Below are 47690 nucleotides of genomic sequence, written 5' to 3'. Positions count from 1 at the left end.
CGTCTTTTCGTTGTCTTTACTTCGCATTTCGCATTCTGCTTCTCTCGTTGTGCAGTTTTCAAAGAACGACGCGCCATGGATGGCGCTAAGTTAAAATGCGCCACGGATGGCATTAGCATTTTAACTTCCGATTTGGTTGACCACAAACATCGTCTGCGGCAGGATTGTCATCTTAACATTTCTGTCTCAACTTTTCAATCCTTAAATTTTTTCCATACTTACCGTATTATAACGTTAAATATAGTCAAAAAAATTTTTGAGTCACCTTGTATCACTGAATGAAGCTGTAATGGTGGAGGTAGTCGGGATCGAACCGGCGACCTCTTGAATGCCATTCAAGCGCTCTCCCACCAGATCGGTGGAACACCCCGCAATGACATTTCGAGGTATAACTCCATCAAACACCCGCCAAGCAACAATCCGCCCCAAATTCATTATAATATCCGATATCGCTATTGTAGCCATTCTGAGAACAGGTGTCAATCTGGAGAGGCTGAATATATTGCCCTGCCGTTTTGTTTTCGGGCAGGGCTTTTCGTTTATTGGGCAAGTGGCAGATCGTCATATTCATTAGGTATGTCGAGGCCGAGGTCGAATTGGGCGAAGTTAATGTTGAATTCAAAGTGGAGCCTGTAATCGGAGTAAACATAGACGCGCTTGATGATGTGTCCAGCGATCATCTTTTTTACCGCCATGTCGCTATCGTCGAAGAGCTCCGACCACGCGAGGATGTGGTCGTAGTCTGCTTTGATCTCAGCCAGCTTGCTGTTGCTGTTTTCAAGCTCGCTGTTGAGCTCGGTGAGCCTTTCATTGGCCTGCATCATCTTAGCGCGAGCGTCATCTACCAGCTCGGACAAGAGATCAAGCTGGAACTTGCTTTGCCCCTGCACGGCCTTGATGACCTCGGTTTTAAGGGATTCATACTCTTTGGTCGTCTTGGCGCATTCCGCTTTGGCTTTGCCGATGCGCTCGCCCAAACTAACTGCAGCCATGCGGTGTGTACGGCCTATGATGTCCTTCTCGCTGACATTCTTCATTCGGTCAAAGACTTGATGCAGAACATCGGTCACCACCCCGTCGAGGATGTGCATGGTGTATCCGGTCTGCCCGTCGCACTCGGCACGTTTGCGCGTCTTATTATAACAGACATACCGGATTCTTTTGCGGCTGATTTCCTCTCCGGCAGCGTTCTTTCGCACCGTTCCATTGGTGGTCAACGTCAGTCTGCCACCGCAATGCCCGCAGAAGATGTTACCGGACAGCAGGGATTGACCGCTGGTGTTGCGAGGCATGGTGCGGTTTTCATTGTACTCGTTGACGCGCTCTGCCATGAGCTGTTGTGCGAGGTTGAAGTTGGCGGGATCGATAATCTGCAGTTCATCAAAAATCTCCGACTTGGTTTTGCCGCTTCGCAGAACACCGATGTACATGATATTGTGCAGGATGTGTCCCACCGTGGCTTCGTGCCAATTCTCACCGGCGCGGGTTTTGATTCTTTGATCGTTGAGGAAGGTGGCGATTTTCCATCTGCCATAACCGGAGCCTATGCAGAGGTCAAACATCATGCGGATGTTGCGGGCTTCGCCCTCGTCAATGACGAGCTTGAAAACCTCATGTTTTCGCTTGTTGATGACACCACTTTTTTCGAGGTGATATCCGTATGGTACACCGCCGCCACGGAACCTGCCCTCTTGCACCATCTGACCTAATGCCGTTTTGGTTCTTATGGAGGTCTTTTTGCTCTCGCCGCTGGCTTGCCAGTAGCGGATGTAGTTGGTGAGAAAATCGGTGTGGGAATCGAACCGTTGCTCTCCCTCGTTGACGCTCCATACTCTGATGCCGGATTCGACAAGCTGTTCCACCACGAAGGGCGTTTCCTCCGCAATACGACCGATCCTGTCGAACATAAAGACCAGCAGAATGTCGAACTTGCCCTGCCTTGCGTGCTCCTGTATGAGCTTGACCTTATCTCGATCAGCAACGCTGACCTTAAAGCCGGACACACCGTTTTCCTGTTCCTCATGGATGATCGTCCAGCCCATTCTGTCGGCGAACTCATGGCAGGATTTGCGCTGCATCGGTATATCAGCTTGGTTTTGATCGTCGTGATCCACTTGCTTTAATGTGGAAACCCTGTATAAACAATAAACTCTTTCAGCCATTTTAGTATCCGTCCTCTCATAAAAATTGTGTGAGAAGATCGGACACTTGATCACTATTCAGTTATCAAGGAACACGGTATTCGCCAATCCGATTATCGCACACTTGGCCGAAGATAGCTATACAAAAGCGAGAATTCCGATGAAATAAAGGCGAATTTTTCTCCCTCCATATTTCTCGTTATTATAATTTGATGAAATAATGAGCATAATATAAACGGATATATTTCACCAACTCTTGATTAGAGGAAATAAAAGAGTTATAATATGTACAGTTATTTCACTTAAAGGAGTGAGCTAAGATGGAGAAAAGATCCGGAACTCTTAAAAACAATTTGTCCGGGGATATGGCATATAAATCCTTTGTGCCTGCGGCCTTGCCACCCGTCCCAACGATCACGCTGGATAATGAGGCGGTTGAACTGCTCGTAAAGGCCAATAATCAAATCACTCTGTTAGCCGGCATCGCCATGAGAATTCCCAATGTGGATTTGTTCGTCACTATGTATGTTCGGAAGGAAGCATTGTTGTCCTCACAGATAGAGGGCACACAGGCAACGCTTGATGATGTCCTGAACCCAATGCTCGATGAAAACGTCAATCGCAATGTCGCGGATGTCATCAATTATATCAAGGCGACCGAGTTTGCGATCAAAAGGCTGAAGGAGCTGCCGCTGTGCAATCGACTCCTGAAGGAGACGCATGCGGTTTTAATGCAGGGCGTAAGGGGGCAGGAAAAAAGTCCTGGCGAATTTCGTACATCGCAGAATTGGATTGGCGGCATAGGGAGTACATTAAGCAACGCCAGGTATATCCCGCCCTCGCCCGATGATATGCAGGACGCCATGTCGGACTTGGAGAAATATCTCAATGCTGACGACGACCTCGACACTCTGATTCGTGCGGGGCTGATCCATTATCAGTTTGAAACGATCCATCCGTTCTTGGATGGCAACGGCAGAGTGGGCAGGCTGCTGATCACCTTGTTTTTGATGGAGAAAGGGGTTTTGACCACACCGGCACTCTACATCTCGTATTTTCTCAAAAAGAACAGGATCGAATATTACGACCGCATGACCGAGGTGCGCAATAAGGGCAATTATGAGCAATGGATCAAGTTCTTTTTACAGGCGATACACGAGTCCGCGTTGGATGCGGTGACGACGATTGACCGGCTGGTAGAACTGCACGATAAGAGTATTGCTCAGATCGGTGCGCCGGACAGAACAACGCAGACCGTCTTGAAGGTCTTCCGCTATCTCGAAACAAGTCCGATCATCGAAATCAAGAAGACCGCGGAAGCGCTCGGTTTGTCCTATAACGCTGTTTCAAGAGCCGTGACCGTTCTCATGGAAAAGGGCATTTTGATACAAACAGACAAAGCCAGCCGGACGCGAATCTTTGCTTACAGCGCCTATTTGGATATTCTGCGCAAAGACACTTAATCAAGCGGGGCAAAGCAAAAAGCGGTCGCAGTATTCATTACTGTGGCCGCTTTTTATGGAGCGCGCCATTAAGCCATCGTCTCCAGAGAATGCGGGATGTTTTTCCGAATATAGGAGTCAATCAGCGCATTTTTTACGATATTCGCAATATGCGGATTGTACTCATCAGCAAAGCTGATCGTTACTGGATGTCCGCTGACGGATATGGTGACTACTTTGCTCTTTCCGGTATCCTTTACTGCGTTCATCATAAGTAAATCCTCCTTATGTTTGTAGATGTTTTAATGGCACAAACATAAGGGCCGCCCTGTAATGAAGTTAGGCGCATGACGCACCTGCTTTTGGGCGACCCTCATGGCTTCTGACATTAAGTCTTTGTTTTTTCTGCTTATGGCTCTATTTGACACTACTTCCCGAGCCTTGGGCGACGGCCTGAACTGCGGCCGGCTAAGCCGCATCATGGGAATCTCACCCCCGCCAGGATCTCTGCCGGCTGCCCTCATTGCGTGATCCCCCGGTCAAGGGGGGCTGTGACTGGGCAGAAGTATCATTATAGGCTGACGGGATCATTGCGAAACAGCTTGCCATCGGCTGTTTTCCGGACGGATGGGTACCGCTTTGCACCTTATTTGGCCGTCTTTGATAAAAGAAACAGGAATGAATGAACAAAAAATTGTGGCTTCGTGTTTCATCTGTCCTTTTACAGGTGGTCTTGGCGCATCCTCCGGGGTCGCTTTCCCTTTTTGGGTCCGTCAGCTAACGTATTCAGGTCATCGGATATTCAATTTTCAAAGAACCCTTGAGGGGAAGAAAAAAGATCCCCTCACTTCTATAAGGAAGAAATGAGGGGATTGAGCGGATTTTTTTTACTTTTCCATAAGTTCTTTTAGTTTGCCAAAGATACGGTGCTTCCGGTCATTGATGGTTTTCTGCGGTATTCCGGTTTCTGCCGCAAGCTCCCGCTCACTCTTTTTCTTATAAAAGAACTCATAAATGAGCTTCTGCTCGTCCTTCGGCAAAGAAGATAACGCTTTGTGTAGCTTAGCCTGGGTTTCCTTTTGGATGACCATGTCCTCCGGAGATGGCGAAGTACACATATAAGCGGGGTTTACGCCATCTTCCTTTAATTTTTCCAAGGAAAGCTCATGCTTCTTTGCCTTTCTGGTGATATTCCGGGCATATTCGTATTCCTTGTAGTACGCTTTATATACTTTTCGAGTCACTGGGACTCGTTTACCTTTTACAATAATGGTGTATTCTTTTTGCTCAGACATGATATAGTCCTCCATTTTTTCGAATTTTAGAAATCGAAAAATGGAGAGCGGAGGAGAGCGGCAACGGGGACGGTCAGTATCTACTGTGTAAATCCGTATAACCAAAAGATTGGTAGAAACTGGTCGAAATAGGAAGAAAAAAGTCGAAAGAAAAAACCCAGCAATTTGCACAGTGCAAATCACCAGGTTTTTACTTTTGTATGAAATTATAAGGAAACATGAATATGTACGAAATCCTTCGTCTTTATTTCAGTCTCCTATGGGATTGGTTACAATACATGTCCGATACCCCTTTCGCTCATAGCAAATGGCGAAAGTCGGGGGCCTAAATAGCCATTACAAAAAACATCCATCAAAAGTTGCAAATGGATCATCAGCACAAAAGCCTGCCCAAAAAAGGGCAGGCTTCCGCATGCAACACTTGGCAACCAGGCTATCATAACGCTTTTAAGCGTCGTAGACCCTTTGGCTTTGCGTCCCCGCCTTTCGGCGGGTTTGCCCTTAACATAAGATTATTCATTTTTGATTTATGTTCAAGCGGCTGCGATACTCACACCTCCAAAGAATTCACAGCCTTATTCAACGCAGCATAAAGACGTTTTTTTGTTATAAACACTGGCAGGCTTATTGTTTTGGCAATTCGTTTAAGAGAAAATCTCTGCCAGCAGAAAAGCAATAAAATATATCTTTCTTTCGGACTAAGCCTATAGAGCTTGTCCAACTGCTTTTTTCTTTCGTTATCCAAGCTATTTATACCTTTGGTTGTTCTTAGAAGTGCCGCTTGTACCTATGTTCTCGCCAGTATTTTGTGGCTTTGAAAATGTATTCACGAAGCACCAGTATAGCAAAAACAGCTACTACTTGCATAAACAGGACGTTAAATCCATGCTGAAACAATGGCTTTTTGTTACCATCGTGCAGCGTTCCATGTTGCATCTACGCCATAGCTAACCAGATATGAACCTATTTGCTATAAGGTTGATGGTTATAATTATCCTATTATCACTTTAAGAATACTGGAAATATTATAGAAAAGTTATAGTTTAGTTATAGAAAAGTTATAGGGAAATCGCAAAAACGACAAAAAAGGATGTCGTTCCGATCAGAACGACATCCTTATCTACATCATTTTATTCTGAATATACTGCGGTATAAAGCTTCCCGTACAAGAAGATGATGAGGATTACGCTAAAAAGATGAATATTGCTTTACTATTCAGTTTAGTTCCACCGCTTTGCTATGAAAACAGAACGAAGGAGACCGTCCCAAGGTAACTGCCTCCGTTCAATTATTTTATAGAAGATATCCGCGCATGGATGTAAAAACAATGGCGAAAAGCCGCTTGGAAGACTTTTCGCCATTGTTTAATTATGCCGCTTCTTTATCTAAAAATCGCATATAATCCATTAAAAGTCAATGAACCTGCAAAAGCAGACACTTCTTCCAGTGAATACGTCCGATCAGAATTGAACCATTCTCTATATATGGATAGGATACCGGATACTGCGAACTCAATTGCATATGGCAGCATTTTTTTATTATTTATTTCGGGTCCCACAAGTTCGATAATCCTATTTTTCAGTATATGTTTTATTTTCTCCAGTAACCTGCTGTCAGACGTGGATTGAAGGAAATATTTATAGAAGTCGAAATCATCGTTGATGATATTGGTCAGTTCCTTAAAGATCAGATAAGGGTCATAGATGGCCTTCTGAATATCAAAGCTCTCAATTATTCCACAAAGTTGTTCCAATATATCGTTTTCTATTTCATCCAGTACCCCGTTCACATCTGTATAATGGGAATAAAAAGTCTTTCTGTTGATATCTGCTTGGTCCGCAATTTCTTTGATTGTAATATCGCTGATATCTTTTTCTGTCATAAGCCGAATAAAAACTTGTTTAATCGCTTTCCTCGTTTTAATACAGCGCCGATCCACTCGGTCATTATTGCGTATATCGCTCATAATATCTCCCCATCAAATACTAAACAAATATAGCGCGTATTGTGGCATAAGCATCACATGCTCTCTCGAATAACCATTGCAACCGTTCATTAATCATATTATAATAAACACATGGGTAAAAAGCAACAGACGTTTACTATCTTGGCAAATACAAACCTTATGATAGCTTGGTTTTACTGCGTGGAGCGACTTAGCCCATAAACGAACTTTCTTTGTTTCGTCGGCGGGTTTGCGGTAACGATTATGTTTCAAGGATAAACCCATGAAATACCCGAAAATCATATGATAGTATTTTGGATAAAAATGATTATTGGCGTTTCCGGTAAATATATATTTTATCTTTTTATATAATAATATTGGGTAAAGAAATGGCTTTTTTCGAAAATATTTGCTCTTCGCACAGTATGGCTGTAATATGTCTGTGTAGCAGCACAAACGGGGACAACAATGAATCGTATTGAAAAACAGCTATAAAAGCACGCTCATACGTTTTTTGTATAATATAAATCATAAGTAATTTTCTATGGGCTGATGAGAATCCGGGCAAGTGGTTCTTATTATGACGCACAGCGTTGAAATGGAATTAAGGATATGAAGCATCAAAAAGATATCGAATGGACAAGCCTTGAAAATGCCTCAAAAATATTTCCGGCAACCTGGAGTGTAAAAGACCCCAAGGTGTTTCGGCTTGTCTGTGAATTGTATGAAGCGGTAGACTCCGAATTTCTGCAGAAAGCGCTGGATAGGACTATCGATGATTACCCTCTCTATCGGTCTGTCATGAGAACGGGAATATTCTGGTATTATCTTGAAGCCAGCGATATCAGGCCGGAAGTCCAGATCGAATCAGACACGGTATGCGCGCCAATTTATCTGGGACATAAAAACAACCTATTGTTTCGGGTGATTTATTATAAAAACAGAATCAATCTTGAGGTATTTCACGCTCTTTCCGATGGCACCGGGGCCGTCCGTTTTCTTCAAGCCCTCGTATATTACTATTTGATGTTCAAACATGAAGAAAAATTTGCGAATACGATTCTCGTCAATGATCATTCTTCAATAAGTGGGCTTATGGATGACAGCTTCGATAAATATTTTGTCGGCGGCAGTCAAAAGAACAGTAAAATGCAAACCCCAAAAGCTGTAAGGGCGTATCAAATTCACGGGGTGAGACGGGCCGATAACAGATTAAATCTGATTGAAGGTTCTATGTCCACCCAGAATGTTTTGAATGAGGCCCATAAATATCATACAACGCTGACAGTCTTTCTCACATCGTTATACATTTACGCAATCGGTAAGGATATGCATGCGCGAAAGAAGATCCATCCGGTGATTTTGACTGTCCCGGTCAACCTGCGGCAATATTACGAGTCGGTCACGGCAAGAAATTTTTTCAGCTGCATTAATATTGGTTACAGCTATGAGAAGGACACTGATGACTTGAAAACTGTGATTGAGAGTGTGAGTGATCATTTTAAGAAGTATATTACAGTGGAGTATCTGAATAATCGGTCAAATAAATATATGGCAATGGAACAAAACCTGCTTACCCGTATTATACCCTTACCAATAAAAGATCTCATTCTCCGGATTGTTGCCGGTTTAGCGCGAAGACAAACAACATCAACGGTATCCAATCTTGGGAAGATATCCATGCCCACGGAACTTCATTCCGCTATCCGGCAGTTTTCTGCCTGCATCAGTGCCAGAAGGCCCCAGATGACCTTGTGCTCCTACGGTGACAGATTGGTCGTGAGCATTTCCTCCCCATATCGGGAAACCAATATCCAAAGAACGTTTTTTCGGCTGCTTTCAAAGGCTGAAATTGAGATTGAGATATCGTCCAATATCTGAGGGAAAGGATAAGCCGAATGCAGTATTGCAGTGAGTGCCGGATCCGCATCCGGGGAAGAGAAGAAAAATGCGTATTATGCGGCAACACTCTTTTAACGCCCAACTCTGACTTTGCCCGGGAAGAGATATTCCCCGATATACCGCGAGCGTACGAGAGCCATCTGGCAATCCGGATTTTGGTATTTATATCTTTTACCGCAGTAGTAGCCAGTGTTACTATTCAGAAGATTTTTCCTGCCGCTGGGAATTGGCCGATATTCGTTATATTCGGACTTATCAGTATGTGGATTGGACTAATCGTCGTTGTGCGGAAAGGGCATAATATACCGAAAACCATCATCTGGCAGGTGGCCGTTGTGTCATTGCTGTCTGTTTTTTGGGACTGGCAGACGGGCTGGAAGGGCTGGTCATTGGATTATTTAATACCGATTGTATGCGTGTCGGCCGAACTGGTTATGTATATAACGGCAAAGATTATGAAGCTCAGTATCAGGGAATATATTACCTATGCCATGTTGGATTGTTTGTTTGGTATCATCCCAATCATTTCTCTTCTGCTTGACGGGGTAAAAACGCCTTACCCGTCCATCCTATGTGTTGCGGTCAGTATTATCTTTCTGTCAGCAATATTCATCTTTCAGGGAGAAAATATGATAAAGGAATTGAACAAAAAAATGCATATTTAAAATGATATCGCAAGATATGATTGATATAAACAATAAGGGTCTTTTGTTTTTTGGTGGAGGCAAGGATGATGGAATATAAAAATGATATGCCTGTCCATGTTGCTATGATTATGGATGGGAACGGCAGATGGGCAAAAAAACGGCTGATGCCAAGAATCTATGGGCACAAGGAAGGCTGTGAAAATTTAAGGAGAATGACAGAGGCTTGCAGCCGGTTGGGTATTCAATATCTGACCGTCTATGCTTTTTCGACGGAAAACTGGAAACGCTCTGAAGAAGAGGTAACTTTCTTAATGGAGCTTCTTTATAATTACCTGAAAGATACCTGTTCGGAATTCATGGAGAATAAAATCAGGCTTACTGTAATAGGTGATAAGTCAAAGTTAAATTCCTCCCTCCAGGATATCATTTCCCGGACAGAAGCCATGACCTGCTCGCAACAGGGTTTACACCTGCAGGTAGCATTTAATTATGGTGGCAGGGATGAAATTAAAAGGGCAATCCAAAAGATGATGGCTGATACTTCTATTTTACAAGGAAATATCACAGAGAAAACGATCTCTGCTTATTTGGATACGGCAAATATACCGGAGCCTGATCTGCTCATACGTACCGGAGGAGAAAGCAGACTATCCAATTATTTATTATGGGAGATGGCATATACCGAATTATTCTTTATCGATACACTTTGGCCAGATTTCACAGAAGAAGAACTCATTAAGATTATAGAAGCATACCTCACTCAGGAGAGACGTTTTGGTAATGTAATTTAGTAGGCGGCTCATTGCCGAAAGTAAACCCGGCGGTAAGAGTAACGTTTACTGTATATTTTTGGCCTGCCTGATTCATTCATAATAGCGAGGAAAAAATCTTATCGTTTGACAAAGGTAAAACAATATGATAGAATTAGAACGGTCGTCCGAACTATGCGTGGAGGTGTAATGATGCAACGAAAAACAGAAAAAGAAGATACATCAGCGAAGATTCTTAATACGGCCTATGATTGCCTTTCTGCTAATGGCTATGCGAACGTGTCCATGCGCAATATAGCCGATGAGGCCGGTGTCGCATTGAGCCAGCTCGCATATTACTACAAGAATAAAGAAAATTTATTCAGTGAAGTCATCAATATGATGATGGATCAATACTTAAGTGAAATCGAGGCTACTCTAAAATCTACAGCGGCTGCAAAGGATAAACTCGCGTCTCTTGTGAGATACTTTAAGGAACTGATTAGAGATAATCCAAAGCTTTTAAGGCTTTTTATTGATTTTACAGCCCAGGCTTTATGGATTCCGTCTTTCAGGGAACAACTGGACAGCTTGTTTAACGCCATCACGGAAATCATCGAAAGAAATCTGCCGGTTGACACGATAGCGGGCAAAAGTTTGCAGCGGTATTCTCCCAAATGCATAGCGCAATTAGCGTTCGGCGCGCTATTTGGGACATCCATTCAAGTAATACTCGGCTCCGACAGGGATAGCGCCTTTGAATCCTTAAATCTGGCGGAAAATTTATTAAATTAAAAAGGAGTATGTGTCATGTCAAATTCATTTGAAAAATCGGTCAACCTGGGCTTGGGACTATTGCTGTATTCACGGGAAAAGGTGGAGGAGTTCGTGGAAGAGTTGGTTGGCAAAGGCGAGGTGGCAAAAAAAGACGCCCGTCAATTTGCCGGAGAACTTGTGCAAAGGGGCGCAGAGCAGAGGGATGAGCTGAAAAAGCTGATTTCTGAGGAGGTTACAAATGCCCTGGGTCATGTGAACGTGGCAAAAAAGGAAGACCTCGTCACAAAGGAAGAAATCACAGAAATTGTGCGGGAACAAGTACGGCAGGCGCTTCGGGAAAACGAGGACACAAAGTAAAGGGAGCAATACCCCGGGATGTTGGAAAACCGGCAGATTTGGGAAAGGACGCGGAGCAACCGTAAGGCGTTTTAACTGACTTATGAAAGGTTGGTATGCGTCCTTTCCCCTTTGACTTAATTCCAAAAGAGCGTCCGCTCCGTCCGTTTGCGCGGATGAAACGGATCATCTTTTGCAATGCCGCGGGATGGCAGGATAGGGTTGATAAGATGCATTATAAGCGCATTCACGCAAGGAGATACAGGGAGATCATCGCTGTTTTTACAAAGCATGGTTTCGGGCTGATGCTGGAGCGGTTTGGGCTCCGGTACCCTTTAAAGATAAAAGGCAAAGTTTCAGACGCCGGCACCACGCCTGATATTGCCGGGACTTCGGCCGGGAAAAGGCTGAAGCTGGCTTTGGAAGAACTGGGACCGGCGTTTGTCAAGCTGGGCCAAATTTTAAGCATAAGGCGGGATATCTTACCAGCTGATATTACCGAGGAGCTTAAAAAGCTGCAGGATTCGGTGCAACCTTTCCCTTTTTCCAGGGTAAAAGCGCTCATTGAAGCTGAATTTGATGATAATCTGGAAAATATCTATAAAGAATTCGACGAGCAGCCTGTCGCCTCGGCGTCAATATCCCAAGTCCATCGCGCACGGTTGGTTTCGGGGAAACAGGTCGCCGTAAAGGTTCAAAGACCGGACATTGAAGACATCATCCATCTGGATTTGGATATTCTCAAGAATTTGGCGCATTTTGTCGACCATCGCACGAAATATGGAGAACTCTATGATTTCAGTGGAATGGTGGCGGAGTTTGAAAAGACAATACAAAATGAATTGGATTTTACGAAAGAGGGAGAAAACGCCGATACCTTCCTGCGCAATTTCAGCCAGGATGAAGGCGTTGCAGTTCCAAAGATAAGATGGATATACACGACAAAACGCGTGCTTACTATGGAATATGTTGAGGGTATCAAGATCAGCGATTCCGATGCCTTGGATCAGGCGGGTATCGACCGCGGGGAGCTCGCAGAGAGGCTTGCAGCGTCCATATGCAACCAGGTGCTCCGGGACGGTTTTTTCCACGCAGACCCGCATCCGGGCAATATTCAGGTTCTGACGGACGGGACGATCATATTTCTCGATTTGGGGATGGTAGGCCGCCTGAGTGGAACCCGCAAAGAAATGATCTCCCATTTTTTTATTGGCGTCGCCTCCAAAGACACCGGCCTGGTGGTCAGCTCCATCCTTGATATGGACGCCATGCCTGACCGCCGCAATGTTAAAAATTTTGAAAGGGGTATCGGCGCAATCATCGAAAAATACCTGACCATGCCGATGAGCGGGATAAAGATTGACGAGCTGCTTCAGGAAGTCTTTCAGACGGCGTTTTCAAACCATGTGAAAATACCGCGTGAATTCGCGCTGCTCGCCAAAACCCTGGGAACGCTTCAAGGGCTGCTGGAAAAGCTGGCGCCCGATCTTAATTCCTTTGTCGTGGCGGAGCCCATTGCAAAAAAGCTGATTTACCAGTCGTTTTCGGCCGATAAGGTGAAAAGCCAAATAAAAAAGAACCTGCTCAATTATGGGAACCTGCTCACTGAATTCCCTGTTGCCATGCGAAACCTCCTGCGCAAAGCGGAGGATGAGGACTTTACCGTTCCTTTTGAGATGAAAGAGATGGATGACCTTAAAAAGCGATTGGAACGGATTTTCAACAGAATATCTTTCAGCGTGATATTGCTTGCCGTAAGCATCATCATCGCCGGTGTCCTTATAAGCTCCGGCCTCAGCGCGAATACAAGCGGCGAAATGGTTGTTTTCAATATTACCGTACTCAAAACAGGCCTGGCGTTTGCCGCCGTTATCGTTTTAGGGCTTGTGATTTCCATGTTCAGGTCAAGGCGCTGAAAATCATCATGCGAAAGGAGCATCCGGAGTGGTAGATTGGATTATCTCAAAATTACGTTTAAAGGCGGATTCCTCTGACGATCAGGAATATATCGAGTGTATCCACGACCTGATTGACCATGATATGGTCAAGTCAATGAAAAATTATATACAGCATGGCGATATCGACTGCCTGGAGCACTGTATTTATGTGTCATACAGCGGCTATCTTGTTTGCAGAAGGCTGGGCCTTGATTACCGCTCCGCGGCCAGAGGCGGGCTCCTTCACGATTTTTTCCTGTACGACTGGCATATCAAAAAATCGCATGAGGGGTTGCACGGGTTCACACACCCCCGCGTTGCGCTGGAAAATGCGAATAAATATTTCCATTTAAGCGAACTGGAACAGGACGTTATATGCAAGCATATGTGGCCTATGACGATAAAGCTGCCTAAATATAAGGAGACCTGCATTGTCATCGCGGCGGACAAATATTGCGCGTTTATGGAGATTTTTGATTTCGGAGAACGGAAAAATGTACGCAGGCTTCAAAGCCTGTTGTGTTATTAGCGCGCTTTCCTCAGGAAAGGAACAGAAAAAGGATGTTTGATATTATCGCGGGCCCTATGGGAGCCGTCTTAAAATTTATTTATGATCACATTGCGTTCCAAAATTATGGGATTGCGATCATACTTTTTACTGTCGTAATAAAATCCCTGATGCTTCCCCTGACCATAAAGCAGGTTCAATCGACCTCAAAAATGGGCGTGCTTCAGCCGCAGATGCAGGAAATTCAAAAGAAGTATAAAGACGACAAGGAAAAGCAAAGTGCGGAACTGATGAAACTATATCAGGAGAATAAGGTGAGCCCTGCCGGGGGCTGCCTTCCCCTGCTGATACAGATGCCGGTTTTGTTTTCGCTGTATTATGTGATCTCGCAGCCGCTGAAATACATGGCCGGAATATCCGCGGAGGCAATAGGACAGCTATATGAAATGGTACCGCAGGGGGCCGACAAGCTTGCGAATATGAAAGACCTGAGTATCATCGCTTATTTCAGCGGACATACGGAGCTGCTGGAGAAGGTCGCCCATCTGCTGAAACCGGCAGATTTGTTCAACATGGATTTCCTGGGGATCAATCTCGGAGCGATACCCGCCTGGAATCCCAGCGTTTATATAAATCCCGGCGTGGGCATACATAGTTTCCTTCTGCTTCTGATACCTGTATTGTCGGCTCTCACATCCTATATATCCGCAAAATACTCCATGCAGGCGACGCCTCAGACAAGCGGCGATCAGATGCAGTCATCCATGCAAAAAAATATGCTCCTGATGTCCCCCGTCATGAGCGGTTTTATATCTTTTACCGTACCTGCCGGATTGGGCCTCTACTGGATTATCGGGAACGTCTATCAGATCGCGCAGCAAATGTTTATGAACAGATTTGTAATAAAAAAGCCGCCGAATTCAAGCGCAGCAAATAAAGCAGTGAAGGAAAGGACAATCGAGGGTGGATAATCTCTTGGAGCAGATCTCCGATCCGGGCGATATACAAGGGTTGAAGTCGGATCAATTAATACAACTGGCGGACGAGAGCAGAGCGTATCTGATAGAAACCCTTTCAGGGACAGGTGGTCACCTGGCTTCCAATTTGGGCGTGGTAGAACTCACGATTGCGCTTCATTATGTTTTCAGTTCCCCAAAGGATAAAATCATATGGGATGTCGGGCATCAGTCCTATACACATAAATTGATTACGGGAAGAAGAGAGCGGTTTAATACGCTCAGAACGCTGGGCGGTATCTCCGGCTTCCCGAAAACACAGGAAAGTGAACATGATGTTTTCAATACGGGGCATAGCAGCACTTCAATATCCGCCGCTCTTGGATTCGCAAAAGCAAGGGATCTGAAAAAAGAGAATTACTCGGTAATCTCCGTAATCGGTGATGGGGCGCTCACAGGAGGGATGTCTTTCGAGGCGCTCAACGACGCCGGAAGATCGCTCAATAATCTGATTGTGGTCTTAAACGACAATGAATTTTCCATAAGCAAAAATGTAGGAGGTCTTTCAAGACATTTATCGCAAATAAGATCGGAGCCTGCCTATTTTAAGATGAAGGAAGTTTTGGAAAAGGCTTTTTCCAGGATACCCGGTATTGGCACGAGCCTTGTCGAAGGATTGGACAGAATCAAGAGTTCGGTTAAATACCTAATTATGCAGCGAACATTGTTTGAAGATCTTGGCTTCCGATATTTCGGCCCCATAGACGGCCATGATATTAACGAACTTATCCGTATATTTTCAAAAGCCAGATTCATAAAAGGGCCGATATTGATACACGTTCATACGAAAAAAGGAAAAGGATATAAACCTGCGGAGGAAAATCCCGACGCCTTTCACTGCGTATCCTCTTTTGAAATCCAAACAGGTAAAATTCATAATCATAAAGACGACAATTTTTCGGATGTTTTCGGAAAAGAAATATTAAGGCTTGCCGAAGAAAAAAACGAGCTTATAGCGATTACCGCCGCCATGCGGGACGGCACGGGACTTGTGGAATTTTCTAAAAAGTATCCGAAAAGATTTTTTGATGTGGGGATTGCCGAGCAGCATGCCGTGACCTTTGCCGCGGGTATGGCCAAAGGCGGGCTGATCCCTGTTTTTTCGGTATATTCTTCGTTTTTGCAGCGGGCGTATGATCAGATCATCCATGATGTCGCCATGCAAAATTTGCATGTGGTGCTGGCAATAGACAGGGCGGGTGTTACCGGCGAGGACGGAGAAACGCATCAGGGTATCTATGACCTGTCTTTTCTCACGCATATTCCCAATATGTCTATCCTTTCTCCCTGCGATTATGCGGAACTAAAAGAGATGCTCAGATACGCCGTTCTGGAGCATAACGGCCCCATCGCCATCAGATACCCCAAAGGAAACGGCGCGGCGCTATTGGCGCAAATGCGGGAGCCCGTCCGCTTCCATAAAGGGATCAAGCTTTGTACAGGGAACGACATTTCCATTATTGCGGCGGGGAAAATGGTGGAAGTTTCTCTTCAAATTGCAGCGGAGTTGAAAGGCAGAGGTATTTACGCTGATGTAATCAACGCGCGGTTTGTAAAACCTCTGGACGAGGAGTTGATTATCGACTCCGTCATGAGGACAAAAAAGGCGGTAACGATAGAGGATCACAGCATCGTTTCGGGCCTCGGAAGCGGTGTTCTGCAAATGCTGAACCGGCATGGACTTAAGCCCGACATAAAGCTGTTTGGTTTTCCGGATCAGTTTATCGGGCAGGGCAAACAGGATGAGCTGTTTAAGCTGTATCAGCTCGATCCGGATTCCTTGATCCGGGAAATCACAGCGTTTTTAGGAAAAAACAAGTAGATTATCATAGCAAGGATTGTGGTCATGAAGATGTGATATACATCATGTCAGGCTTGGAGAGAGGAGGTTTGTCATGTCGGATTCAAACATTACAAAGCTGGCCCTTGCCAATTCCTTAAAGGGACTGATGGCTAAGAAAGCCTTCAGCAAGATCTGCGTGAGCGATATTGTAAATGATTGTGGGCTGACAAGGCAAGCCTTCTATTATCATTTTAAGGATAAATACGACCTCATGAACTGGATTTATTATACGGAGACCGCCCGTTTTATGAGCTCTTACGATACGGTCGAGCATTGGACGGACGGTCTGAAGGATTTGTGCAATTATATGCGGCAAAACAAGACGTTCTATATGAAAGCGCTTAACACAACCGGACAAAACTCCTTTCAGGAATATCTGCATAATTACATCCGCGATATTTCGGTTGCCGTCATAGAGAACATCAAAGGCACGGAATTTGAAGAGGAAAAATGGGGATTTATCGCTGAATTTATTTCCACCGCTTTTGTCGGCATGATTGTGCGATGGGCCAATAATGGTATGAAAGAGGAGCCAACGGAATTTATTGCGCAGATACGATCTCTATTTGACGGAAGCATTCTTTATGAGCTGGAAAGCCAAAGCGAAAAGACCTCCGCGGAAAATCCGATAAAATAGGAATGAACGCTATAAACACACAGCGCTTTTCATTCTATGGTGTCCGAGTTTTTAACGGTGCGCGCTGCTTTTAATATATTCCCGGCCGAAATTGGAGCGAATGATATGAAAAACATCATCAATTATGCAATAGAAGAAAACAAACCTTTTATAAACATGGAATTTGGCGGGGTTGACAGCCTGATTTTATCCAAACTGGCCTATCTGAATTTTGACGGTTTCGCTTCCGGCCTGTCCGATGCTGCGACGCCGATGAGCATAAAAGAAATAGCGGATATGGATAACACAGACGCGCTGTTTCATAATACATGGGACAGTAAAAACAACCAGCGCCTGTTCTTTGCGCTTGCGGGCAGTTCAAGGTTTCGTGACATGAAAGTGATTTTCTATGTCAATAAAACAGATCCCGAGACTGAAAAGCAGTTTTCAGCCGTTACGTTTTTGCTGGATGACGGTTCGGCTTATATCGCTTATCGCGGAACCGATTCATCCTTTGTCGGATGGAAAGAGGACTTTAATATGGCCTTTATCAGCCCCGTTCCGTCGCAGGAAGAAGGGGTTTCCTATCTGAATGCCGTCGCGGACAGAATTTCATACCCCTTAAAAATTGGTGGACACTCAAAAGGAGGAAATATCGCGGTCTATTCCTCCATAAAATGCCACCCAACCGCACAGGAAAGGATCACGCAGATTTTTAGTCATGACGGGCCTGGATTCAGGGATGAGGTTTTTCTGAGCAATGAATATGGGGTTATACAAGATCGAATTCATAAGACCCTGCCGCAGTCATCCGTCATCGGGATGCTTTTGCAACATCAGGAAAATTATTCCGTAGTAAAAAGCAACCGCGTCTGGCTCATGCAGCACGATCCTTTTTCGTGGCTTGTTGACGGCAATGATTTTCAATACGTGCAGTCGATGAAAAAAAGTGCGCTCTATATGAACGGGACGTTGAACCAATGGGTCAACTCCTTTGACGACGAGAAACGGGAGCTGTTTGTGAATACCCTTTTTCAGATTATCCAGGCAACAAACGCTACCACATTTTATGACCTGACAGGAGATTGGCCCCGAAAAGCCGCTGCCGTGCTGGATGCGATTAAAGATATCGATGTTGAGACGAAAGCGTTTGTTTTTCAAACCATAAAGGCGCTGTTTGTTTTGGCTGTAAAAAATATACGGGAGATAAGATCGGAGAATTTGCAATAAGCCTGAGAACCGAAAACAAGCTCTTTTATTTTAAGATATACAGCCAGTCTTTCTATCTCCTTGCGCGAAGTGCGCTCATGCTGTAAAACGCGCTGAAAAATTCATTCTTTGTTAGTCCAAGGCAGTTTTCCCATAAAAAACATTACTGTGCCAATTGCCAAAATTATTAGAGATATGAACTGAGATGTTGACAGGATTGCTATGCTGCCTCTGTAATCGTTTCTAAAGAATTCTATTATGAATCTTCCCACACTATAAAGAACGAGGTATAAAGCCCCGACCTTCCCCCTTTTTCGGCCTTTTCGTGCATATACTAACAACACGACAGCAATCAGGAAGTCCCCCGCACTTGAAAACAACTGAGTTGGTATAAGCTTAACGCCGTTGGGTGCAATAGGCGAGTTGTGAAATGCGATACCAATAGCGGTATCTGTTTCACGTCCATAACAGCATCCGGCAAGAAAACAGCCAATTCGTCCAAACCCCTGTGCCAGTGCTACGGATGGCGCTGTCAAATCAAAGTATTGTAAAAAACTAAATCTTTTGAGTTTACAATATATCATTGCCGCTAATATGCCGCCAATGATACCCCCATATAGTACAAAACCGCTTCCGGATAAAATGCGCATAGGCTCATTGAGAAACACATTTATTTCGACTATACAATAAAGCAATTTTGCGCCAATAAATCCGAATACAAGGGATACCATTCCTAAACTATACACGAAATCCGCATCAAGGCCCTTTTTTTTCGCCCGTTTCCCCGCTATTACCAAGGCGCATAAGATGCCTATCCCTATCATTAGCCCATAGCCGTGTATTGATATGAAACCTATTTTGAATATTTCATTATACATGCGATTATAGCCTCCTTAATGCGGATATTGCCCGAAAAAATGTATTTTGTCGTTATCATAAAGATGCCTCACGATCACTACGGCAACAGGCAAAACAAAAAGGCCGATAAATCCGAAGACTTTTAATCCGACATACATGCATATCAGCATGACAAGGGGATGCAGCCCGATTTTCTTTCCTATCAGCTTAGGCTCCAATATATTGCGGACTACGGTTATGATAAGGTATAGCGCTGCGAGTCCGAAAGCAAACGGCATGTTGCCTTTTATCAGTTCAATAATGATCCACGGAATGACAACGCCGCCCGTGCCAAGCACGGGCAGTAGGTCGATGACAGCGATCAGCGCGGCCACGGTGATCGCCCCGTCCACCCTCAAGAGAGAGAGCCCCAAAGCAAGCTCGGCAAATGTTATGGATATTAAAATTGCATAAGCCTGTACGTATTTTAAACCGATGCCGGTGGCAAATTTTTTTATTTCAACTAATAGATTCCGATTTTTGACCGGAAACAGCCCTGCGATATACCCTGTAATTTTACTGTAATCCATAGCAAAAAACAGGGATGAAATGACTGCGAAGATAATTGATAAGAACAGGCCGGGCATGAAAGATACCGCAGATGATATGAATTCAATCGCTTTTGAGGAAATATTAGAAACGACCGACCCCACGGATTGCGATAATGAAACCGCCATATCCTTAATTGCCTGAACCATCAGGGGATCGAGCCTCTCTATGAGTTTTTCCGCGTTTTCAAAGAGCTCATAGATCGCGGGTTCGATATTCGTCGAATACATTTCCGGAAGCTGGACGATTCCATCTTTCAGCGCCATGATCAGCCTTACGCCGATCCAGGACAGGGAAAAGCCTGCCGCGCCATAGAACAGCAGAATCAGGATAACGGCGACAACTTTTTTATGGATATGCCATTTTTCGGACACAGAATTGATTACCGGCTTTAACAGTAAAGCCGCTATAAAGCCAATAATAAAAGGCATAAGCAAACCAAGCACATATTTTATTGCAATATACCCAATGGCGATGATTAAGGCAAAATAAATGACGTTGATAATAAAGTTCTTTCTTTTTTCCACTATCATAATATTAACTTCCTTGTTGAACATGATTTAAGAACTTGTACAGGGCTGCATGCCTTGAAGCATTTCAAGAAGCGAGTTCTCAAAGGCGTATTTCACCTTCTTGAATACACAGCAGGCATTCCCCGCCGAGCTTATCACCATGTATCCGCAACCGGACAGGATTTTCCCGCTGACATGGCGCATATCGCTTAACCATTCAAGCGTTATCAACGGCTGACCCTTTTCCCCTCTTTCGGAGCATGCGAAAGCATACAAAGCATCCTGGCACAAAGAGGAAACGCCGGCATCGGCAATATACATGCCGAACAGAATGCCAAGAGCAATTGCGGAGCGGATGTATTCCGGCGCGGTCACTTTTTCCATGTTATCCTCGTTATAGGTTAAATGAAAACCATACAGACAGCGGTTTTGTTTTAATATCCTGAAGGCGTTTACACAGCTTTCGCTTTTTAGATCCCCGTCCAACGCCTGTACGCAAACCACGGCATTATGGATTCCCCGCAGGGAAGCGGCGGTTTGATCCGTAATCAGAGCGGAAGGCGCTTTGAATACAAACAGGCATTCGTCAAACTGCTTTACGATTCCACACAGATCGGCAATATCGTTTGCCTCATGAAGACAGAAGATATAGCTGTAAATACCCAGCTCCTGCCCTTCGCGTATGAGCTTCTCTATTTGATGAAAAAAATCAGGGTGGGATTCAGAAATATCGAAAACCAATAGCCACGGAAACGGACGATCCATTGCCTCCTGCCGTTTCCGTAGTTTATTTGCTCCATAGGTCAGGCTGTTGTACCCCAGGTTCAGCCCTACTTTTTTGATCGTATCGTTGTCAACGTCGGCTATCATTCTGGCGGCCAGCGCGTTGTAGGGATTTTGCGGATTGGATATGACCTTTTTGGCGGTATTGAAAAACCATTTCTGATTTTCACTTGTTGAAAAAAGAAGACCTAAATCGATCAGGTTTCTTATGCTTCGCCTTGTATTGCTTTTCATATCTTCCATCGCTTTACTGACAGCAATATTGATTGTCTGCCTTATCAGCCTATGCTGTAGTTCCAACATGAGTAGCTCCCTCCTTATAAGATACTTCCGTTCTTATATTTTTTATATTACCCTGAAATAGCGATGTACTCTATTGACAGAAATCTGCATGTGTAAAGTTTCTTTACACATGCTTTTTCTGTCTAATTACTCAAAATTTGCAATATGGTAGACTTCATTTAAGATAAACTTTGATCGGAGGTTATATTATGAACAACATTATCGGTTCCACAGGGTTGAAACTGGCGTATGCCTATTTGAATTCCAATCCTGAAAAGAATGTCCCGAAGCTCATGGACTGGATGGATCGTTTTGATAAGAAGGAGACCATGAAAGGGCAGTTAAACGCAGTCCGCAAGGTCATCGAGGATAAGGACAATAACTGGTATAAGCTGATTCTCAGCATGTGGACGGATGTTGATCCTGGGGTGCGGAAGGCGTTTTTCAATAACTTCATATTAAATGAAAACTTTATCGGATTTCCTATACAGGAGGTCAACAAGGAAAAGTACGACTGTAACATACCATGGGCGATCCTGATGGACCCCACCTCAGCCTGCAACCTCCAATGTACAGGTTGCTGGGCGGCCGAATATGGGAACAAGATGTCCATGAGTTATGAGACGCTGGACAGCATCATCCGGCAGGGCAAGGAACTGGGGGTATATTTCTTTGTCTATTCCGGCGGCGAGCCGCTCGTTCGCAAAAAAGACATCATCCGTCTCTGCGAAAAACACAGTGACTGTGAGTTCCTTGCCTTTACAAATGGTACCTTAATCGATGAGGAGTTCGCAGACGAAATGCTGCGCGTAAAGAATTTTGTACCTGCAATAAGTATTGAAGGCTTTGAAGATGCAACGGATTCCCGGCGTGGCAAGGGGACTTTTCAGGCAGTCATCCGTGCCATGGAGCTCCTCAAGCGTAAAAAGCTTGTCTTTGGCGCTTCCCTTTGTTATACGAGCCATAATACAGAGGTAATCGGCAGTGAAGAGTTTTTCGACTACATGATCGGGAAAGGCGCGAAGTTTGCGTGGTTCTTTACCTATATGCCGGTAAGTGTCGATGCTGCTCCCGAGTTGATGGTAACCGCAGATCAACGGGAATTCATGTATCGGCAGATTCGCAAATTCCGGACAACAAAGCCGCTGTTTACTATGGACTTTTGGAACGACGGCGAATATGCCGGGGGCTGTATTGCGGGCGGCCGGAGATATTTGCATATCAACGCGGGCGGCGACATCGAGCCATGCGCGTTCATCCATTACGCGGACTCCAATATCCATCAAAAAACCTTGCTTGATGCATTGCAATCTCCGCTGTTCATGCAATACCACAAGAATCAGCCCTTCAATGAGAACCATCTGCGTCCCTGCCCCCTGCTCGACAATCCAGAGCGTATTGTTGACATGATCGAAGCATCCGGCGCAAAATCCACAGATATGATAAAGCCGGAGGATGTCCGTGATTTAAGCGCAAAATGTGACCACGCCGCCGAAAATTGGGCCGTGACGGCGGAAAGGCTATGGGCAGAGTCGCACGGTTGTGACCATTGTTCTGACTGCGGCATCAAAGCGCGGCAGGCGGTTTGACGGAAACCACGGGTTTCCTTCAGACCGAAAGATCCAATCCGGCGTGCCGCCCGCCGATAAAGTGGCAGCCGCGGCGCATGTCCGAAAAGCCCCACGCTCCGGCCGGGGCCTTTGTTTGGATTTGTGCGCCGCAGAGCAAGGAGCTTATATGATAAAAGATTATGTTATTTTTACCGATGCCGCGTCAGACCTCCCGGCAGAGCTCATTGACGCTCATCATATTTCCGTTATTCCCATGTATTTTGAAATGGAAGGCAAAAGCTATCAGCATTACCCTGACGGCAGAGAGCTTGGATATTCCAAATTCTATGAAATGCTCCGCTCGGGGAAAATGGCTAAAACATCGCAGATCAACAGCTCGGATTTTGGGGATTATTTCGAGCCTGTATTGAAAAGCGGGCTGGATATTCTCTACATAGCCTTTTCATCGGGCTTAAGCGGCACGTATCAATCTTCGGTAATAGCCGCAAAAGAATTGATGGAAAAGTATCCTGAGCGAAAGGTGTACTGCGTGGACTCGCGTTGTGCCAGCGCAGGAGAGGGTATGCTTGTATACCACGCCGCGCTTAAAAAACAGGAAGGATTGAACATAGACGAGCTGAATGATTGGGTGCTTCAAAACCACAATCACCTGTGCCATTGGTTTACGGTAAACGACCTCAATCATTTGAAGCGCGGGGGCAGACTGAGTGCCGCATCCGCCGTAGTAGGTACTATGCTTTCGGTAAAACCGATTCTTCATGTTGATAAGGAAGGCGGTCTTGTCCTACGCGAAAAAACACGTGGACGCCGAAAATCGCTTGAATCGCTTGTCGCCCATATGGAGGAATCCTGTGTTAAGCCGAAGGAGCAGACAATCTTCATCGGCCACGGAGACAGCTTCAACGACGCGGTAATCCTTTCAATTATGGTAAAGCAGAGGTTTGCTGTTAAGGATGTAATTATCAGCAATGTCGGGCCGATCATTGGCACCCATACCGGGCCTGATATGATCGGACTGTTTTTCTTTGGCAGCGGGAAATAATCGGTAAATGAAAGAAGAGAAAATCGTATGAACTGGCTTAAAAAATTGATGGCCGGGCGATACGGATGCGATCAGCTTTCAATGTTGCTGCTCGTATTATCTTTTCCGCTGATTGTGGCAGCCGAATTTAGCGGCCGGATACAAATAACGTATTTAAGCTTTGCTCCATTGGGGGTGTGCATTTACAGAACGCTGTCAAAACAGATAGAAAAGCGCAGGCTTGAAAACTATAAATTTATGATGTTGTTAAGCCCTGTGTATTCTTACTTTAATGAAAAACGCAGAGATTTTAAAGACTTTCAGAACTATAAATATTTTAGATGCCCGAATTGCAAACAAAAGCTGCGCGTGCCAAGAGGAAAAGGAAAAGTCGCCATCACCTGTTTTAAATGCCATACGGAGTTTACAAAGAAAACATGATTTTTACTGTCCCTAAGATCGAATGTGTTTGCTGAAGGTGAGATTTTGTGACCTTATCGCAGGAGCAGCGTATGTATTTTAATGAGTGCATAAAAGATATTCTCAATTGCGAACAGGTTTTGCAGCTTGACCGCTATAAGCGGCATGGTAATACAACCTGCTTCAGACACAGTGTGGCGGTCGCATATTACAGTTACCTGCTTTGCAGCCGGTTGGGAAAGGGCTTCAATTGCAGAAGCGTCATCAGAGGCGCGCTGCTGCATGATTTTTTCCCTTACGACCATGGATTGCACGGACTTTCGTATTCCAAAGCGGTGCTTGAAAATGCGGAGAGCTATTTTTGGCTCAATATAGTCGAGCGGGACATTATTCAAACGCACAGGTGGCCGTTGGCAGTCAGACTTCCAAAATATAAGGAAACATTGGTGTCTGCATGGTAGACAAATGCTGCTGTGTTGTAGAAACATTCCATTTGTTTTTTTATGGAGACAAGTTCAAAAGTAAATAGACCCAATGAAATAAATTATTGAGGTGGCGTTGTTTGATTTTTTTATCACAGTATTTTTTGTGGCTGATTACCTATAGCTTTTTGGGATGGGCTTATGAATCCGCCATTTGTTCCATAGATGAACGCAGACTTGTGAATCGAGGATTTTTGAATGGCCCGATCTGTCCGGTATATGGTTTTGGGGCTTTGGCTTCCATATTTGTTTTGGATCAGAGAACGGACAATGTCATTATTCTGTTTTTTGCCGGCATGATTTTAACCTGTACGGTCGAATATATTACAGCCGTGTTGCTTGAAACGCTGTTTCATGCGAAATGGTGGGATTATTCCAACCATCGCGTCAACTTTCAGGGCCGGGTCAGCCTGCTGGGGGCGGTGGTTTTCGGCATCCTGTCGGTGCTGCTGATAAAGTATATTCATCCCTTTGTCGGCGGTCTTACAAATCAGTTGCCCGATTGGACGCTGGTTTCTGCCGCCGTTATCATTTTTCTTGTCGTCATGCTTGATTTATATATCACGGTGCGGCACTTGCTTCATCTCAACGGCAGGCTGGCGGAAATCCAGTCTGCCCTTGATCGTTTCATAGATCAATACACAAAACGCGCGGGAGACTTGAAAAACGCTCTGTTTGACAAGTTTGAAGAGAGCGAGTTTTATAACGAGCGAATCAAAAAGCTGATCAATGTAGGCAGATTCCAGGACACCAGGCTTGTCCGCGCCTTTCCGAAATTGAAGTCTTTAAGGTATAACGATGCGTGGCAAAAACTGAGAAGCATAGTGTTGACTACGGATAAAAAGGATTGATCCTGCCTGGTGGATTATTTAAAGGAGAGCGGTTGCCATGCCCATTGCTGTAAAGCTCGAAAGCCTATTATCGCAAAAAAATATTCCCTTTTCTGTGTTTGCGGAAAAGGCCGGCGTTACAAAATATAATCTTTCAACCCTGAAATCAAATAGGGCCAAACTGATTCGTTTTTCTTCTTTGGATAGAATTTGTAAAACTTTGAATTGTCAGCCCGGAGACATATTGGAATATATACCTGATGAAGAGAAAGTTGAGGTAAGCGAAAAAAACCGATCAAAAGAGGTGTAACGAACATGATTAAAATAACCGCGGACAGCACCTGTGACCTCTCTCCCGAGATTTTAATCGATAGGGGCATTACGTTGATGCCACTTTGCATTCTTGTGGATGACAAAGCATTTCGGGACGGCGTGGACATCACGCCTGCGGACATATTCAGATATGTGGACGAGGAAGGAAAAACATGCAAGACCGCAGCCGTGAATGTTTATGAATATGAGCATTTCTTTGCAGAGTTTTCACCGAAAAACGAGGCGGTCATTCATATCTGCATCGGCTCGGATTTTTCCTCCTGTTATCAGAGTGCGGTTCAGGCGGCACAGAGTTTTAAGAATGTTCATGTGGTTGACTCGCGCAACCTCTCCAGCGGAAGCGGGCATATCGTTTATGACGCCGCATCAATGGCAAAGGATGGTCTGGAGCCGGAGGAGATTTGCAGCAGGCTGGAGGCAACGATTCCTAAAGTGGACGCAAGCTTTGTGATTGACCGTCTGGATTATTTGCATAAGGGTGGGCGCTGTTCAGGGCTTGAAGCCATCGGAGCAAGATTGCTTCAGATAAAGCCATGCATTGAAGTCGTTGACGGAAAAATGAAAGTCGGGAAAAAATACAGGGGAAATTTTGAACGCTGTCTTGAACACTATGTAAAAGACAGGCTGTATATCAAACAAGACATCGACTATAGCAGGGTGTTTATCACACATCCCATGTGTTCCGCGCAGACCGTTGCAAAAATAAGAGAGGTTATTTGTCAATATGCCCAATTTGACGAGGTCATTGAAACCCGAACGGGATGCACGGTTGCGAACCATTGCGGACCCAATACGCTCGGCATTCTATTTAAACGCAGGAGCAGAAAGGAAAGCCATGCCGCATATTGATGTTTCAAAAACCAGATATCTGTTTGATGGAATTACAGGGGATTTGATCCCCAATGAGATTGCACAGGCCATTCGTTCTTTCCTGGCCGTGGAAAACACATATTTGTCGGTCGCCCGTGAAATTGCCACCCGGCTTGAAAACTTGAATGATGCGCTTAAAGTCACTATGGATCGGAATCCGATCCAGCAGATTAAAACAAGGGTCAAAACACCCAAAAGTATTATGGATAAGCTGCTCAGGAAAGACCACGAAATCAGCGTTGAATCGGCAAAGGAGCATCTGGACGACATCGCCGGCATTCGTGTTGTCTGCTCCTATATTGATGATATCTACCTGATCGCCAACCTGCTGACCGCTCAGAGCGATATTGAGCTTATCCGCCGCTCCGATTATATTCAAAACCCCAAGCCAAATGGCTACCGCAGTCTGCACCTCGTTGTGACCGTTCCTATATTTTTATCGAATACGACCGAGCGTGTAAAGGCCGAGATCCAAATCCGAACCATCGCTATGGATTATTGGGCGACGCTGGAGCATGAAATGGTTTATAAGATGGGTGACAAAAAGACAGACGCAATCGTAAAAGAATTAAAAGACAATGCGGATGTGATTGCACAAACGGATGTGCGGATGCAAAAGCTGCACGATATGGTTTCTTCTCCGCCAAAGTTGATTCCATTATGAAAAGATGTGTAGATGATTGAATAGAGATTTTGTTAAACTCGTCGAGTGATAGCAAAATACAGTTGTTGGAAAGGAGGTCTTCCCATGAGGAAAAGTATTTTAATCATTGATGATGACCTAAAAATTTGTCGCCTTATTAAAAACAATCTTGAAAATGAATTAACTGATGTTCATTATGAACTCTCCTACCAGAATGGATTGGACAACTTTATGAAACATCAATACTGTCTTGTCATCATGGATTTTCTACTTTTAGAAACAGCTGATTTAACCATGTTAAAAATAATGCGACATTCAAAACCGGTTCCCATATTGATCCTTTCCGCGAACGCCAGTACTGCAGATAAAGTAAGAGCATTAAAAAGCGGAGCCGATGATGTTCTCTCTAAGCCATTTGAAGTAGAGGAGTGCGTTGCACGTGCAGAAGCTCTCATTAGGCGATACATAGAGCTTCGTAATGATGCTGATAATATATATACCTTAGTGTTTGGGTTAGAGCTCCTTATTGATCCCCAATACCGCATTGTTGTACTCAAGGGGCAGCGGCTGGAACTGACAAAAAAAGAATTTGACATACTATATTTGTTTGCGCGACATCCCCTCCAAGTGCTGACAAGGGTACAGATATATGACCAAATATGGGATTCCGAATCGGTTTTTAACCCTGATGATACTGTCCGTTTTCATATTCAAGGCCTTCGTAAAAAGTTGGGCGCAATAGATGAAGCGTCATATTTTGAAACTGTCTGGGGGGTTGGATATCGCTTCAATCCCCGTGTTGGAAGGATAAACTAATTTCTTGTTCTTTCTCTGATGATATAGCTCTTTGTTAGGGTGGGGCCTTCAAGTAGGGTCATCATGAACCGCAGGTCGGGTCAGCAAAAAGTTGCACTATCCCCTTGGCGGAAGGGTATATTTTTTCGCTCGTCCGCGCTATCACATTTTTTTAACCAGATAAAGATTGGAGCTGTTGCTTCCGTTCTCACGGTAGCGCGGCTCCTTTTTCAAGAAGCCGCGCTGTGTTAAATCACGAATCGCACGTTTGACCGTGCTGCGGGACAAGCCGAGGTCGGCGGCAATCGTATTGATCCCCGGCCAGCACTCGCCGGTACGGTTCGACCTGTCCTTGAGATACATATATATGGCTTTTGCCCTGTGAGGAAGTTCCTCGGTATAGATAGTATCAAAATAACTCATATAATCAGCCTCCTATGTCCGAATTTGGCGACGCTGGGAGGCACCACCATCAGCCTCCGGCGCCGGGGTATGGGATATACCGCCTTTAACCGCATCCTCGGGCGGCTCCGCTTCTTCTTCGCATACGCAGGCGATGTGGCGGCGGATGATGCTCTGTTCCAGCTCTGTTTTGTCAGCGTAGGCCACCTTGCGTTGTGCTTTTTCAGGGACAGAGTACGGCTCCCCGAAGGTGATACCCCAATCGAGGAAAAGCCGTAGACGGGTCTGCATGGGATGTGTACCGGTCTTCATGACCACAAACCAGCCTTTTGGCATGCTCTTGAGTTCGTCCGGTGTAAGCAGCGGCCGCTCCATCATCTGGAGGGATTGGCTCGGATCGTTTTTGCCCCGGCTGATGCTGCCGCTCATGACTGTGCGGCTGCCGAGGGCTTTGGATAACACCTCTGCGGTCTGGCTTTGAGGCGCGAAACCTCCGAAGATGGTATCCTGGCAGTTATCAATGATGATCTCCGAGCCTTCTTTACCATAGTTCTTTTGAAGCTGACTAAAGCTCTGGATGATCGGTACCATCATGAGGCGGCGAGAGCGGGAGGCGCTGAAAATAAGCTCCAGCGACTCAATGGGCGGGATCGTGCCCAGCTCGTCGCAGTAAAACACCACACGGTTTTTGAGCTTGCCGCCCTGCTCGTCGGCCACCGAGAGGATTTCTCTGTAAAACTGCTGGATCATGAGGCTGACCATGAAATACTTGGTCAGATCTTCTTCGGGCAGCACAATGAAGACGGCGGTCTTTTCGTTGCAGAACCGCTCCGCGTCGACCGCCGAGTCAAAGCAGAGTATCTGCTCCATCTCGCTGTCGATGAAAGCATTGAGGCGGGAGAGCACGGTGGACATGACCGACGCCATCGCCTGCTCCGCGGAGTTGAGCGCGGCGCCGGCGAACCAGCGCGCCTTGTGATCGGGCGGGAGCTTATCCATCAGAAGCTGGAACTGATTCTTGCCTTTGATCCGGCTCGGGGCCAGGAGATCCTGCACCATCTTGAACACGCTGATGATGTGGCGGCGCTCTCGCGGATCGTCCTCGGTGGGCGGCAGATATTCGGCAAGGAGCAGGATCACGGAGGTCAGCAACCCCTCGGCAGCGTCATAAAAAAAGGCGTTCTGACCGAACGCCGCACTGTTGCCGGAGGAATTGATGATCGTCTTACTGATTATTTTGGCGTATTTCTCTGCCTTTGCCTTTGCCGCAAGGTTATTTTCATCCTTGCGGTAGATATCCATATAACGGTTGACAAGATGTAGCATATTATTGCCGTCGCTCCTTGTGGGGTTGCGGAGATCAATCACTGCGATATTGTATCCGTAGTAGTCACGGGCGATGCCGCCATAGTTGCGATAAAGATCCCCCTTGGTATCGGTGCAGAGAAAGCTCATTTTCGTCGCGCAGGCATATTCGAGGTTCGGATATAAGAAGAACGCCGTCTTGCCAACACCGGACGCGCCGATCATGAGCGTATGGACGTCGTCGGTGTCCACCAACGCCGTGACCTCGTTCTTTCGGCCGGTGCTGCCGAGGATGATGCCCTGGGCTTCCGGACGATTCTTGCCCTTGCGCCACGCCTCCGGCTCGAACGGGATATGCTTATAGGTCTTTTTGATTTCCCCCTTTGAAGCAAATCGGGCGGTACCGTGCTGGCCATCGCCGACCGTTTTTGATTTGATTCCGTTAAGGGTATAGTAATGTGCCAAAAGGGAGAGCCCGCCGAGTACGACGAACATGATTACACCTGCAGAAATAAGGGTAATTATTTGTGATCCCTGCATATGATTGCCTCCTTCTTTTTTCAAATTGACATTAAAAAAGTGAGAACCGGCAGGTTCCCACTTTTTTATATTGATGTGATATTAAATTATAAACTGCCGATTGCAGCCATTTGAGATCGATCTATTTGCCTAACAATAATGCTTCAGACTAAATTTTCAGGGTTTTCCGTCATAGCGTTGACTGTGGTATAAACTACATGCAGTTGATGCAAAGAGCAGATATTCAGTTTTCGTATGATTTTTTGTAGCAATTCCTGGCCGTCCAGCCTTTCCGGGAAGAATACCGTATCCACTGACATATTCAATGTTATGGCGATCTTAAAAAGAAGGTCAACGGACGGCTTTCTGCTCCCGGCTTCGACCTGCTTGATGTGAACAGAAGCCACGTTTATCATCTCCGCCAGTTTCTCCTGCGTTAGTTTGTTGTCTATACGGGCAGCCTTGATTGCCGCCCCAAGTTCTTTTCCGTCTAATATCATATTCTTTCAGCCTCCCTTATAGTTATCTTAAAGAATACAGAATGACTTGAAAATCAGCGCAAAGAATACTATAATGGATGCACAGAGAATACTTTGCTGATAAACAGGGCAAGAGCCGTATTTTCTGTGATTCAAAAGACGACATGCACCTTTTTGAGAATAAAGTTATGTGTGCTTCTTGCATAGATAAAATCAAAGCTGTTAACCTGGAGGACGAATCTATTGATTAACATTGCCATATGCGACGACATGCCTATATTGCGCGAGGTCCTGGCTGAAATGATACATACTTACGAAGCGGAAAAGAACATAAAATTTAATCTGTGCGAATTTGGCAGTGGCGAAGAGCTTCTTGAAACATTCGACCGGGACAAGAAATACTTTGATGTTTTCTTTTTGGATAACCGCATGAAAAAACTGACCGGAGTTGATATCGCCCTGCATGTCAGGCAATACGATCGGGATTGCCATATTGTGTTTGTTACAGCGTCTGATACGCAATATGCATTTATGTCAGCTGCTCCCTTGAAAATATTGCGTAAGCCGGCGCAAAAGGAGGATGTCTATAAAATATTGGACTTCGTTTCAGCATGCGCAAGCGAAAATGGATGAAAGCAGATTTCTGTTAAGAAAGGATATCGGGTGATCGAGTGGCAGGAAAACCGATGAGCAGCGAATTCGTTTTCAAAGAAAATGAATCTCTTTTTCAGGATGTTTTTTTTTATTCGTTTGCAGGGCAGATTTTAGTGGATGAACACCTGAATATTGTATTTGCAAACAACCGAATGTTTGAGTATTTCAGATCAAAGCCATATGACATTATAGGACTGCCGTTCGGCCGCGCCTTTTTTTGCAGGGAACTCCGGAATAATAGTTCCGGCTGCGGCAAAGGCAAAAACTGCTTTAACTGCGGTATCTTAAATGCGATGGAGGAAATCCGGCGAAACAATATCCCGATTGAAAACTATGTGAGCCAATACTGTTTTCATTGGAATAATCATTATCGAAAAAAATGGTTCCAGTTAAACGGAAATCCAATTACATATTGCAACAGACGATTCTTTGCGCTCTCTTTCGCGGATGTCACCGAATTAAAGCAGCGGGAAATACAGTTGAGGAAAAGGCTCTTGCTTGACTTGCCTACAAAAACGATGAATAAATTCAGTTTGATGGAAGCTGTGCAGAATCTGCTGGAATCAAACGGGGGGTGCTACCGATTCACCATCGCCTTGATTGATTTTGATAGTTTTAAGGAAATAAACAGCCGATACGGCCACATAACCGGGGATGAAATATTGAAAGTTTTTGCGGATATTTCGAGAAGATATATCCGCAAAAGCGATCTTTTAGGCCGTTTCGGTGGTGAAGAATTCGTCTTTGTTTTTAATGAAACGGATGAGCGGCAGGCAACACAAATACTGAAACGAATTCATGAGGCGCTTGAGAGCTATTATTCCGAGGCCCTGGACATGCCGATCACGTTCAGCTCGGGCATCCTTTATGTTGACAATGTGAGTTATGCTTTGTCCTCATGCTCCAAGCTCATCGACGATGTCGATCGTCTGATGTATCAGGCAAAGAATGACGGAAGAGGCAGAGCCGTGAGCAGCATGGGAAAAACGCTGTTTGCTAAAGGTTCATGAATGCACCTGCCTCAAGGCAGGTGCATTCATATCTTTAACCTTCTTATTGCATCTCCATCCCGGCGATTTGACCTGCCTCATGTTTCCCCTGCATGACCATACCGGTCTGCTTCTGTTCCTGCTTTTGCGTGTCCGCTTCGAGGCGCACCAACACTTTGGCGCAGTCGAGGGCAACATCCAGATACGCCTCCGCGAGAGCTTCTTTCTGTTCACGGCTGCGGATGCCCTCCGCAGACCCCCGCGCCAGAACGCTCTGGAGCTTCATGGCAAGCTCGTCCGTGCGGTTTATGAGCTTGCTCCGATTTTGATACGGTTTGAAGCGGCTTTGCAGGACGGCGCACATATGATCAGTTGAGGTGATGTCCCCCATCTGCCGATACTCCCGTACTACAAAGGATAAAGAAAGCACCGCCATCTGCTCCATGCAGTCGGCGGCTTTTTCAAAGCGTCCCCAATGAAGATGGCTTCTGTATTGAGTCAGCAGCCCGGAGAACTGCCGTTCCGGATGCTCCGGTTTCGCTTCGCCCGACAGCACGGTGAGCCTTTTACAAATATCGGCACAGGCCGTGAGCTGCGGATGTTCCTCCGCGGGCTGGGGAGAAAGGCCATGCTTTGCTTTGAGATCCTCGTTCCAGTCCTTGTTTTGCGGCCGGAGGACGGAGGCGTTCACATAGCCCTTGTTCCGCAGAATATCGGAGAGCCTTCCCGTGGCTTCGATGCCCGCTTCGTCATGGTCAAGGCATAGCGCGATGCTCCGCAGCTTCGGATGCAGCTCCAGCATCTTCAGCATGGCGTGTTCCGGCGTACCGCATAAGGCAACATAACTGCTTTCACGCCAGTCAGCGGGATAGAGCGAGATAAAAGACAGCAGGTCTATCGGCGCCTCAAACACATAGAGCCGGTCGCTGGCACCCACATAGTGGAAGCTGTATGCTGGATCGCAGCCTTCCACATTGCCGCGATAGCTTTTGCCCTCGGTATAGAGCCCTCGTTTGTGGGCATGACGGGCAACGCCGTGTTCGTCAAATCCGACGAACACGGCGTTGTGGTATTCTTTCTTACCATCCTTCGAGAGCTCGCAGCTTTCATAAATTAACTTGTCGTGCGCGAAGGCTGAAAGCACCTCGCGGTCGATAAGCCGCTTCTGCAGCAGATAAGCATATACTTTCCGCATATCCGAATGAGCCGGAGGCAGCACAAATGGCTTTTGCACTGCCTCCGGCTTTTCTCTTGCCGGTGCGTACACTTCGCCGCGCTCTCCGCCAAGAAGCCGCGTGACGGCTTCAGGAAACGAGAGGTCATAAAAACGCTGGACGAAATCGATGGCGAGGCCGCCCTCGCCGGTGGCGTGATCGTACCATTGGTTATCCCGCACGGTGATGCTGTGATCCGAATCAAGGCGTTTATCCCTGCCGGACGGTATGAGCTTCTCGCCTTGCCGCCGAAGGAACTCGGCCAGATCGACAGAGTTGGCGCGGAGTTTCTGATCGTCGGTGAAATGAATGTACTGTGTGATTCTGAACACCTCCACTCTTATATCGTCTTAGTAGCTTATCCCCAAAGCCTTCAATGCATCACCCAGCAGAATCAGTACGCTTGGTACCTCTACCTTGTTTATCTGGAGAATCGCCAGCGTCAGTGCTGTTATAAATACTATGCTAAATGCAGCGATACCACTTTTAGCGTGCTGCCGTATTAAGGGTATCAGATCTATTAATGCAATCAGGGTAAAGCCTGTCAATATCAATACCATGCACTAAACCTCCTGCTCCTTGGCCATTTCTTTAGATGTCTTGGGCAGCTTTCGCAGTTTGGCAATACAAAAGGTTAAAAGTGGAATCAGAATCTCAAACGGAGTCCAAAGAAAGGGGGTTATTTCTTGAGCGGACGCGGCATGTTCTACCAGAGAGGGGTACAGTGTGAGTCCGTAGGCAATTATCAGTGCGCCTGCCGCCAATGCGAGCTGCGGATATGCCTTCGCTTTGAAAAGCTGCGCAGTTGCGAGCACCGATACATAATACAGAAAGGTAACCTTGAAAAACAGCAGCATAACGAGAATGACAGCAAATATAATTTCCATACGGCTCAATGCCATTCCCAGATTGACCAGACGCAGCATTACCAGGGTTGGGAGCGTGAACATGTCCAGCAAGTTCCCTAACACCCCGATATTCAGCAGCAATACGACCAGAATTGTAATTCCGCCGAGTCCAAACCCCAAGAACAGATACTTCGTGGTATCGCGGCGCGATAGTTTTACGTAGGGATGGATCATCAAAAACGTTACCAGTTCTCCGATCGGTATTGTGGCGATAATATGAATGCCTTGAACATATTTCCCGACCGGCTGGTCGAACATTGGCAGGAAATTCTCAAGCTTAATTTGGTTAAACATGAGTGTGGCACCGATGCCAAATAAAATAAACGTAATAACCGCAAACAGAGTGCTATATTTTGTAACCAGTTTAATGCCATTACGAACCGCAAAGGCGGAGACCAGTACGCATATGAGAATCAACACCACGTTTGGAGTCTCCGGCAAGATAGTCAGCTTTGTGAAATTTCCGAGATCCGTCAGGTTGAGCGAAGCCAGCGTGAAAAAAAACCATATATAGGCTATCCCGATGATTTTACCTATAACCGGACCGTACACCTCAGACAGAATCTGCAGTAGATTCTGTTCCGGGAACATAACCATCAGAGTCCGGTACAACCATATAAGAGGCAGGCAGAGCGCAGCGCCGAACAATAGCACAAGCCACGAATCCTGAAGCGTAACGGCTGAAATAAAGGTGGTCAACAGCGCTGAGGCTTGAATGAAGCAAGCCACCGAAAACATGAATTGAGTGCCCGAAATCAATCCTTTATCAATCCTCACGACTTGCTTCCCTCCATTTCCAGAGATTTTACGATTTGACCCGTTGCTGGTATATGCACCTTAACCTGAACGTCCAGTTCGATATCCGGAAAGAGTTCGTTCCAACGGTTTTTTAATTCTTTCCATTCTTTTGGATATTCACGGTGTACCGACGTTCCGATCCCATAGATATCCGCGTTCAATGTCTGTGTGGTCTCAAATGTGTCAGTGATTTTCCGCCGGATTTCACTTTGCGCCAGGTCAACGAGATAGGGCATTAGATCCTTGGACGTCATTCCATTGAAACCGCGCAGTTCATCGATATTGAGCGTAGCGTCCACAGTCAGCGTGACCCGGACGCCACCGTCCGGCAGAAGAGTTACGTCTCTCTTTGTATCCAGATTGATGATTTGAAACACCGCTCTGCCCAAGTCGCAGTCTGCCACGACCCCGCACTGCTTAACGTCTCCCATTGCCCATATATAGCCCATTACTTCGTCGTTGTTTAAGCGCCCGATCATTTTCCCGTCTCTGAACACTGCAAAGCCGTCAATCTTTATTTTCTGTTTATTGTCCTCATCCACTACTGCGACAATAGGCGCTACGGGTGAGGTCGTTCCGTCCCGCAGCCGGGATGCAAAATCCAGCATACGAATTCTATAATACGGCGATACAGCGTATAGGTCCTGCATTTCGCGCGCCAGGAATATACCGGAGATTTTTTCCTGATCCAGCTTTGCGGAAAGCACATCCTCGGCACGACCATCGGCAATCATCATAAGAACCTCCATACGCGCCTCCTGATCGCGCAGGAACAGGTCAATGTGGTCCTTGATGCCCTGTTCGGCCAGCGCCGATCCCAGCAACAGCACCTGATTGTGCTGCAGGAGCAAGGTGCGGCTGCTGTCCCGGTTAAATTCCATCAGCCCTTCCATCATTGTATAAGCGGTGGTTTTTAACTGAATGGTGGAATCTTGCTGAGAATTCGATTTATCTGAATTTGAGACATTTGACTTGGGCTTGCCGATTTGCAAGGAAATATCCAACTGCTCGGGATCGTTTGCTTTGTCCAGTGCGATGCCTGTGACGATAAAAAGTTTATCCAGTTCATGGTTATCCCAACAGCCTGATAAAAGTAGAATAAGCACCGAGAGCAGCATAACAGCGGCAACCAGCTTTAACCGTTGTTTATTCATGCCCCTCTCCACCTCCCGAATCGTCCTCATCCTGATGTGCGTAAGGCCTAAGGGGCGGAATAAAGAAACGGCGACGTGTTACGTCGCCGCGCGCGATATCCCTTGGCCGTCTGACCATGGACCAAAGCGGCATCCGCACCACCGAGTCCTGTAGATTGCTCGTCCAGGCGAAGCCATCAAAATAAGGTACGCCGAATGATGTCAGTGATCCGAGATGGAGCAGTACAGCCAGAAACCCCATTGACACACCGTAAAAGCCCACAAATGCGGCCAACACCATCATGATTACCCGCAGCAAGGATGCCGAATCGTTCTGATTGGGTACCAGAAAGCTGGCTACCGCCGTGATTGCCACGAGGATCACCATAGGTGCGCCGACCAGGCCGGCCGATACGGCCGCATCTCCCATAATCAAAGCCCCTACAATGCTGATTGCCTGTCCGACCGGGCGCGGCAGCCGGATTCCAGCCTCACGCAGAATTTCAAAGGCAAATAACATAATAAATACTTCTAAAAAAACCGGAAAGGGGGTTCCTTCACGTGCATTAGCGATGGTAAAAAGCAGTGTCGTGGGGATCAGCTCCTGATGAAAGGCAGTCAGTGCGATGTATATGGCTGGCGCGAATACCGTGATAAAATAGCCAAAGAAACGTGTTATCCGCATCATGCTGGCGTACAGCGGACGCGTATAATAATCCTCGGTTGTCTGGAAGCTTTCAATAAACAACATCGGGACCGTCAGAACAAACGGTGTGCCGTCTACTACGACGGCAATACGGCCTTCAAGTAATCGGCCTGCCACCACGTCGGGCTTTTCACTGTACCCAACAGTGGCAAACGGAGAAAAGGGTGCGTCTTCAATGTATTCCTCGATGTAGCCTGATTCCAGGATTGAGTCTACATCCAGATGGTCTATACGATGTTTTACTGTTTCCACCACTTTGGGGTCTGCCACACCGCTTAGGTACATCAGGCATATATCGGTCCGGGTTTTCCGCCCAACGGTCATATTGGCTACACAAAGTTGCCCACTCTTAATCTTGCGCCGGATCAGTGCCGTGTTTGTGCGTAGATTTTCGGTAAATCCCTCGCGCGGGCCGCGTACCACTGTCTCGGATTGGGGCTCGGTAACGCTACGCTTGTCCCAGCCCTTTGTACTGATGACAAGTCCGACTGCACAGCCATCCAGAAGAACCGCCGTATCTCCTGCAAGGCATCCCGAGGCGAGTTCCGACAACAACGAAGCTTCCTTGACGTCGCCGGCACACAATACCACCTGAGCAAGTACATCAGCCAGCTCCTGTGCGTCCGGGAGCGTTTTGCCGTTAGGCCGCCAGTTCATTATTGGACGTAGGATTGCATTGGTCAAAGTGGGGTTATCCACCAGACCGTCAATAAATGCTAATGTGCCTGTGAATTTTCCGTCTGGCCCGAATCGGAATGGATGTACTTTTAAATCGCTGCTGCCGCTGAGTATTTCTTTCAGGCAGTCCAGGTTATTAGAGAGCTGTTTTTGTATTTTGGGTTCTTGTTTCGGCGTGCTATTATGATTTTCAGCGGAATCATCGCGTACAGAATGCCTGCGGTTATTTAAAAAACGCAATTTGCGAATGATAAATCCCAGAAACAATAAGGCCAAATCCTTTCTTGGATTATTTTTCTATTATTATTGCCAATTGTTCCTCGAATATACCTCATTTTAAGAATCTGTCGCAGGTGCAAGGAATGTACTACACTTTTCTGAACACCTCCAGTCTTACATTGTCATTGTCATGCCCGGTGTCTGCTCCTGCTCATGATCGTCCGCCTTATGCCCCTGGGCGATCTTCTTGGTTTTGAGTTTTCGCAGGAGCTTGCGGTCGAGCTGTATCCCTGCGCCGCGTTTCCCGGCCGGCGTGTTGTCGGCAAAGATCCGGCTCATGTGGTGAAGCATACGGGTGGCGGCGAGAAACACAGAAGGGTTGCGAAACCGGTCAAGATTGTCAAGGAAAAACTGCGCATACTGATTCCCCTGTGCCGCCGAGAGTGTCAGCCAGCGCACGGCGGACTCCATGTTCCTCGACACATCCCTGCCCATGAGATACAGCTTGCCAAGGGTATATTGCGCGTACTGGTTTCCTTGTTCCGCGGCGTCATGCAGATACCGCAGCGCCGCTTCCACATCTTTTGGCGCGTCTTCGCCGGCGAGATAAATCTTGCCGAGCCGGTACTGTGCGAATTGGTTGCCCCGAGAGGCAGACCGCTTCAGGTATTCCACTCCCGTGGCTGTGTCCTTCGGGATATCCTCGCCTTTGAGGTAGAGGACGCCGAGGGCGTATTCGGCAAACTGATTCTTCTTGTCCGCGGCAAAGTTCAGCCAATGAAGAGCCTCGCTCACATCCTTGAGAACACCCTCGCCGCCCAGGTAGAGCTTGCCGAGCCGGTATGCCGCATACTCATTGCCTTGTTCCGCGGATAACCGGAAGAACCGCGCGGCCTCTGCGATGTTTTGGGGGACATGCCGCCCCTCCTGGCAGAGCTTGCCGAGAAAATATGCGGCGTAGGGATTTTCGGCTTCCACCGCCTGCTTGAGAAAGGCAAGGGCCTTTTCCACTTCATCCGGGGTGGGGTTTGGTTCGGTGAGGATGAGCTTGGCAAGCTGGTAACAGGCAAAGGGGTTTCCGACGCCGGCCGATTTCTCCAGCATTTCTTTCGCCAGCGTGACATTCTTCTCCGTGCCTACGCCGTTTAGGAGCATCCAGCCGAGCCGGTACTGGATCTTATCATCGTGGCTCTGTTCCTCTAAGGAAACAAAACCGTGAAAGGCATCTCGGAAATGTCTTTCCGACTCCGCGCTGTTTTTGACGCAGCCGATACCGTCCCGCAGCATCTTGCCCAGCTCAAAGCTGGCATACGGAAAGTCTTGTGCTGCCGCGCGCGCATAGAGCCTGAACGCATAACCCTGATCCTGCTCCACTCCCTTGCCATGATAGTACAGGCCGCCAAGAGAGTATTCGGCGTATTTGTATCCCTCGTCGGCCGACAGGGTGAGCCAGTCTGCCGCATGCAAATAATCCTGCTCCGTGCCAAGCCCCGCGGCGTACATCTTACCGATGCGATATTCGGTATATTTCCACGGCCTTTTTTCCTGCGCCGCGTGGAACCCGGCAAGGGCTTCCGCATACCATCGCTGGGCTTCCTCCGCGTCGGCCTCGCGGCCGAGGCCGTCCGCGCTCATACGGCCGAGGTCGTACATGGCGAGGGGGTTGTCGTTTTCCGCCTCCGACAGAAACAGTGCGCGGGCTTCAGAAAAATCCCGCGGGATTCCGGCATCCTCATCCCCAAACAGATATTTTTTCGCCAGCTTGTAGTCCTCTGTCCACCAGGAAGCGGAAGAACCACGGCCTCGAGAGGAGCCTTGCCTCCGAGTCTGTTCTCTGGAGTCGTACTCCGGCTCGGAGGTTTCATCTTCCGGCAGAGGGTTATCGGGCGGCGTATCGTCCTCGGACTCCGGCTCCGGCAATACCGTGTCCACGGATGCCGGTTCCTCAAAGGTCATGGTTCTGTCGCTGATGAGCAGAGCTTCCTTGATAACCATGTTGCGGATCGATTTGAATTCCTTTTGCTTTGAGAGCGGAAGCATCTCAGGCAGTTCGTCACGGTAGGTGTTAAGCACTTCGTTTCGCATCTCATACCACAGCCGGTAGGCTTCTGCGACGCGGCTGTCCTTTGCCAGCTCGTCCACGATCTCATCCACCACGGATTTAAGCGGGGCTTTAAGATAGCCGTACTGCTTTTTTCCTGAGTGATATTGCAGACGGTCGGCGAGGTACGCCGTGAGCTGCTCGATCTTCTCGTTGTACAGGATACCGTTTTGCATCTGGCGGACGAGGCGCTCCATGACTTCGCGCGCTTCCATGCCGAGCGCGTCACGACGTTTGGTCTGCTCGGCGTAGACGGTGTTTAGATCCTGCCTGAATATCTGTCGCGCCAGACCAGACTTCATCTGAGCGATGCCCTGCCGGGTGAGAAATCCCTCCCGCGGGTCGATGGAATAACAGATCATGTGGATGTGCGGATGGTGCGACTCGTTATGAAAAGCAGCGTACCATCGGAAGTGGTCTGGAGAAATTTTCAGGCTGTCTGCGATCTCGGCCGACTTTGCCATGAGCAGATCCCGCCAGTTTTCGGCATTATCAAAACCGATCCGCGCGCCATCCTCGCGTCGCAGGGAGATGATCGGTGTCCACACATTGCCGGCGTGCTGCGCTACCTCGTCAGCGATATTTGAGAGGACAAGCGGATCGTCGCCGGCCCAGAACAGTCCATGTGTGCCGAGCTTCTGAACGCGGGGACGGTTTGCGATATAGTCCACATAGTTTTCCCGCTTGGCAAGCTGTTCAAAGTTGAGTTCCAGCGCAATGCCGATGAAGTCCGAAGCGTTTTCTACGGTTGGCGCGGCGAGATAATCCTCGTACTCGAAGAGGGACTTGGTATCCGGAAAATCACGGACGATCTGTTCCAGCAAATCCCTTTGTTTGGGGGTGGCGGGAAGCAGGCGGCGGCTGTCAGGTATCCGCTCCACACCCTCGCGGGTTGCGATGTACTTGACGAGATAGGAAAGATGCGCCGCCGCCTTGCCTCCCTTGAGGTAGGGACACTTCAGTATGAGTCGTGGCATGGTTTACTCCGCGATGCCTTTCTGGAAGTCTACCGCGTCATCGAAAGAGATCTTGCCATTGGTGCGCTTCACCTCTGCGACGCACCGTCCGCGGAGTGCGCGCAGATCCGCTTCGCTGATCTCCAGTCCCGACGCCAGCACGTTCATCATCATCGCTTCCTCAACCGCCAGCTTGAACAGCAGGGAGGCGAAGCGGTTCGACTCGTCGCGCAGGACGCCCCGCAGCACGGAAACGAGCGCCTTGGAAAGAAAGGCCGTGGTGTCCTCGCTGTTCAGATGCCCGATATAATAGCGGAGTGCTTTCTCTGTAAATTCGCTTCGGCTCTGGCAGTTATCCAGCTCGGTCAGCGCGTCGATCCGATGCACCAGCTCCGGCTTCAGCCAAATGGTGTATTTCCTCTTGATATCCTCGAACATTTTTATATCCTCCTGTCGTAATTTGGTCATAGACCGCGCTTAAAAGAGCGTGAAAGTCCTTTACACGTCTGCTTTTTTCAAAAATACCAGCGTTGGTCAGGTTGGAAAAGCCGGAAACCGACTGCGGTTCTGAAACCCCGAAAAAGCCCCGCACTGCGGGGCTTTGTGGCTCGGAGCGGAGGCTTCACGCCTCCGCTCCTTTATCCTGCACTCTTTTCGACAGGGGGGTTCACCTCTCCGCAACGGCGTGTCAAAGCTGTGGGCCGGCTGTTTATCTTACCCTTACCGATAAAACCGCTCACAGGGCGGTACAGGCGGCGACGGATGCGAAGATTCGCTATTCCATGGTCTGCATCGGTGAGCTTTGCTCATGCGTCAGCTCCTTGCCGTCGATATGGTCAAGGAAGATTTCCCACCGATCTTTCATTGATCGGTAGTCGCTGCGGTATGCGTGATAAGCCGCGATGCTGACGTCTTTCATCGCAAAAGTCTTCCAGCCGTCTAAGCGATGGACGCCGGAAAATTCCTGCTTATCAAAGTCGATATCAAACGCGCCGACGATATTTTTACTGTTATCAAGCAATTCACCAATGCGTTCATCAAATCGCTGAGCATCAATGGGGATCGCATCGTCGAAGATAGCGGCGAAGCTTTCAGGCTGCTTTTCAAACTCGGCTCGAAGATACCTTCGCATCTGCCATGCGGTCTGCATGATTTCCATACCATAGTCGGACTCGAAGTGACACTCGGAGCCGTTCTCCGTAATATGGTACACCGAAAAATGGCGCATCTCCTGGGTCAGCCGTTCGGCCGCAAGGCGATCGGCCTCGATCTTATTATTGATTTCCGTGCGTTCCTGCTCGGGTACGGTCTGCCGGTAAAATTCCAAGAGCCGCGCCTGCATGACCGTTTCGGTATCCGTTCCGTGTTCCGAAAGGATGCGCTCCAGCGCTTCGAGTTGATACTGGTTTAGCCATAGCTCTATAGATCTGTCGCCCATATAAATCCTCCTTGTTTTTTAAAGCTGCAGGTCCATGCCGAAAGCCTGTTTGTCGCCCTGCAAAGATTCAAAAGGGCCGATCTCACAGATACGGTCCATTTCAGCAATGAACACTTTTTCGTTGAGGTAGGTCTGAGTGCTGCTTTTCTTTCGAAGAGCGCCGGCATATGCGGCGACGACGCCGTCCAGCGGACCGTGCATGGTTACCGGCCCATCATCTTCCCACTCCGTAAAACTAAAATGATTATTGTCATAGTCAAGAATGATCTGGCGGTCGTCGGTATTCCACTCTGGAAATTGCCGAAGCAGTTCCGAATACTTCTCCGGCTCTAGCGGCTGAAACAACCGCAAATGCGGGCTGGGACAAATCGGAAGCATGCTTTTTGAGTACAACACCAGACGTTCCGCGTTGCCGGTGCGAATGGACGGCACTCTGTCTTTTGCGGTGTGAACTTGTCTGAGCAGGGAGAGAAGTTGCAGCAGACTTCCAACATTCTCCGTCTGATAGTACGAGGCCTTTTCATTTGAAGTAATGGCATATATACTGCGCGGCATTTTGATTCCCCCTTTTGTATGCGCGTTTTGTTATCTTCCTGTTCTTTGATTTCCTCACCTTCTAATTTCGCGGCGCGAATATCAGAGAAAAGAAACAGATTCAGATTCCCATCATACCAACTCCAAGTTGAACCATCAGGGTATACTTTCCTTCTCTTGGTGTAGCGGAGGCGGTGAAGTATACCCACTTGGTTACAAATCCTCCAGCGCATTGATCAGGCTGTTCGGGAGATCGCTCAGTTGAACCTCCTGTTCCGGCTGCGGCGGCTGGGGCAGACGAAGCGTTCTCAGCTCGTCCCTGATCACCCGGCGCACCGTTTGCTCCACAGACTCTGCCTGATTTGCCATCAAAATGCTGGAAACCACAAAATCGGTGCGCTGCCGAATACCCTGTCTGGAGACCAATGCCTCGGCTTCTCGGTGCCGCGGATCGTCCATGTTAAACGAAAGATAGTATCGTTTTCTCATAAGATCACCCCAGCAGGAGCTTGTATCCGTCAGCGTTGGCGAAACGGTTCAGCACCTCTACCGTGTTGAGGTCGCCTTCGTACAGCTGGAGTTCCAGCAGTTCGGCACCGCCGCCCGAGAATACCGTGGGGAGCCGAAGGTCCAGGCCGCGTTCCCGCAAGGCGTTAAACAGCTCTTTGCAGTAAACCTCGACGGCCTGCTCCACCGTCGTCTGGATCAGCACGCTATCGGTATGCTGTATGTGTCCCCGAATGGCGTCGGTGACGAGCTCGTCCGACAGGAGAATATCTCTTTTTCTGAGTGCGTCCTGAATACGGCTGTAGAGGGTGATGGTTCCCATGCGAAGGCTGGCGCAGCTTGACCGCTCCAGCCGGAAATTATGGACGGTGAGAATATCCACGGTGTACCCGCCGATATCCACCAGAGTGATGCTCTGGTATTCTTTCAGCCGGGGGTAATACCGGCACAGCGCCGCGTGCCCCTGGGCGAACACTTTGCAGTCCACGATCCGGCAGCGATAGGGAATCCCCTCAAACTGAAACGAAATGTTATCCCGCAGGAAATATCTGCGGAACGCATCCTTTTGCACTCCATAGCTGTCAACGGGCAGCCCCACGCCGAGGATGATCTCCGCATTGGCGGTACCGGCTTTTTTTATTGCCTCTGCGATAGCCGGCAGTGTCAACAGGAAGGTATCCTGCTCTTTGGTCTTGTCCTGTTGGAAACGCAGACGGCGTTCCCCAATGGCGTAATAATTGCCCTCGTAGTAGAGCTGCAACTCCGGCGTGATGAATTCCTGATCGCTGACCGTATAACCGGAGGCGTAGAGCATTCCCTCCGAGGATTTGGTGTTGTAGTTTCCGTTGTCCACACCGAGTTTGATCATGGCATCGGCCTCCTTGTTCTTTTTCTGTAGATCCTCATTATGGTTGTTCCTCCTAATCTGTGAGATAGCTGATATACGGTATCTCCAGCCATGCCGTCCAGTTGCGGTCTGCAAGCTGGGTTTTAACCACGCCGTACTTGGTACCCATCGCCTCGATCACCTCGCCGTTCCCGATATAGACGCCGATATGACCGCTGTGCCATACGGCAAGTCCGGGGGTATCCGGCATGGTAGAGATATCGCCTTTTACAGTGGCGTTTTCGTACATGGAATCCGCACCGATGTCGGGCATCCCGTTTGTTCCGTAGTCAATGGTGAGGGTTTCGGGATCTAACCAACCGTAACCCTTGATGAGTCCGACGCAGTCGGTCGTTCTGCCGTCCAGCCAATTTTCCCGGATGAAGTCCTCGTAGTTTCCCACGCCGTCAGGGTATTGCTCCAGCTTAGACGCAAAGAGCGAATCCGTGAGGACGGAGCCGTAGGTGCCCCAAACATATCCCCATCCGGATTCCCACGCATGAATTGCATATGTCACCAGATCCTGATTATTTTTTTCTGTCAGATTGACAAACGCGGAAACGTCCAGCTCAATGCCCCGGTCGCCGCCGCGTTCATAGCTGCCGGAGAACGTATCGCCGCCGCTGCTCGTCCGCCCATAGATTGCATCGGCGTTCTTCCTGTCAGCATCGGTGATCTCCACGCCCATGGCTGCCGAGATGTTGGCGTAAACCGTATCCAGCGAGGCGATAGGTATGGCTATCGTATAGGTATCCTCATGCTCCACTCCGTCCTCATCCGTCCAGGTGTTCGTGCGGGTTTCATAAGTGACGAAGCAATCTACAAACCTTGAGATACCGACTTGAGAGGGGTTTTCGGCGCCGAAAAACAGAGCATAAAAAACAGCCTTGACCCGCTGAGAGTCAAGGCCGTTGCCGTTTTCGGTTTGTGCGCTGATGGCTGCGATGTCACTGTCGATGATTGCGAAGCTTTCTTGCATATCCTCAATGTGCTGCCGGTATCCTTCCGGAACGGTTCCGGCGATCATACCGCCGTAGTAGCAGAGATCCACGGCGGCGTTATTGTGGTTGGCGCCGCCCGACATGAATCCGCAGATGAAGACGATGATTAAAATAACGGGCGACAGGATGGCGGCGATGATCCAGCCTACCGCCTTTCGCGTTTTCTCATTGGAAAGGATAGCGGCGGCCGCCTTTGCGACGGTCGCCGCGGTTATTACCGCCATTACCGCCCACCGGCCTTTCCGAACAGCCTCTCCTTGTATTCGGGCGCGTGAACGACAAGGTTGTACCGCTCGTTGCCGCACTTATACAGGCAGACACCGCGTTGGGGGAAGCGGATCAGGTTGTATTCCGATTCCTCAAGCTGTAGGCTATCCATATAAAACTGCTTGTCGATGTTGCCGGCGTTGAAAAGGAATGCGTGCGTTGGGATGGAAAACAGGGGTTTTGTCAGCTCTCTGATACCCTCGATATTGAAATCCTCAAGATTCTGACTGGCCAGAATTACCGCCGATTCCTTTTTTCGCACACGCTTCATGGCGTTCCTGATATATTCGATGGCCGTGAGGTTGGTCAAAAAGAGGTAAAGCTCATCAATGCTGGCAGCGGTGTTGCCCTCTGTGAGCAGCTTATCCGACATGAAGGATAACACGTTGAAAAGCAGAGCGTTCTTCACGTTGCGGCTGGCCTGAAGGAGTCCCTTGACGCCAAAGACCACGAAGCGGCTTGAGGTCACGTTGGTATGCCCGTTGAAGAATTTTGATTCGGCGCCGACGCACATGGAGTGCAGCCCCAGCAGGATGTCCTGCAAGAGCTCTTGTGTGTAGAGCTGGTGTTTTTCTCTGTCATAGTTTTTATACTCGTCCTCGATCAGCGCGTACAGGTCGGAGAGGATGGGATACTGTTCCGCGGACAGCTTACCGAAATCCGTGTGGTCGCCGATGTTCCATTTTTCATAAAGTTTGCCCAGCATGATTTCGATCACGTCGATGTGGCGGTCGGAAAAATCCTTGTAACAGCGGAAAAAGTCTTTTAAGAAGGAGATGTGCTGGCTGAGCTTGGTGCGCTGCCGGAAGGTCAGCGGCGCGTCTCCGTCGCCGGAGTCGCCGCCCTCGTCCCATGTTTTCGGCTCGAGCGGGTTGATCTGGTACTCACCATTCATCAGGTCCACGAAGCAGCCAAAATTTTCGGCCAGATCGACATATTCATGCTCGGGATCAAGGCAGATCACGTTCTTGCCGGATTCGAGGATGTTGCAGAGGATCAACTTCAGGAGATAGCTCTTGCCCTGACCGCTGTTGCCCAGGATGAGGATGTTGGCGTTGGTTTTGTCATCGTCGCGTTGATCAAAATCGACGATGATGTTGCTCCCGAATTTATCCCGCCCAAGATAGAAACCGTGAGCGTCCGTTTTTCCACTGTAGTTGAAGGGGTAAAGGTTGGCGACGGAGCTGGCGGGCAGAACGCGCTCAAACTGGCTGCCGAACACATTGCGCCCTGCCGGGCCGACCGCCAGAAAGCCCTCCTGTTGGCGGAGTAGAAGGCGGTCCACGTTGAGCTTCGAGCGCACCAGCTCGGTCAACACGTCGGTCTGGAGGAGCTTCAGGCTGTCCGGGTCGTGGGCGGTTAATTCAATGTAGACAGCGCAGTGCAAGAGCGGCTCACGGTTCCGGTGCATGGAGGACACCAGCGTTACCACGTCCTGTAGGTTGCTTTCCGCTGTGACGGTCTGTTGGAGGTCGGAGGTACTGCTCCTGCTCATGCGGTTTTTGTTGGCGGCGTTATGAATGATCTTTCTTTCCTCGGTTGCCGTCACCTGCCGGGTGTAGATGCGCAGGGTGATGCCGTCCTTTTCTCCGAGATGCCGCAGAATCGCCTGCTCGTCGGTGGAGGTCGGATATTCACGAAGTGC

47 protein-coding genes and 1 riboswitch (1 of these 48 cut by a window edge) are annotated in these 47690 nt (G+C 47.7%); of the genes, 24 read left to right on the top strand and 23 right to left on the bottom strand.

Annotation, left to right across the window (positions count from 1 at the left end):
• Positions 1–282, top strand: a 282-nt coding sequence (locus tag A7K50_RS14250) for a hypothetical protein (RefSeq protein WP_207666500.1), incomplete at its 5' end; no start/stop codon positions are given.
• 257 nt (positions 283–539) lie between these two features.
• On the opposite strand, the gene A7K50_RS13590 is transcribed toward A7K50_RS14250, so the two are convergent.
• Positions 540–2162: a recombinase family protein gene (locus tag A7K50_RS13590; protein ID WP_119776892.1), complete on the bottom strand. Its 1623-nt coding sequence runs from the start codon at positions 2160–2162 to the stop codon at positions 540–542.
• Positions 2163–2461: 299 nt separating this feature from the next.
• On the opposite strand from A7K50_RS13590, the gene A7K50_RS13585 reads away from it, so the two are divergent.
• Positions 2462–3604 (top strand): Fic family protein, encoded by a 1143-nt coding sequence (locus A7K50_RS13585; protein WP_119776891.1) that lies wholly within the window; start codon positions 2462–2464, stop codon positions 3602–3604.
• Between the two features lie 68 nt (positions 3605–3672).
• Here the strand turns inward: A7K50_RS13585 and A7K50_RS13580 are convergent, their stop codons facing one another.
• The 3 genes from A7K50_RS13580 to A7K50_RS13560 form a co-directional block, all read right to left on the bottom strand.
• Complete coding sequence (locus A7K50_RS13580) at positions 3673–3855, bottom strand: hypothetical protein (RefSeq protein WP_119776889.1); 183 nt, start codon at positions 3853–3855, stop codon at positions 3673–3675.
• A 615-nt stretch (positions 3856–4470) separates the two neighbouring features.
• Positions 4471–4878, bottom strand: a complete 408-nt coding sequence (locus A7K50_RS13570) for a sigma-70 family RNA polymerase sigma factor (RefSeq protein WP_119776886.1) — start codon at positions 4876–4878, stop codon at positions 4471–4473.
• 420 nt (positions 4879–5298) lie between these two features.
• A riboswitch (cyclic di-GMP riboswitch) is annotated at positions 5299–5388 on the bottom strand.
• An 871-nt stretch (positions 5389–6259) separates the two neighbouring features.
• The gene (locus tag A7K50_RS13560; protein ID WP_119776882.1) at positions 6260–6844 is read right to left on the bottom strand and encodes a TetR/AcrR family transcriptional regulator; all 585 of its coding nucleotides are present in this window, start codon (positions 6842–6844) and stop codon (positions 6260–6262) included.
• Between the two features lie 591 nt (positions 6845–7435).
• Here A7K50_RS13560 and A7K50_RS13555 point away from each other — a divergent pair.
• From A7K50_RS13555 to A7K50_RS13505, 11 genes are all read left to right on the top strand, one after another.
• On the top strand, positions 7436–8704 hold the full coding sequence (locus A7K50_RS13555) for a hypothetical protein (protein WP_119776881.1): 1269 nt from the start codon (positions 7436–7438) through the stop codon (positions 8702–8704).
• Positions 8705–8721: 17 nt separating this feature from the next.
• Positions 8722–9390 carry a DUF6320 domain-containing protein gene (locus A7K50_RS13550; RefSeq protein ID WP_119776879.1) on the top strand — a complete coding sequence of 223 codons (669 nt, stop codon included), beginning with the start codon at positions 8722–8724 and terminating at the stop codon, positions 9388–9390.
• A gap of 65 nt (positions 9391–9455) precedes the next feature.
• The gene (locus A7K50_RS13545) at positions 9456–10163 is read left to right on the top strand and encodes an isoprenyl transferase (RefSeq protein WP_119776878.1); all 708 of its coding nucleotides are present in this window, start codon (positions 9456–9458) and stop codon (positions 10161–10163) included.
• Between the two features lie 168 nt (positions 10164–10331).
• Positions 10332–10916: a TetR/AcrR family transcriptional regulator gene (locus A7K50_RS13540; protein WP_243103764.1), complete on the top strand. Its 585-nt coding sequence runs from the start codon at positions 10332–10334 to the stop codon at positions 10914–10916.
• 15 nt (positions 10917–10931) lie between these two features.
• A complete protein-coding gene (locus A7K50_RS13535; protein ID WP_119776874.1) occupies positions 10932–11255 on the top strand; it encodes a hypothetical protein in 324 nt (107 codons plus the stop codon).
• 95 nt (positions 11256–11350) lie between these two features.
• Positions 11351–13150, top strand: a complete 1800-nt coding sequence (locus tag A7K50_RS13530) for an AarF/UbiB family protein (protein ID WP_348980865.1) — start codon at positions 11351–11353, stop codon at positions 13148–13150.
• A 28-nt stretch (positions 13151–13178) separates the two neighbouring features.
• Positions 13179–13700 (top strand): HD family phosphohydrolase, encoded by a 522-nt coding sequence (locus tag A7K50_RS13525; protein WP_119776872.1) that lies wholly within the window; start codon positions 13179–13181, stop codon positions 13698–13700.
• A gap of 56 nt (positions 13701–13756) precedes the next feature.
• Complete coding sequence (locus tag A7K50_RS13520) at positions 13757–14650, top strand: YidC/Oxa1 family membrane protein insertase (protein WP_243103763.1); 894 nt, start codon at positions 13757–13759, stop codon at positions 14648–14650.
• Positions 14643–16517, top strand: a complete 1875-nt coding sequence (gene dxs / locus A7K50_RS13515; protein ID WP_243103762.1) for a 1-deoxy-D-xylulose-5-phosphate synthase — start codon at positions 14643–14645, stop codon at positions 16515–16517. The genes A7K50_RS13520 and dxs overlap by 8 nt, the downstream gene beginning before the upstream one ends.
• A 73-nt stretch (positions 16518–16590) precedes the next feature.
• The gene (dhaS, locus tag A7K50_RS13510) at positions 16591–17175 is read left to right on the top strand and encodes a dihydroxyacetone kinase transcriptional activator DhaS (RefSeq protein WP_119776867.1); all 585 of its coding nucleotides are present in this window, start codon (positions 16591–16593) and stop codon (positions 17173–17175) included.
• A 105-nt stretch (positions 17176–17280) separates the two neighbouring features.
• Entirely contained in the window at positions 17281–18384 is a 1104-nt protein-coding gene (locus A7K50_RS13505) for a DUF2974 domain-containing protein (RefSeq protein WP_119776903.1), read from the top strand.
• A 101-nt stretch (positions 18385–18485) separates the two neighbouring features.
• Here A7K50_RS13505 and A7K50_RS13500 read toward each other — a convergent pair whose 3' ends face one another.
• The 3 genes from A7K50_RS13500 to A7K50_RS13490 are packed head-to-tail and all read right to left on the bottom strand — an operon-like array spanning position 18486 to position 21407.
• Positions 18486–19241, bottom strand: a complete 756-nt coding sequence (locus tag A7K50_RS13500) for a prolipoprotein diacylglyceryl transferase (RefSeq protein WP_119776866.1) — start codon at positions 19239–19241, stop codon at positions 18486–18488.
• 15 nt (positions 19242–19256) lie between these two features.
• Positions 19257–20342 carry a sporulation integral membrane protein YtvI gene (gene ytvI / locus A7K50_RS13495; protein WP_119776864.1) on the bottom strand — a complete coding sequence of 362 codons (1086 nt, stop codon included), beginning with the start codon at positions 20340–20342 and terminating at the stop codon, positions 19257–19259.
• Between the two features lie 27 nt (positions 20343–20369).
• Positions 20370–21407 (bottom strand): hypothetical protein, encoded by a 1038-nt coding sequence (locus A7K50_RS13490; RefSeq protein WP_119776863.1) that lies wholly within the window; start codon positions 21405–21407, stop codon positions 20370–20372.
• A 188-nt stretch (positions 21408–21595) separates the two neighbouring features.
• On the opposite strand from A7K50_RS13490, the gene A7K50_RS13485 reads away from it, so the two are divergent.
• Genes A7K50_RS13485 through A7K50_RS13475 form a run of 3 tightly spaced genes read left to right on the top strand, consistent with a single transcriptional unit; the run spans position 21596 to position 24419 of the window.
• On the top strand, positions 21596–22975 hold the full coding sequence (locus A7K50_RS13485; RefSeq protein ID WP_119776861.1) for a radical SAM protein: 1380 nt from the start codon (positions 21596–21598) through the stop codon (positions 22973–22975).
• Positions 22929–23999 carry a DegV family protein gene (locus A7K50_RS13480; protein ID WP_243103761.1) on the top strand — a complete coding sequence of 357 codons (1071 nt, stop codon included), beginning with the start codon at positions 22929–22931 and terminating at the stop codon, positions 23997–23999. The genes A7K50_RS13485 and A7K50_RS13480 overlap by 47 nt, the downstream gene beginning before the upstream one ends.
• 27 nt (positions 24000–24026) lie before the next feature.
• Positions 24027–24419: a hypothetical protein gene (locus A7K50_RS13475; RefSeq protein WP_119776860.1), complete on the top strand. Its 393-nt coding sequence runs from the start codon at positions 24027–24029 to the stop codon at positions 24417–24419.
• Between the two features lie 53 nt (positions 24420–24472).
• Here the strand turns inward: A7K50_RS13475 and A7K50_RS14100 are convergent, their stop codons facing one another.
• Complete coding sequence (locus A7K50_RS14100; RefSeq protein WP_158582069.1) at positions 24473–24682, bottom strand: hypothetical protein; 210 nt, start codon at positions 24680–24682, stop codon at positions 24473–24475.
• 278 nt (positions 24683–24960) lie between these two features.
• On the opposite strand from A7K50_RS14100, the gene A7K50_RS13465 reads away from it, so the two are divergent.
• The 5 genes from A7K50_RS13465 (at position 24961) to A7K50_RS13445 (ending at position 28372) form a co-directional block, all read left to right on the top strand.
• Positions 24961–25731, top strand: coding sequence for a putative ABC transporter permease (locus A7K50_RS13465; protein WP_119776858.1), 771 nt, complete (start codon positions 24961–24963; stop codon positions 25729–25731).
• A 37-nt stretch (positions 25732–25768) separates the two neighbouring features.
• On the top strand, positions 25769–26020 hold the full coding sequence (locus tag A7K50_RS13460) for a helix-turn-helix domain-containing protein (protein ID WP_119776856.1): 252 nt from the start codon (positions 25769–25771) through the stop codon (positions 26018–26020).
• A gap of 5 nt (positions 26021–26025) precedes the next feature.
• Complete coding sequence (locus A7K50_RS13455; protein WP_119776855.1) at positions 26026–26892, top strand: DegV family protein; 867 nt, start codon at positions 26026–26028, stop codon at positions 26890–26892.
• Positions 26879–27577: a GTP pyrophosphokinase family protein gene (locus A7K50_RS13450; RefSeq protein ID WP_158582068.1), complete on the top strand. Its 699-nt coding sequence runs from the start codon at positions 26879–26881 to the stop codon at positions 27575–27577. Before A7K50_RS13455 ends, A7K50_RS13450 begins: the two co-directional genes overlap by 14 nt.
• Before the next feature lie 84 nt (positions 27578–27661).
• Complete coding sequence (locus A7K50_RS13445) at positions 27662–28372, top strand: response regulator transcription factor (protein ID WP_119776852.1); 711 nt, start codon at positions 27662–27664, stop codon at positions 28370–28372.
• Between the two features lie 141 nt (positions 28373–28513).
• On the opposite strand, the gene A7K50_RS13440 is transcribed toward A7K50_RS13445, so the two are convergent.
• The 3 genes from A7K50_RS13440 to A7K50_RS13430 form a co-directional block, all read right to left on the bottom strand.
• A complete protein-coding gene (locus A7K50_RS13440; RefSeq protein WP_119776850.1) occupies positions 28514–28774 on the bottom strand; it encodes a helix-turn-helix domain-containing protein in 261 nt (86 codons plus the stop codon).
• A gap of 12 nt (positions 28775–28786) precedes the next feature.
• The gene (locus tag A7K50_RS13435) at positions 28787–30598 is read right to left on the bottom strand and encodes a VirD4-like conjugal transfer protein, CD1115 family (protein WP_243103760.1); all 1812 of its coding nucleotides are present in this window, start codon (positions 30596–30598) and stop codon (positions 28787–28789) included.
• A 143-nt stretch (positions 30599–30741) separates the two neighbouring features.
• Complete coding sequence (locus tag A7K50_RS13430) at positions 30742–31077, bottom strand: helix-turn-helix transcriptional regulator (protein ID WP_119776848.1); 336 nt, start codon at positions 31075–31077, stop codon at positions 30742–30744.
• A gap of 222 nt (positions 31078–31299) precedes the next feature.
• On the opposite strand from A7K50_RS13430, the gene A7K50_RS13425 reads away from it, so the two are divergent.
• Positions 31300–31689, top strand: a complete 390-nt coding sequence (locus A7K50_RS13425) for a response regulator (RefSeq protein WP_199698307.1) — start codon at positions 31300–31302, stop codon at positions 31687–31689.
• 53 nt (positions 31690–31742) lie between these two features.
• A complete protein-coding gene (locus A7K50_RS13420) occupies positions 31743–32720 on the top strand; it encodes a GGDEF domain-containing protein (RefSeq protein WP_119776847.1) in 978 nt (325 codons plus the stop codon).
• Positions 32721–32763: 43 nt separating this feature from the next.
• Here the strand turns inward: A7K50_RS13420 and A7K50_RS13415 are convergent, their stop codons facing one another.
• Positions 32764–34179, bottom strand: a complete 1416-nt coding sequence (locus A7K50_RS13415; RefSeq protein WP_243103767.1) for a DUF3991 domain-containing protein — start codon at positions 34177–34179, stop codon at positions 32764–32766.
• On the opposite strand from A7K50_RS13415, the gene A7K50_RS14410 reads away from it, so the two are divergent.
• The gene (locus A7K50_RS14410; protein WP_243103768.1) at positions 34069–34419 is read left to right on the top strand and encodes a hypothetical protein; all 351 of its coding nucleotides are present in this window, start codon (positions 34069–34071) and stop codon (positions 34417–34419) included. The two genes, A7K50_RS13415 and A7K50_RS14410, sit on opposite strands and share 111 nt — an antisense overlap.
• Positions 34420–34476: 57 nt before the next feature.
• Here A7K50_RS14410 and A7K50_RS13405 read toward each other — a convergent pair whose 3' ends face one another.
• The 11 genes from A7K50_RS13405 to A7K50_RS13355 all read right to left on the bottom strand — a co-directional run.
• Complete coding sequence (locus A7K50_RS13405; RefSeq protein ID WP_119776844.1) at positions 34477–35598, bottom strand: endospore germination permease; 1122 nt, start codon at positions 35596–35598, stop codon at positions 34477–34479.
• Complete coding sequence (locus tag A7K50_RS13400; RefSeq protein ID WP_158582067.1) at positions 35595–36773, bottom strand: Ger(x)C family spore germination protein; 1179 nt, start codon at positions 36771–36773, stop codon at positions 35595–35597. The genes A7K50_RS13405 and A7K50_RS13400 overlap by 4 nt, the downstream gene beginning before the upstream one ends.
• Positions 36766–38412 carry a spore germination protein gene (locus A7K50_RS13395; RefSeq protein ID WP_243103759.1) on the bottom strand — a complete coding sequence of 549 codons (1647 nt, stop codon included), beginning with the start codon at positions 38410–38412 and terminating at the stop codon, positions 36766–36768. Before A7K50_RS13395 ends, A7K50_RS13400 begins: the two co-directional genes overlap by 8 nt.
• Before the next feature lie 117 nt (positions 38413–38529).
• Positions 38530–41433 carry a MobP3 family relaxase gene (mobP3, locus tag A7K50_RS13390; RefSeq protein WP_119776839.1) on the bottom strand — a complete coding sequence of 968 codons (2904 nt, stop codon included), beginning with the start codon at positions 41431–41433 and terminating at the stop codon, positions 38530–38532.
• A gap of 3 nt (positions 41434–41436) precedes the next feature.
• Positions 41437–41850 (bottom strand): hypothetical protein, encoded by a 414-nt coding sequence (locus tag A7K50_RS13385; RefSeq protein WP_119776837.1) that lies wholly within the window; start codon positions 41848–41850, stop codon positions 41437–41439.
• 337 nt (positions 41851–42187) lie between these two features.
• The gene (locus A7K50_RS13380; protein ID WP_119776836.1) at positions 42188–42850 is read right to left on the bottom strand and encodes a hypothetical protein; all 663 of its coding nucleotides are present in this window, start codon (positions 42848–42850) and stop codon (positions 42188–42190) included.
• A gap of 18 nt (positions 42851–42868) precedes the next feature.
• On the bottom strand, positions 42869–43405 hold the full coding sequence (locus tag A7K50_RS13375; RefSeq protein WP_119776834.1) for a hypothetical protein: 537 nt from the start codon (positions 43403–43405) through the stop codon (positions 42869–42871).
• 192 nt (positions 43406–43597) lie between these two features.
• Positions 43598–43843, bottom strand: a complete 246-nt coding sequence (locus A7K50_RS13370) for a plasmid segregation centromere-binding protein ParR (protein ID WP_243103758.1) — start codon at positions 43841–43843, stop codon at positions 43598–43600.
• 34 nt (positions 43844–43877) lie between these two features.
• Entirely contained in the window at positions 43878–44759 is an 882-nt protein-coding gene (locus tag A7K50_RS13365) for a ParM/StbA family protein (RefSeq protein ID WP_119776831.1), read from the bottom strand.
• A 52-nt stretch (positions 44760–44811) separates the two neighbouring features.
• A complete protein-coding gene (locus tag A7K50_RS13360; RefSeq protein WP_119776829.1) occupies positions 44812–46002 on the bottom strand; it encodes a hypothetical protein in 1191 nt (396 codons plus the stop codon).
• Positions 46002–47690 carry the 3' portion of an ATP-binding protein gene (locus A7K50_RS13355; RefSeq protein ID WP_119776827.1) on the bottom strand. 138 nt of this gene lie beyond the right edge of the window, so only the last 1689 of its 1827 coding nucleotides appear in the window; its start codon lies off the right edge, out of view; its stop codon occupies positions 46002–46004. The genes A7K50_RS13360 and A7K50_RS13355 overlap by 1 nt, the downstream gene beginning before the upstream one ends.

The organism is Dehalobacter sp. MCB1 (assembly GCF_003590275.1).
Lineage (GTDB): Bacteria > Bacillota > Desulfitobacteriia > Desulfitobacteriales > Syntrophobotulaceae > Dehalobacter.
The sequence above is the reverse complement of the archived record's forward strand: the minus strand, read 5'-3'. Positions and strand labels throughout refer to the sequence as shown.

Excerpts from the sequence above, each read along its gene's own strand:
- A7K50_RS13590 (WP_119776892.1), bottom strand. The coding sequence starts at position 2,162 with ATGGCTGAAAGAGTTTATTGTTTATACAGGGTTTCCACATTAAAGCAA.
- A7K50_RS13585 (WP_119776891.1), top strand. The coding sequence starts at position 2,462 with ATGGAGAAAAGATCCGGAACTCTTAAAAACAATTTGTCCGGGGATATG.
- A7K50_RS13580 (WP_119776889.1), bottom strand. The coding sequence starts at position 3,855 with ATGATGAACGCAGTAAAGGATACCGGAAAGAGCAAAGTAGTCACCATA.
- A7K50_RS13570 (WP_119776886.1), bottom strand. The coding sequence starts at position 4,878 with ATGTCTGAGCAAAAAGAATACACCATTATTGTAAAAGGTAAACGAGTC.
- A7K50_RS13560 (WP_119776882.1), bottom strand. The coding sequence starts at position 6,844 with ATGAGCGATATACGCAATAATGACCGAGTGGATCGGCGCTGTATTAAA.
- A7K50_RS13555 (WP_119776881.1), top strand. The coding sequence starts at position 7,436 with ATGAAGCATCAAAAAGATATCGAATGGACAAGCCTTGAAAATGCCTCA.
- A7K50_RS13550 (WP_119776879.1), top strand. The coding sequence starts at position 8,722 with ATGCAGTATTGCAGTGAGTGCCGGATCCGCATCCGGGGAAGAGAAGAA.
- A7K50_RS13545 (WP_119776878.1), top strand. The coding sequence starts at position 9,456 with ATGATGGAATATAAAAATGATATGCCTGTCCATGTTGCTATGATTATG.
- A7K50_RS13540 (WP_243103764.1), top strand. The coding sequence starts at position 10,332 with ATGATGCAACGAAAAACAGAAAAAGAAGATACATCAGCGAAGATTCTT.
- A7K50_RS13535 (WP_119776874.1), top strand. The coding sequence starts at position 10,932 with ATGTCAAATTCATTTGAAAAATCGGTCAACCTGGGCTTGGGACTATTG.
- A7K50_RS13530 (WP_348980865.1), top strand. The coding sequence starts at position 11,351 with ATGCGTCCTTTCCCCTTTGACTTAATTCCAAAAGAGCGTCCGCTCCGT.
- A7K50_RS13520 (WP_243103763.1), top strand. The coding sequence starts at position 13,757 with ATGGGAGCCGTCTTAAAATTTATTTATGATCACATTGCGTTCCAAAAT.
- dhaS (WP_119776867.1), top strand. The coding sequence starts at position 16,591 with ATGTCGGATTCAAACATTACAAAGCTGGCCCTTGCCAATTCCTTAAAG.
- A7K50_RS13505 (WP_119776903.1), top strand. The coding sequence starts at position 17,281 with ATGAAAAACATCATCAATTATGCAATAGAAGAAAACAAACCTTTTATA.
- A7K50_RS13500 (WP_119776866.1), bottom strand. The coding sequence starts at position 19,241 with ATGTATAATGAAATATTCAAAATAGGTTTCATATCAATACACGGCTAT.
- ytvI (WP_119776864.1), bottom strand. The coding sequence starts at position 20,342 with ATGATAGTGGAAAAAAGAAAGAACTTTATTATCAACGTCATTTATTTT.
- A7K50_RS13490 (WP_119776863.1), bottom strand. The coding sequence starts at position 21,407 with ATGTTGGAACTACAGCATAGGCTGATAAGGCAGACAATCAATATTGCT.
- A7K50_RS13485 (WP_119776861.1), top strand. The coding sequence starts at position 21,596 with ATGAACAACATTATCGGTTCCACAGGGTTGAAACTGGCGTATGCCTAT.
- A7K50_RS13475 (WP_119776860.1), top strand. The coding sequence starts at position 24,027 with ATGAACTGGCTTAAAAAATTGATGGCCGGGCGATACGGATGCGATCAG.
- A7K50_RS14100 (WP_158582069.1), bottom strand. The coding sequence starts at position 24,682 with ATGCAGCAGCGCGCCTCTGATGACGCTTCTGCAATTGAAGCCCTTTCC.
- A7K50_RS13460 (WP_119776856.1), top strand. The coding sequence starts at position 25,769 with ATGCCCATTGCTGTAAAGCTCGAAAGCCTATTATCGCAAAAAAATATT.
- A7K50_RS13455 (WP_119776855.1), top strand. The coding sequence starts at position 26,026 with ATGATTAAAATAACCGCGGACAGCACCTGTGACCTCTCTCCCGAGATT.
- A7K50_RS13450 (WP_158582068.1), top strand. The coding sequence starts at position 26,879 with ATGCCGCATATTGATGTTTCAAAAACCAGATATCTGTTTGATGGAATT.
- A7K50_RS13445 (WP_119776852.1), top strand. The coding sequence starts at position 27,662 with ATGAGGAAAAGTATTTTAATCATTGATGATGACCTAAAAATTTGTCGC.
- A7K50_RS13440 (WP_119776850.1), bottom strand. The coding sequence starts at position 28,774 with ATGAGTTATTTTGATACTATCTATACCGAGGAACTTCCTCACAGGGCA.
- A7K50_RS13435 (WP_243103760.1), bottom strand. The coding sequence starts at position 30,598 with ATGCAGGGATCACAAATAATTACCCTTATTTCTGCAGGTGTAATCATG.
- A7K50_RS13430 (WP_119776848.1), bottom strand. The coding sequence starts at position 31,077 with ATGATATTAGACGGAAAAGAACTTGGGGCGGCAATCAAGGCTGCCCGT.
- A7K50_RS13420 (WP_119776847.1), top strand. The coding sequence starts at position 31,743 with ATGAGCAGCGAATTCGTTTTCAAAGAAAATGAATCTCTTTTTCAGGAT.
- A7K50_RS13400 (WP_158582067.1), bottom strand. The coding sequence starts at position 36,773 with ATGAATAAACAACGGTTAAAGCTGGTTGCCGCTGTTATGCTGCTCTCG.
- mobP3 (WP_119776839.1), bottom strand. The coding sequence starts at position 41,433 with ATGCCACGACTCATACTGAAGTGTCCCTACCTCAAGGGAGGCAAGGCG.
- A7K50_RS13385 (WP_119776837.1), bottom strand. The coding sequence starts at position 41,850 with ATGTTCGAGGATATCAAGAGGAAATACACCATTTGGCTGAAGCCGGAG.
- A7K50_RS13380 (WP_119776836.1), bottom strand. The coding sequence starts at position 42,850 with ATGGGCGACAGATCTATAGAGCTATGGCTAAACCAGTATCAACTCGAA.
- A7K50_RS13375 (WP_119776834.1), bottom strand. The coding sequence starts at position 43,405 with ATGCCGCGCAGTATATATGCCATTACTTCAAATGAAAAGGCCTCGTAC.
- A7K50_RS13370 (WP_243103758.1), bottom strand. The coding sequence starts at position 43,843 with ATGGACGATCCGCGGCACCGAGAAGCCGAGGCATTGGTCTCCAGACAG.
- A7K50_RS13365 (WP_119776831.1), bottom strand. The coding sequence starts at position 44,759 with ATGATCAAACTCGGTGTGGACAACGGAAACTACAACACCAAATCCTCG.
- A7K50_RS13360 (WP_119776829.1), bottom strand. The coding sequence starts at position 46,002 with ATGGCGGTAATAACCGCGGCGACCGTCGCAAAGGCGGCCGCCGCTATC.